General features: G+C 43.7%; 46 protein-coding genes and 2 tRNA genes. 28 read left to right on the forward strand and 20 right to left on the reverse strand.

Features of this window, described 5'->3' with window-relative positions; all coding sequences use genetic code 11:
- Nucleotides 1-234: 234 nt before the first annotated feature.
- The 6 genes from CAG57_RS11485 to gap all read right to left on the reverse strand — a co-directional run bounded on the left by CAG57_RS11485 (nucleotide 235) and on the right by gap (nucleotide 4,582).
- Nucleotides 235-325: transfer RNA gene (locus tag CAG57_RS11485), tRNA-Ser, on the reverse strand.
- 140 nt (nucleotides 326-465) lie between these two features.
- On the reverse strand, nucleotides 466-987 hold the full coding sequence (locus CAG57_RS11490) for a DUF2058 domain-containing protein (RefSeq protein ID WP_099611441.1): 522 nt from the start codon (nucleotides 985-987) through the stop codon (nucleotides 466-468).
- A gap of 102 nt (nucleotides 988-1,089) precedes the next feature.
- Entirely contained in the window at nucleotides 1,090-1,455 is a 366-nt protein-coding gene (locus tag CAG57_RS11495) for a hypothetical protein (RefSeq protein ID WP_099611440.1), read from the reverse strand.
- Between the two features lie 200 nt (nucleotides 1,456-1,655).
- Nucleotides 1,656-2,486 (reverse strand): 23S rRNA (guanine(745)-N(1))-methyltransferase, encoded by an 831-nt coding sequence (gene rlmA, locus CAG57_RS11500; protein WP_161428024.1) that lies wholly within the window; start codon nucleotides 2,484-2,486, stop codon nucleotides 1,656-1,658.
- 102 nt (nucleotides 2,487-2,588) lie between these two features.
- Nucleotides 2,589-3,473, reverse strand: a complete 885-nt coding sequence (locus CAG57_RS11505; RefSeq protein ID WP_099611438.1) for a D-hexose-6-phosphate mutarotase — start codon at nucleotides 3,471-3,473, stop codon at nucleotides 2,589-2,591.
- Nucleotides 3,474-3,586: 113 nt separating this feature from the next.
- Complete coding sequence (gene gap / locus CAG57_RS11510) at nucleotides 3,587-4,582, reverse strand: type I glyceraldehyde-3-phosphate dehydrogenase (RefSeq protein WP_099611437.1); 996 nt, start codon at nucleotides 4,580-4,582, stop codon at nucleotides 3,587-3,589.
- A gap of 325 nt (nucleotides 4,583-4,907) precedes the next feature.
- Here gap and msrB point away from each other — a divergent pair, with 325 nt between their 5' ends.
- Nucleotides 4,908-5,312, forward strand: coding sequence for a peptide-methionine (R)-S-oxide reductase MsrB (gene msrB, locus CAG57_RS11515; RefSeq protein ID WP_161427509.1), 405 nt, complete (start codon nucleotides 4,908-4,910; stop codon nucleotides 5,310-5,312).
- Nucleotides 5,313-5,373: 61 nt separating this feature from the next.
- Here msrB and CAG57_RS11520 read toward each other — a convergent pair whose 3' ends face one another.
- Complete coding sequence (locus tag CAG57_RS11520) at nucleotides 5,374-6,183, reverse strand: DUF2989 domain-containing protein (RefSeq protein WP_161427510.1); 810 nt, start codon at nucleotides 6,181-6,183, stop codon at nucleotides 5,374-5,376.
- A 102-nt stretch (nucleotides 6,184-6,285) separates the two neighbouring features.
- On the opposite strand from CAG57_RS11520, the gene CAG57_RS11525 reads away from it, so the two are divergent.
- Nucleotides 6,286-6,570 carry a YeaC family protein gene (locus CAG57_RS11525; protein ID WP_099611434.1) on the forward strand — a complete coding sequence of 95 codons (285 nt, stop codon included), beginning with the start codon at nucleotides 6,286-6,288 and terminating at the stop codon, nucleotides 6,568-6,570.
- A 146-nt stretch (nucleotides 6,571-6,716) separates the two neighbouring features.
- Here the strand turns inward: CAG57_RS11525 and ansA are convergent, their stop codons facing one another.
- Nucleotides 6,717-7,730 carry an asparaginase gene (gene ansA, locus CAG57_RS11530; RefSeq protein WP_161427511.1) on the reverse strand — a complete coding sequence of 338 codons (1,014 nt, stop codon included), beginning with the start codon at nucleotides 7,728-7,730 and terminating at the stop codon, nucleotides 6,717-6,719.
- Between the two features lie 128 nt (nucleotides 7,731-7,858).
- Nucleotides 7,859-9,709 carry a signal peptide peptidase SppA gene (gene sppA, locus CAG57_RS11535; protein WP_161427512.1) on the reverse strand — a complete coding sequence of 617 codons (1,851 nt, stop codon included), beginning with the start codon at nucleotides 9,707-9,709 and terminating at the stop codon, nucleotides 7,859-7,861.
- A 182-nt stretch (nucleotides 9,710-9,891) separates the two neighbouring features.
- Here sppA and CAG57_RS11540 point away from each other — a divergent pair, with 182 nt between their 5' ends.
- A complete protein-coding gene (locus tag CAG57_RS11540; RefSeq protein ID WP_161427517.1) occupies nucleotides 9,892-11,895 on the forward strand; it encodes an NADPH-dependent 2,4-dienoyl-CoA reductase in 2,004 nt (667 codons plus the stop codon).
- Between the two features lie 104 nt (nucleotides 11,896-11,999).
- Here CAG57_RS11540 and purU read toward each other — a convergent pair whose 3' ends face one another.
- Nucleotides 12,000-12,833: a formyltetrahydrofolate deformylase gene (gene purU, locus CAG57_RS11545; RefSeq protein WP_099611432.1), complete on the reverse strand. Its 834-nt coding sequence runs from the start codon at nucleotides 12,831-12,833 to the stop codon at nucleotides 12,000-12,002.
- A gap of 182 nt (nucleotides 12,834-13,015) precedes the next feature.
- Between purU and CAG57_RS11550 the strand changes: the two genes are divergently transcribed.
- From CAG57_RS11550 to rnd, 8 genes are all read left to right on the forward strand, one after another.
- A complete protein-coding gene (locus CAG57_RS11550) occupies nucleotides 13,016-13,219 on the forward strand; it encodes a hypothetical protein (protein WP_099611431.1) in 204 nt (67 codons plus the stop codon).
- 103 nt (nucleotides 13,220-13,322) lie between these two features.
- The gene (locus CAG57_RS11555) at nucleotides 13,323-15,251 is read left to right on the forward strand and encodes an ATP-dependent DNA helicase (RefSeq protein ID WP_161427513.1); all 1,929 of its coding nucleotides are present in this window, start codon (nucleotides 13,323-13,325) and stop codon (nucleotides 15,249-15,251) included.
- An 8-nt stretch (nucleotides 15,252-15,259) separates the two neighbouring features.
- A complete protein-coding gene (gene tsaB / locus CAG57_RS11560) occupies nucleotides 15,260-15,967 on the forward strand; it encodes a tRNA (adenosine(37)-N6)-threonylcarbamoyltransferase complex dimerization subunit type 1 TsaB (protein ID WP_161427514.1) in 708 nt (235 codons plus the stop codon).
- A 63-nt stretch (nucleotides 15,968-16,030) separates the two neighbouring features.
- Nucleotides 16,031-16,327, forward strand: a complete 297-nt coding sequence (locus CAG57_RS11565) for a chromosome partitioning protein ParA (protein WP_099611428.1) — start codon at nucleotides 16,031-16,033, stop codon at nucleotides 16,325-16,327.
- A gap of 16 nt (nucleotides 16,328-16,343) precedes the next feature.
- Complete coding sequence (locus CAG57_RS11570; RefSeq protein ID WP_161427515.1) at nucleotides 16,344-16,898, forward strand: Slp family lipoprotein; 555 nt, start codon at nucleotides 16,344-16,346, stop codon at nucleotides 16,896-16,898.
- Nucleotides 16,898-17,755, forward strand: a complete 858-nt coding sequence (locus CAG57_RS11575) for an alpha/beta hydrolase (protein WP_161427516.1) — start codon at nucleotides 16,898-16,900, stop codon at nucleotides 17,753-17,755. The genes CAG57_RS11570 and CAG57_RS11575 overlap by 1 nt, the downstream gene beginning before the upstream one ends.
- 110 nt (nucleotides 17,756-17,865) lie before the next feature.
- Nucleotides 17,866-19,563: a long-chain-fatty-acid--CoA ligase FadD gene (gene fadD, locus CAG57_RS11580; RefSeq protein ID WP_161430883.1), complete on the forward strand. Its 1,698-nt coding sequence runs from the start codon at nucleotides 17,866-17,868 to the stop codon at nucleotides 19,561-19,563.
- Nucleotides 19,564-19,675: 112 nt separating this feature from the next.
- Nucleotides 19,676-20,794 carry a ribonuclease D gene (rnd, locus tag CAG57_RS11585; protein ID WP_161427787.1) on the forward strand — a complete coding sequence of 373 codons (1,119 nt, stop codon included), beginning with the start codon at nucleotides 19,676-19,678 and terminating at the stop codon, nucleotides 20,792-20,794.
- 44 nt (nucleotides 20,795-20,838) lie between these two features.
- On the opposite strand, the gene minE is transcribed toward rnd, so the two are convergent.
- The 3 genes from minE to minC are packed head-to-tail and all read right to left on the reverse strand — an operon-like array spanning nucleotide 20,839 to nucleotide 22,603.
- Nucleotides 20,839-21,102: a cell division topological specificity factor MinE gene (minE, locus tag CAG57_RS11590; RefSeq protein ID WP_099611424.1), complete on the reverse strand. Its 264-nt coding sequence runs from the start codon at nucleotides 21,100-21,102 to the stop codon at nucleotides 20,839-20,841.
- Between the two features lie 4 nt (nucleotides 21,103-21,106).
- Nucleotides 21,107-21,919: a septum site-determining protein MinD gene (gene minD, locus CAG57_RS11595; RefSeq protein WP_161427786.1), complete on the reverse strand. Its 813-nt coding sequence runs from the start codon at nucleotides 21,917-21,919 to the stop codon at nucleotides 21,107-21,109.
- Nucleotides 21,920-21,940: 21 nt separating this feature from the next.
- Entirely contained in the window at nucleotides 21,941-22,603 is a 663-nt protein-coding gene (gene minC, locus CAG57_RS11600) for a septum site-determining protein MinC (protein WP_161427785.1), read from the reverse strand.
- A 284-nt stretch (nucleotides 22,604-22,887) separates the two neighbouring features.
- Here minC and CAG57_RS11605 point away from each other — a divergent pair, with 284 nt between their 5' ends.
- The 4 genes from CAG57_RS11605 to CAG57_RS11620 all read left to right on the forward strand — a co-directional run bounded on the left by CAG57_RS11605 (nucleotide 22,888) and on the right by CAG57_RS11620 (nucleotide 26,611).
- Nucleotides 22,888-23,172 (forward strand): YcgL domain-containing protein, encoded by a 285-nt coding sequence (locus tag CAG57_RS11605; RefSeq protein WP_099611421.1) that lies wholly within the window; start codon nucleotides 22,888-22,890, stop codon nucleotides 23,170-23,172.
- Between the two features lie 24 nt (nucleotides 23,173-23,196).
- Nucleotides 23,197-24,168, forward strand: coding sequence for a lytic murein transglycosylase (locus tag CAG57_RS11610; protein WP_161427784.1), 972 nt, complete (start codon nucleotides 23,197-23,199; stop codon nucleotides 24,166-24,168).
- Between the two features lie 67 nt (nucleotides 24,169-24,235).
- The gene (locus tag CAG57_RS11615) at nucleotides 24,236-25,189 is read left to right on the forward strand and encodes a LysR substrate-binding domain-containing protein (RefSeq protein WP_161433891.1); all 954 of its coding nucleotides are present in this window, start codon (nucleotides 24,236-24,238) and stop codon (nucleotides 25,187-25,189) included.
- A gap of 216 nt (nucleotides 25,190-25,405) precedes the next feature.
- Nucleotides 25,406-26,611 carry a NupC/NupG family nucleoside CNT transporter gene (locus CAG57_RS11620; RefSeq protein WP_099611418.1) on the forward strand — a complete coding sequence of 402 codons (1,206 nt, stop codon included), beginning with the start codon at nucleotides 25,406-25,408 and terminating at the stop codon, nucleotides 26,609-26,611.
- Between the two features lie 77 nt (nucleotides 26,612-26,688).
- Here CAG57_RS11620 and folD read toward each other — a convergent pair whose 3' ends face one another.
- Nucleotides 26,689-27,546 (reverse strand): bifunctional methylenetetrahydrofolate dehydrogenase/methenyltetrahydrofolate cyclohydrolase FolD, encoded by an 858-nt coding sequence (gene folD, locus CAG57_RS11625; RefSeq protein WP_161426955.1) that lies wholly within the window; start codon nucleotides 27,544-27,546, stop codon nucleotides 26,689-26,691.
- 302 nt (nucleotides 27,547-27,848) lie between these two features.
- Here folD and CAG57_RS11630 point away from each other — a divergent pair.
- From CAG57_RS11630 to CAG57_RS11670, 9 genes are all read left to right on the forward strand, one after another.
- A tRNA-Arg gene (locus CAG57_RS11630) sits at nucleotides 27,849-27,925 on the forward strand.
- A gap of 203 nt (nucleotides 27,926-28,128) precedes the next feature.
- Entirely contained in the window at nucleotides 28,129-29,832 is a 1,704-nt protein-coding gene (locus CAG57_RS11635) for a class I SAM-dependent DNA methyltransferase (protein ID WP_161426956.1), read from the forward strand.
- Complete coding sequence (locus CAG57_RS11640) at nucleotides 29,822-31,096, forward strand: restriction endonuclease subunit S (protein ID WP_161433843.1); 1,275 nt, start codon at nucleotides 29,822-29,824, stop codon at nucleotides 31,094-31,096. The genes CAG57_RS11635 and CAG57_RS11640 overlap by 11 nt, the downstream gene beginning before the upstream one ends.
- A complete protein-coding gene (locus CAG57_RS16065; protein ID WP_202597842.1) occupies nucleotides 31,096-31,281 on the forward strand; it encodes a hypothetical protein in 186 nt (61 codons plus the stop codon). The genes CAG57_RS11640 and CAG57_RS16065 overlap by 1 nt, the downstream gene beginning before the upstream one ends.
- Before the next feature lie 16 nt (nucleotides 31,282-31,297).
- The gene (locus tag CAG57_RS11650; protein WP_161427432.1) at nucleotides 31,298-34,540 is read left to right on the forward strand and encodes a type I restriction endonuclease subunit R; all 3,243 of its coding nucleotides are present in this window, start codon (nucleotides 31,298-31,300) and stop codon (nucleotides 34,538-34,540) included.
- A gap of 30 nt (nucleotides 34,541-34,570) precedes the next feature.
- Nucleotides 34,571-35,521 (forward strand): LysR family transcriptional regulator, encoded by a 951-nt coding sequence (locus CAG57_RS11655; RefSeq protein ID WP_099611415.1) that lies wholly within the window; start codon nucleotides 34,571-34,573, stop codon nucleotides 35,519-35,521.
- Nucleotides 35,522-35,702: 181 nt separating this feature from the next.
- On the forward strand, nucleotides 35,703-37,571 hold the full coding sequence (locus tag CAG57_RS11660; protein WP_281251698.1) for a TonB-dependent receptor domain-containing protein: 1,869 nt from the start codon (nucleotides 35,703-35,705) through the stop codon (nucleotides 37,569-37,571).
- A 60-nt stretch (nucleotides 37,572-37,631) separates the two neighbouring features.
- Entirely contained in the window at nucleotides 37,632-38,513 is an 882-nt protein-coding gene (locus tag CAG57_RS11665; RefSeq protein ID WP_161427988.1) for an alpha/beta hydrolase, read from the forward strand.
- A gap of 110 nt (nucleotides 38,514-38,623) precedes the next feature.
- On the forward strand, nucleotides 38,624-39,526 hold the full coding sequence (locus CAG57_RS11670) for an alpha/beta hydrolase (RefSeq protein WP_099611413.1): 903 nt from the start codon (nucleotides 38,624-38,626) through the stop codon (nucleotides 39,524-39,526).
- A 104-nt stretch (nucleotides 39,527-39,630) separates the two neighbouring features.
- Here the strand turns inward: CAG57_RS11670 and CAG57_RS11675 are convergent, their stop codons facing one another.
- Nucleotides 39,631-40,524 (reverse strand): LysR family transcriptional regulator, encoded by an 894-nt coding sequence (locus CAG57_RS11675; RefSeq protein ID WP_099611412.1) that lies wholly within the window; start codon nucleotides 40,522-40,524, stop codon nucleotides 39,631-39,633.
- A gap of 115 nt (nucleotides 40,525-40,639) precedes the next feature.
- Here CAG57_RS11675 and CAG57_RS11680 point away from each other — a divergent pair, with 115 nt between their 5' ends.
- The 3 genes from CAG57_RS11680 (at nucleotide 40,640) to CAG57_RS11690 (ending at nucleotide 47,107) form a co-directional block, all read left to right on the forward strand.
- Nucleotides 40,640-41,752: an efflux RND transporter periplasmic adaptor subunit gene (locus tag CAG57_RS11680; protein WP_161433764.1), complete on the forward strand. Its 1,113-nt coding sequence runs from the start codon at nucleotides 40,640-40,642 to the stop codon at nucleotides 41,750-41,752.
- A gap of 2 nt (nucleotides 41,753-41,754) precedes the next feature.
- Nucleotides 41,755-44,826: an efflux RND transporter permease subunit gene (locus CAG57_RS11685; RefSeq protein ID WP_161433762.1), complete on the forward strand. Its 3,072-nt coding sequence runs from the start codon at nucleotides 41,755-41,757 to the stop codon at nucleotides 44,824-44,826.
- Nucleotides 44,827-45,049: 223 nt separating this feature from the next.
- A complete protein-coding gene (locus CAG57_RS11690) occupies nucleotides 45,050-47,107 on the forward strand; it encodes an IgaA/UmoB family intracellular growth attenuator (RefSeq protein ID WP_161439529.1) in 2,058 nt (685 codons plus the stop codon).
- Between the two features lie 103 nt (nucleotides 47,108-47,210).
- Here the strand turns inward: CAG57_RS11690 and CAG57_RS11695 are convergent, their stop codons facing one another.
- The 5 genes from CAG57_RS11695 to CAG57_RS11715 form a co-directional block, all read right to left on the reverse strand.
- On the reverse strand, nucleotides 47,211-47,882 hold the full coding sequence (locus CAG57_RS11695) for a lysophospholipid acyltransferase family protein (RefSeq protein ID WP_099611408.1): 672 nt from the start codon (nucleotides 47,880-47,882) through the stop codon (nucleotides 47,211-47,213).
- Between the two features lie 7 nt (nucleotides 47,883-47,889).
- On the reverse strand, nucleotides 47,890-48,822 hold the full coding sequence (locus tag CAG57_RS11700; protein ID WP_161427412.1) for a phosphatidate cytidylyltransferase: 933 nt from the start codon (nucleotides 48,820-48,822) through the stop codon (nucleotides 47,890-47,892).
- 2 nt (nucleotides 48,823-48,824) lie between these two features.
- Nucleotides 48,825-49,517 carry a CDP-alcohol phosphatidyltransferase family protein gene (locus CAG57_RS11705; RefSeq protein WP_161427413.1) on the reverse strand — a complete coding sequence of 231 codons (693 nt, stop codon included), beginning with the start codon at nucleotides 49,515-49,517 and terminating at the stop codon, nucleotides 48,825-48,827.
- A gap of 250 nt (nucleotides 49,518-49,767) precedes the next feature.
- Nucleotides 49,768-50,703, reverse strand: a complete 936-nt coding sequence (locus CAG57_RS11710) for a TPM domain-containing protein (RefSeq protein ID WP_161427414.1) — start codon at nucleotides 50,701-50,703, stop codon at nucleotides 49,768-49,770.
- Nucleotides 50,684-51,295: a LemA family protein gene (locus CAG57_RS11715; protein WP_337247044.1), complete on the reverse strand. Its 612-nt coding sequence runs from the start codon at nucleotides 51,293-51,295 to the stop codon at nucleotides 50,684-50,686. The genes CAG57_RS11710 and CAG57_RS11715 overlap by 20 nt, the downstream gene beginning before the upstream one ends.
- Before the next feature lie 405 nt (nucleotides 51,296-51,700).
- On the opposite strand from CAG57_RS11715, the gene CAG57_RS11720 reads away from it, so the two are divergent.
- Nucleotides 51,701-52,163, forward strand: a 463-nt coding sequence (locus CAG57_RS11720) for a hypothetical protein (protein WP_161439530.1), incomplete at its 3' end; no start/stop codon positions are given.

Consider the following 52,163-nt stretch of genomic DNA (forward strand, 5'->3'; position numbering starts at 1 on the left):
TTGTTACATTGTGTTAAGTTGCTCATTTTATACTAACTTAGTGGAATAGGGTATCGTCACATATTATTTTTTTATGATTTTGATCGATTTTGGTGATTCATGCTAGAGACTATACCCAAACAACTTGGAGTTGCAGGTAGGCGGCCAATGAGTGACAAATTTGTCTGGAACAAATTTGAACAGGCGAAGGAAACGAAAAAACCGCTATAAGAACAGCGGTTTCATCTTTAAAAGTGGCGGAGAGATAGGGATTTGAACCCTAGGATAGCTATTAACCATCGCCGGTTTTCAAGACCGGTGCTTTCAACCACTCAGCCATCTCTCCGTGTGGCGCGAATAATATAAGGCTTCTTAGTACTTGTAAAGCCTTTTATATTTCAACTGCGCAAAATACAAGCAAAGGTAAGCATGATTTAATTTAATGTTAAAAACAAAGAGTTAATCTGGTGATGATTCAGGAAGCTTTTACCACATTAAATCATCTGGAACGACAAAATCAGCATATGGATCATCTTCATCATGGGGTTGTTTATCTTCTTCAGGTAATGGAATGATGCTGTGTTCATCTCGTTGCCAAATTTTTTGTGCCACGATATTTGGGATGATGGCATAACCCTCTTCATAACGCGCAATAGCAAGATGTCCTTTACTCAATTGGTCTTGGGTTTGTTTATCGACATACAACTTTTTAACTAGGTTGCCATCGGTAAAGTGATACTGAATATCGCCATTATTATGCGGCAATTTATTCATCTCAATCAGTTGCTTGACTTGAGCACGGATCTCTTTAGTTAATAGCTGCTCTTTTTGCTGTTTATTGAACTCCTTATCACGTTCGAGTTGCTCTTGTTTGCTGGCTTCAACCGCCGCTTTTACCTCTCGAGCTTGAAGGCGTGATTTCTTTGATCCTTTTTTAGCCTTTTTTAATTTTTTTTCGTTAACAAGGCCGGCTTTGAGCATTTGCTCTTGAAGAGATAGTCGTGTCATGATCTGTTCCACTCAATAAATAATGCTAAGTGTACCGACTCGTTGTCAGCAAAGAAAGAGGTGAGGGGGCGAATGAGAACGCTTTTATAGGGTTAGGAATGCTTATGCCAATAACAGTAACATACCACCAACTTTTGCCGCTGCGGAAAGATATTTCCCTGCGGTGTAAGGGGTATCGGTCGGTTGCTTCGGCTGTTTCGGATGATCCATACCTAATGCTCCATGCGTAAAGGCTTCCACTTTGTCACCGACGGTTTTCGATTTTAGTTGTTCAGTTTGACTTTCCTCATCGAGTGCCTTTAGGGCAGCCAGTAAGGCTTTCCCTTCTTCGGATAAAGTAACTTTTGTTGCCTCGGTTTGGGAAGGCGAGGGCTCTTTTGCTGTCGTATCAGGCGATATTTGTGGTGAAGGTGAACCGACACTATTCGGCGTATAGTGAGCGGTAGTTCCAGTACTAACAGGATTCATGTTGGTTCTCCTTATTCAGCACAGCAGACCTTTGCCGGAGTATGGAAAGGTGTTGCCTTCCTTTGCCCTTAGATAGCAATAATATCGGCCATTATTCTAAAAACTTTTGATTATTTTTAGAACAATGGAAGTTATTTATGAATAAGCAAGGAGTGTGCCTAATTTTTTACAAGAACCATCATGAGCCCTAAATCGTGTCTTTATCGTTTACAGGACTGCTTTCTGTATACTCGGATCATAAAATCAGCTTCACAGGTAAACTGCGGAGTTTGTTTTAGTTCTTCTCTTAGGGCATCTGTCGCGCGCCAAGCGAAAGGCGTCATTTGTAGCAGATCAACAGCTTCAGAGCCTGATAAGGACATGGTGTAATGCAGTGGTTGCTGGTGTTCTAGGTTAAACCCGGTGAGCTGTTCTGGCGTTTCGTCATGCAGTTGAACGTGTTGGTAAATTTTTTCTTTCAACTGGTAGAGGTGGCGGCCAGCAGGCGTTACCGTGATGACGACTCCGTTATCCATGAGCACTCGGTCAATCTCTTCCTCCTTACAAGGGGCATATATGCGTAAAATGGCATCCAGTGATTGGTTGGCAAAAGGAAGGCGGTGGCTAGAAGCGACAGCAAAATTGACTGTTGGGTAGCATTTAGCCGCATAGCGAATGGCGATTTTGGAAATATCGATCCCATAAGTTGTCGCATTCGGGGCATGCGCTTGAATAGCGGCGGCAATATAGTCGGTGTAATAACCTTCACCACATCCAATATCCAGGACTCGATAGGCGGTATTGGTTAACGCTTCAATACATAAGTTGCTGACCGCTTCCCGCATGGGGTGGTAATGATGGCCTTGTAAGAAGCGACGTCTTGCTTGCATCATCTCCTTATTATCACCAGGATCTTTAGAACGTTTATGATGCGCTGGCATTAAGTTGACATAACCTTCTTTGGCAACATCAAATTGATGTCGGTTATCACAGCAGTAGCTCTGTTTTTGTAAATGTAGGGCGTGATGGCAAAGGGGGCAGAGGTAAGCCATAGGGATCCAATAATCAGCAAAAAGAGAGGCTAAGTTTAACGGTAAGCGAACGAAATAAAAAGGACAGCGAATGCTGTCCCCCACATTATTGAACCGATAATTTTATTGAACGGATAATTTTGTTGAAAGCTGATGATGCTCGCCAGGTTGTAGTATTTTTCCCTCTTCTAATTGATTGGCATGCCATGTTGATTCGACACATAGCATCGTCTGGTAGCCTTCGTCATTCATATCAGCCATTGCTTGTGCGCCTTGCGCCCAAGGGTTCCACAAGACGGCTGAATTATGGCCTTGATTTTCAACCACTAAAGTTCGGTTAAATACAGGGTCTGCGACCCGAATTTGTGCTTCCGGCTGTGTATATACCCGGTCAATGGTCTCTGTGAGAATCAGGTTATCTGGGCCTGCCGTTTTTTGTCCATGGTTAAGACTGTCGAGGTATTCAGGCCCCATGCCCGTGGTTTGCGTTTGACGAATATCGCCCACCTTTAAATAGCTGTGTAAGGCACCAGAGAAAGCCCAAGCTTCTTGATCGGTATTGAGCACATCAAGGGTAACTTGTAAGGTATCACTCACTTCGATCAATAAGCGAATTTGAAACTGGTGGGGCCAGATTGCCAGCGTTTGCTCTGAGGTTTCCAGACCGAGAGAAATAATTACCCCTTGCTCATTTTCTCGATGTTCAACTAATGTCCATTCTGTGGAACGAGCAAACCCGTGTGCAGGTGCTGCGATTCGACCAAACCACGGCCAACAAATCGGAATACCACCTCGTAGCGCAGCTTTACCATCAAAGAGGGCATGCTCACTCATCCAGAGCAAATCGGGTTGACCTGTCGGTTGAAAAGAAAGGACATGACCACCGTGTAGAGCAATACCAGCCACCGCTTTATCGTGGATAACACGAACAATTTTGACGTTATCTTTTTCTACAATGGTCACACAGTCGGAGAGTACCGTTAAAGTGGGGAGTTTTTTTAAATCCATATCTAGCTCCTGAAGTTGTAATTTTTGTGTTCTAATGGCTCTCTTTCAGATAAGCAAAAAGGCGACACAAAGGCCGCCTTTCTTCTCAACGAATTTCTTCGCTAATCGTCACATTATTTAGAGATATGAGAGATTAGGTCTAGAACTTTGTTTGAGTAACCGATTTCGTTATCGTACCAAGATACCACTTTAACGAATTTGTCAGTAAGTGCGATACCAGCCGCAGCATCAAAGATTGATGTGCGAGTATCACCGTTGAAGTCAGTTGATACAACTGCATCTTCAGTGTAACCCAGTACGCCAGCTAGAGCACCTTCAGAAGCGGCTTTCATTGCTGCTTTGATTTCTTCATAAGAAGCTGGTTTTTCTAGGTTAACAGTTAGGTCAACAACTGAAACGTTAGCCGTTGGTACGCGGAAAGCCATACCAGTTAGTTTACCGTTTAGTTCAGGAAGAACAACGCCTACCGCTTTAGCAGCACCAGTTGAAGATGGGATGATGTTTTGAGCTGCACCACGACCACCGCGCCAGTCTTTTGCTGAAGGGCCATCAACTGTTTTTTGAGTTGCAGTTGTTGCGTGAACAGTTGTCATTAGACCTGATTCGATACCGAAGTTATCGTTTAGAACTTTAGCGATAGGTGCTAGGCAGTTAGTTGTACAAGATGCGTTAGAAACGATGTCTTGTCCTGCATAAGTTTCGTGGTTTACACCCATAACGAACATTGGAGTTTTGTCTTTAGAAGGGCCAGTCAAAACTACTTTTTTCGCGCCTGCTTCGATGTGTTTACGAGCAGTTTCGTCAGTTAGGAATAGACCTGTTGCTTCAGCAACTACGTCAACACCGATTTCGCCCCATTTAAGATCTGCTGGGTTGCGCTCTGCTGTTACGCGAACAGTTTTACCGTTAACGATCAGGTTACCGTCTTTCACTTCAACAGTACCGTTGAAACGGCCGTGAGTTGAGTCGTATTTTAGCATGTACGCCATGTATTCAACGTCGATCAGATCGTTGATACCTACAACTTCGATGTCGTTACGCTCTTGTGCTGCACGGAATACGAAACGGCCGATACGGCCAAAACCGTTAATACCTACTTTGATAGTCATTATAGTTGCTCCACAACTTAATTTCTGATTAAAGATAACTGGTAGTAAAATTACAGAATCCAGTAAATGTCTGCAACAGATAATCGGACTTAACTTGTTTAAAGTCAAAAAAAAGCAGCGTTTTTTTTAACAATCCGTTGCAACTGGTTAATATTTACCCCGGGTGCTGATTTTTATCTCTACCAATCGACGTAAAATAAAGCTCAGCCACTGATTACGCTGACTGTTGCTCTCTCGATAGGAAAGTATGTGCTACAAGGTGTAGAATAAGCAAGTTTTCTATAAAAAAAGTAAATGTTTCAAGAGGAAAAAGGAGGAGGGCGGTATGACAAAACAAGAAGAAAAATTCGTAAAACCTGATAGTTACTGGCGTGAAGTTCTCAGTGATGAGGCTTATCATGTTTGCCGTCAACAAGGAACCGAAGCGCCATTTAGTGGTCGGTTATTGCACAATAAACAAACCGGTTTATATCACTGTACCTGTTGTGCAACGCCCTTGTTTAGCTCGGAGAATAAGTATGATTCTGGCTGTGGGTGGCCAAGTTTCGATGCGCCACTCGATGAGCATGCGATTTACTATTTAGAGGATCAAAGTCACGGAATGGTACGAACCGAAATTCGCTGTGCGGTCTGTGATAGCCATTTAGGTCACGTATTTCCCGATGGTCCTCAAACCACCGGGGAGCGCTTTTGTGTTAACTCTGTGTCGTTAACTTTCAACAAAAAGTAAAAAATAGCCGATAATTTAAGCATGTCTTGTTAAAAGCTTACAATAGCAGAGTGCGCGATGATCAATGGGAGATTAACCGATCCGTAAATTCACCGCGCCGGATGGCTTTGGTTAATTGGTTGGCTAAATTGTCCAATCGCGTGAAGGTGTCTTCACTAAATGGATACATCAGTCTAAGCTCTGCTTGAGAGGCAATTTGAACCCCAAACTGCTGACCCACCATGGCCCAGAGGTAAGCCTCTTCTTTTTTATTTAATGCTTGATGGGTGCTAGCAAGTGATTGAAATATTTCAGGATTAACCTGTTTTGCGGGGCTGAGTTCTAGGGCTCGAATAAGAAGACGTATTGTTTTCTCTTGATCTCGTGTGGTGTAAAAGGTCGCTAGTGCGTATTGCATGTCGGCCGTTTCGAGTTCTGGCTTGCCTTCTAGTTGTAAGAAATCACGACGAGCTTGTCTATCGCCGGTTTGACTCCATAAAAAATAGAGCGCTTTAGGCGTTCGTATTTGATGTAGTTCTTGAGTGATGCGTTTTAAGTCTTCATTCGAATTGATCAGTGCAGAAAAGCGGCGTTGGTTGAGTTCCGTTTGGTCAATGAGCTGGATTTGAGCCGCGAGCTCTAAGCATTTTTGATAGTCACGGGTTAGCTGATATTCAGTGATTTTATTCTCGACAGTGGGATTAGTGAGTACCTCATAGCGATGCCAAATCAGATCGGTTCGAGCGACTCGGCATTGTCCGTCATTGATGTTTAACCTCTCACACTGTAATGCTGGATTATCTGTGCAGAGTTTATCGGTATTTTTACGGTTTTCTAGACAGCCGCCTAATAGTATAGGCAGTAGTAGTAATAAGGTTTTTATCCAGTTCATAGTCGTAGCTTGTGATCCGATACACTGATTTATTTAGCAACTCTTGACTGACTAGATGGGCTCGCTATGGTGGCTGCAATCTTAGTCATCAAGGAAAAGGTCATGAATGCACATCAGTTGATTGATGCGATTACCCCTGAAGCATATGAGCGTTTACTCTTCGCTGTAGAAACGGGCAAGTGGCCTGAAGGTACACCACTTTCTGCAGCACAGCGAGATTATTGTATGCAAGCTGTGATGCTGTACCAATCAAAGCATAATCATGATGCTGACCATATGAGTATAGCTATTGGTGGAGAAATGGTCTTAAAATCGAAAGCTGAACTAAAAAAACGTTTTCGCACTGAGCAAGAAGACATTGTTCGAGTTAATCCGAATAAAGCGTAAGCCCTCACATCACACTAAGTTAGCGTTTTTAATTTGATAAAAAACCAAGCGTTATCACTCAAAACCCGACAATGCTTTTTGCTTTGTCGGGTGATATTTGTCTGATGATAAAAGTGAAATTAGTCTGACACTGAGGATGGACTAATCTATAAGCTCATTTCTCCGCGCAACACTTGTTGCATTTTTTCTTTCACTTCTTGATACGAGAGGTTCTGGCTAAGTAAAAAGTGCAGTTTAGCCAAAGCTGCCTCTGGGGTCATGTCGTAACCACTAATTACCCCTGACTCAGCTAAAGCGCATCCTGTTGCATACCCTCCCATATTTACTTTCCCAGCCAGACATTGAGTGAGGTTGACGACAATCACCCCGCGTTGAGAGGCATCGTGTAAATGGGCTAATAAATCGGGATTTTGTGGTGCATTACCGACACCAAAGGTGAGTAGGATCATAGCATTAACAGGTTGAAGTAAGGTGTTTCTTATTACTTCATGTGAAATGCCGGGATACATCGTAATGACACCGATCGGTTGCGGGGTAATATTATGTACCAAAAACGGCCCCTGAGGCGTTTCGCCGACTTTGACATTGTTACTAATTTGGATATTGATACCCGCTTCTAATAATGGGGGTAAGTTTGGTGAAGTAAAGGCACTAAAACCATCAGCATGTGATTTGGTACTTCGGTTTCCACGCATTAATTGATTATTGAAAAACAGAGTGACTTCATTGATGGGATAGTTTGCTGCAAGGTGTAATGAATTAAGTAAGTTGGCTTGACCATCAGAGCGAATTTCGGCCAGTGGGATTTGTGAGCCAGTGACAATCACGGGCTTACCTAAATTTTCAAACATAAACGATAGGGCTGATGCAGTATACGCCATGGTATCCGTACCATGGAGGATGACAAAACCATCATATTTATCGTAATTATCGCGAATGTCATCAGCAATGATTTGCCAATCTTCTGGTGTCATATCAGAGGAATCAATCAATGGATCGTATTCGTGAATCGTAAATAGCGGCATTTCTGGACGATGGAATTCAGGCATACCTGCCAATTGTTTTTCCATAAATCCAGCGACAGGTACATAACCATGGTCGGATTTGGTCATACCAATAGTACCGCCAGTGTAGGCAATATAAATATGCTTTCTAGTCATAGGGGTATCGCTTATTGTAGGGAACAGACGCAAAATTATAGCGAAAACTTCTGCAATAAAAAGAGGCACAGTCCTAGAAAGTGCCTCTTAATCTATCATGTGGGTAAGCGAGCATTAATCTCGCCGTTTTACTGGCTTTGACACGTTAAACACAGTGCATAATACCCTTTAGGATCATTGAGTTGATTGAGAATAGAGGCATCTTGCATCAATTGCTGTGTTACTGGCTGAAAAACAGCAGGAACCACACTCGCCAAATTGATCTCAAACCTTACCTGTGCCTCGCTTAAGAGACTTTGCAGAAAGCGTTGGGCTGGGCTGAGGGGTTCTTCAACCCAGTAAAGGTTATAGCGTTCGAGTTGGGCTAACTGTGCGGCGATAGCTACCGCATCATCAAAATCACCTAAAGTATCCACCAGACCATACTGCTGGGCATCTTTCGCGGTCCATACATGTCCTTGTGCGACCTTATCAACCTCTGCAAGCGGTAGGTTACGATGTTTACTGACCAACGTAATGAAGCGTTGGTAGCCATTTTCGATCCCCATTTGGATCGCATCTTTCACATTTTCGTCTAATCCGCGGGTAATACCAACGCCAGAAAAAGGTGATGTACCGACGCCATCGGTATAAATGCCCAGTTTATTTAGTCCTTTTTCAAAAGTCGTGATCACACTAAAAATCCCGATAGAACCGGTTAAGGTGGTGGGCTGCGCGACGATTTGATCGGCACTCATTGATATCCAATATCCGCCGGATGCCGCAAGGCTTGACATTGAGGCGACAACCGGTTTTCCAGCCGCTTTCAGCGCGTCTATTTCATTACGAATTACCTCAGATGCAAATGCGCTGCCTCCTGGGCTATCGACTCGTAACACGACTGCTTTGACTTTTGCATCATTACGAGCTTGACGCAATAACCCTGCAACGGTATCGCCGCCGACATTACCGCGAGATTGAGTGCCATCCATAATCGCTCCACTGGCAACAATAATCGCAATATCGTCAGCATGACGAATCAAGGTCGGTTTCATCGTATTACGGTAGCGATAGTAGTCAATCGCGTTATAACTGTCTTCACCATTACTGCCAAAAACTTGAGCCAGTTCGTGACGCACCTGTTGTCTCGTTGCTAATTGATCCACTAAACCGAGTGAGAGGGATAAGTCAGCTAAGTTACCGGAAGCATTGCTTAATAATGACAAAAACTCTTCCATGGTCGGGTTCAAACGTTGAGGCTCTAGTTTACGGTTAGCAGCTACATCACTGATATAAGCGCCCCACAATTGACTTAACCATTGACTGGCCGACTCTCTTGCTTGGTCAGACATATCATCTCGGATAAAGGGCTCAACTGCAGACTTATAAGTACCGACACGAAACACATGAGTATTGACGTCGAGTTTTTCTAGTAGGCTTTTGTAGTACAAATTATAGCTACTATAGCCGCGTAACATCACACCGCCATCAGGGGCGAGATAAACTTTATCGGCATAGCTGGCAAGATAATATTGGCTTTGATTATAAAAATCCCCGATCGCATAAACCGGTTTACCCGACGATTTAAATTCATTGATCGCTTTAGCGATATAGCGCAGCTTGGTTAAATTAGTTTCAGGCATCTCTCGTAACGCGAGCACAAGCCCTGTGACACTATCATCATCTTTTGCATAACGAAGTGTATCAACGACATCAAACAAGACATTTTCTCGGGGCATTTCCCGACCAAATAATGAGTCACTGAAAGACTCCATCGGGTTGAGATAAGAGCTTTGTTCAACAATGGGACCGGAGAGGTTAAGCACAAGAGCTGAAGCTTTTTCCACAACAGGCGTTGGAGCGTCGGCACTGAGATACAAAAAGTAAACAATAGCGATGGTTAATAGGAAAATAAGGTTAGTGAGGGCTAAACGGATAAAAGTAATAACTTTCCAAAATCCTTTAAATATCAGCCCAATAAATCGGAATAACTGTCTCATTGTCTCTCCAATGCAACCGTGAATGAGGTCCTGATCATAGTGTGTAACATCCTACGTGATCTGTCATATCCAAACAACAAGATTGATCAGTGTTACAAAAATGTAAACACTTGTTTGATTTTTATGAAGGGCAAGATTATTCTGGTCCGACCATGATGAGACCAACAAAAGTGATGTCGCCTATGTACCCACACTTATTACAGCCATTAGATTTAGGATTTACCCAACTGCGTAATCGCGTGTTGATGGGGTCAATGCATACCGGGCTTGAAGAGCATAAAGAAGGTTTACATAAGTTGGCTGCCTTTTATGAAGAGCGAGCCAAAGGTGGGGTCGGCTTGATTGTAACTGGGGGCTTTTCTCCTAACCTTCGTGGTCGATTGCATCCGCTTAGTGCTGAATTTAGTAAAGCTAAACATGCCAAAGCACACCAAGTTGTGACCGATGCAGTGCACCGCCATGGTGGAAAAATTGCGCTGCAATTACTTCATGCTGGTCGCTATGCCATGCATCCTTTTGCTCAAAGTGCTTCGGCCATAAAAGCGCCTATTGCTAGATTCTCGCCCAGTGAGATGAGTGTCAGACAAATCCGTAAAACGATCGATGCCTTTGCCAATAGTGCTGAACTTGCTCAGCTTGCAGGGTATGACGGTGTCGAAGTGATGGGGTCGGAAGGCTATCTTATCAATCAATTTATTTGTAAGCGAACTAATGTTCGTTACGACGATTGGGGAGGCAGCTATCAAAATCGCATGCGTTTTCCTTTGGCAATTGTTCGAGCTATTCGTGCGGCGGTGGGGCCTAACTTTATTATTATTTTCCGTTTATCTATGCTTGATTTGGTCGAGGAGGGCAGTACTTTTGAAGAGGTGGTTGAATTAGCCCAAGCGTTGGAGCAAGCAGGAGTGACCATTATCAATACTGGAATTGGATGGCATGAAGCTCGGATTCCAACAATAGCGACTCAAGTACCGCGAGCGGCGTTTAGCTGGGTGACTGAAAAAATCAAATCACATCTAAGTGTGCCCGTTGTAACCTGTAACCGGATTAATACGCCAGAGCAGGCGGAGAAAATTCTTGCTAGTGGGCAAGCGGATATGGTCTCGATGGCTCGACCATTTTTGGCCGATGCGGAATTTGTCCTCAAAGCTGAGCAAGGGAAAGCCGCCTTGATCAATACCTGTATTGGTTGTAACCAAGCCTGTTTGGATAATATTTTTCAAGCCAAACGTGCTTCTTGCATGGTGAATCCACGTGCTTGTTACGAGACGGAATTAACATCGCAACCGGTTGAGATAAAGAAAAAAATAGCGGTTATCGGAGCTGGGCCAGCAGGGCTTGCTTGTGCGACCACATTGGCTGAACGTGGTCATCAAGTGGATCTATTTGAACGGCATGACCGAATTGGAGGTCAGTTTCGTTTGGCGATGCAAATCCCAGGGAAAGAAGAATTTAGAGAAACCATCCGCTATTTTGCCAATCGAATTGATCAAACGGGAGTACAGTTACACCTAGCCTGCCAAGTTAGCTTCGATATGCTAGCCAACTACGATGAGGTGGTGATGGCCTCCGGTGTTGAACCCAGAAAAGTTCAACTCAATGGTATCACTAATCATGAAAAAGTGATTGATTATCAAACGCTGATTCGTGAAAAACCCCCGGTTGGGCAAAACGTTGCAATTATTGGTGCTGGAGGTATCGGAATAGATGTTGCAACCATGTTAACCGAACCAGAAGGAAATAGCTTAGACGATTGGTTACATGAATGGGGAATAGATAAAGAAATGGCGCATGCTGGAGGGCTATATCCCTACCCTGAGGTATTGAGCGAACAGCAAGTCTGGTTACTACAACGTCGTAAAGGCCGAGTAGGCCGTGGGCCTGGTAAAACGACGGGGTGGATTCATAAACGTACATTAGAAAAACGTGGTGTACATCTGTTAGGTGGTGTCAGTTATGAAAACGTCGATGAAACCGGTTTGAATGTGACTGTGGAAGGAGAGCACCAGCATCTCGCAGTTGACCATATTATTCTCTGTGCAGGGCAAGAATCCGTTCGACCGTTTGAAGAGCAGTGGTCGCAGCTCGGGGATAAGCTGCATGTGATCGGTGGTGCAGATCATGCTGGCGAGCTTGATGCCGTGCGAGCCATTCGTCAAGGGGTAGAGCTTGCGCTAACACTATAAAATGATCTCAGCATCTTGAGGTTTTCTTGATTGATAACGATAGTTTAAACAAGGGCTGAACGAGGCGTCAGCCCTCACTTTTTTCAATGATGCTTGATGAGACGCTATAAAATAACGGTTTTATTACCATAAACAAAAACATGATCGTTAATGACTTTATTGAGCGCTTTACTTAAAACATTTTTTTCAACATCTCGGCCCGCTTGTGCCATATCTTGTGCACTGAAGGTGTGATCAACCGGAATCACATCCTGCTTGATAATTGGGCCTTCGTCTAAGTCATTGGTGACAAAGTGTGCAGTCGCACCAATGATCTTCACGCCACGCTCATAAGCCTGTTGATAAGGTTTCGCACCAATAAAGGCAGGTAAGAAGCTGTGGTGAATATTGATGATTTTGTGGTGGAATTTTTCCACAAACCCTGGCGTCAAAACTCGCATGTATTTTGCGAGTACTAGAAAGTCGGGTTGATAAGGCGTTATCGCTTCCAGCATTTTCTGTTCATGCTCTTGACGATTCAGCCCATCATGTGAAACATGATGGTAAGGAATATCAAATTTCTCGGTTAAATTTTGTAGTTTATCGTAGTTACCAACTACCGCTGCAATTTCAACATCTAGGCTACCATCATAGGTTTTCATGAGAATATCGCCTAAACAGTGTGCTTCCTTGGTCACCAGAATAACGATACGTTTCCGTGCTGAGTCGATCAATTTTCGCTTTGTACCACTCGGTAGCGCGTTGTCCAAGTCTGCAAGCAGCGTGGTGTCGTTGAAATACCCTTCAAGCTCCGTTCGCATAAAAAAATGACCGCTGGTGTTATCTACAAACTCATTGTTATGAATAATATTAAGCTGGTGTTTGTAACAAATATTGGTGATTTTTGAGATCAGGCCTGGGGCATCAATACAATGCGTCAGAAGGGTTTTTCTTTCCATTAATAACTTCCATGAATACTTTTTAGTATAAAAATAAATCGAGGGCAGCCAGAACGGTGATGCAGCCCACACAGTAAGGTCTATAATTAATCTATTATCAAGTGAGATTCAACAACAATCATGGCTAGAAGATAACGGCTTTTTCTTTCGACTCTAAACAGAGCGCACGCTAGGTGGTGTTTATGGATAAAGAATTACTTGCACGTAAATTGTATGTCGAGCGAGTGCATGCTCTTATGGGGGATAATCCAATTGATGAAGCATTACTGGATGCGATGTGGGAAAGCAAAGCCTCTCCAGTTGATGCAGCGAAGGCGATGATGCCTTCTGCGAGTGATGGTTATGATGCACCCGCTTGGTTATCCCGTTACCTCAATCGCAAATAAAATCGCAAATAAAGTTCTCACCTAGTGCGAATGCGATTTGAATTCGCGCTAGGTAGGGAAACCTGCCATAATCGCATCATTCAATACGGCACTTGTTTTTAGGATGATCGCGAAAACTTTTTCTCAACATGGAGCTTTGGGCAAGGCCATTCCTGGCTTTCAAGGGCGTCAAGCACAAGTCGATATGGCAAAAGCGGTCGCTAATGCCATTGAGCAACAATCGCAATTAGTGGTTGAAGCTGGAACAGGAACAGGCAAAACCTTCGCTTATTTAGTGCCAGCCCTACTGAGTGGCAAAAAAATCATCATCAGTACCGGGTCAAAAAACTTACAAGAGCAACTTTTTCATCGTGATTTACCGTTGATGATTAATGCATTAGGCTTTCATGGCCAAGTGGCGTTACTCAAAGGACGAGCCAATTACCTTTGCCTTGATCGACTTAGCCGCCAGATGATTGAAAGTCATAATAACGGAAGCGATCCGACCTTATTGACTCAACTGGTCAAGGTGCGTAGCTGGTCATCTGAAACGAAAACCGGTGATCTTGGTGAATGCGATGCGCTACCGGAAGACAGCCTTATCATTCCAACCATTACCTCCACCAACGACAACTGCTTAGGAAAAGAGTGCCCAAGCTATCAAGATTGTTTTGTTTCTAAAGCGCGCCGTAAAGCAATGGATGCAGAGGTTGTTGTGGTTAACCATCATCTTTTTTTTGCTGATCTTGCTATTAAAGAAACCGGATTTGGTGAATTGATCCCCGAAGCTGACGTATTTATTTTTGATGAAGCACATCAGCTCCCTGACATTGCCAGCCAGTATTTTGGTCAGTCAGTATCGAGCCGACAAATTCAGGAGTTGGCAAAAGATATTGAAATTAGTTATCGCACCGAAGCTAAAGACATGCGCCAATTGCAGAAAATTGGCGATAAATTACTGCAAAGCGCAATGGACTTACGTATTTTGCTGGGGGATTGCGGATTTCGAGGAAACTGGCGTGATGCGATGGCATCGGTTGCGATCGCTCGGCAAATTGAGCGATTGCAAGAAAGTTTAGATTTTGCCATTGATGTTCTTAAACTTGCTTTAGGACGAAGCCAGTTACTTGATGCGGCATTTGAGCGTGCAAATTCCATTAAAGGTCGAATTGAGCGAGTTTGCGATGTGTCCGTAACAGGATATTCTTATTGGTTTGATACAACCCCGCGTCATTTTAGCCTACACATTACGCCTCTATCCGTGGCCGATAAATTTCAAGAACAAATCACTCTCAAAGAGGGTGCGTGGATTTTCACCTCTGCAACCTTAGCGGTGCAAGATGATTTCAGCCATTTTACTCATCGGTTAGGGCTAGAACCCCGTGAGCAGTTCTCTTTACCCAGCCCCTTTGATTACCAGCAGCAAGCTCGTTTATGTGTCCCGCGTTATTTACCGGAACCCAACAGTCCAGGAGTGGCGGATCAATTGGTGCGAATGTTAGCCCCAGTGATTGAACAAAACCAAGGGCGCTGTTTTTTCCTTTGCACCTCTCACAGTATGATGCGGGAATTAGGCGAGCGATTTAGAGCTTGTTTAACCTTGCCAGTATTATTACAAGGGGAAACCAGTAAACAGAAAACCCTAGCGGAATTTATGGAACTAGGTAACGCATTGTTAGTGGCAACCGGCGCATTTTGGGAAGGAATTGATGTTAGAGGCGATACGCTAAGCTGTGTTATTATCGACAAACTTCCGTTTACTGCACCTGATGATCCACTGCTAAAAGCCCGTATTGAAGATTGTCGCTTACGAGGTGGGGACCCATTTGTTCAAGTTCAATTGCCAGAGGCGGTAATTACCTTGAAGCAAGGTGTAGGACGACTCATTCGAGATCAGAAAGATAAAGGCGCATTGATCATTTGTGATAACCGTTTAGTTACTCGTGACTACGGTGGTGTCTTTCTTGCTAGTTTACCACCAATTCCTCGAACTCGAGATTTAGAGGTGGTTAAAGACTTTCTGCAGTCTCAATCAGAAACCGCAATCAATTAGAGAAACACATGAGCGCAAAAATTCTAGCTTTAGATACCGCAACAGAAGCTTGTTCTGTTGCTTTGATGGTTGGTGAGCACATTTACTCGCGTAGTGAAGTTGCACCTCGTGACCATACCAAAAAAATCTTACCCATGGTTGATGAGGTGTTAAAAGAAGCGGGATTAACCTTACAAGAGCTGGATGCCTTAGCGTTTGGTCGAGGCCCAGGTAGCTTTACTGGGGTTCGTATTGGCATTGGAATTGCACAAGGTTTAGGGTTTGGTGCCGATTTACCCATGATAGGAGTCTCGACTTTAGCCGCTTTAGCGCAAGGCGCTTATCGTGAGCAGGGGGTAACTCGAGTTGCGTGTGCGATCGATGCCCGAATGGGCGAAGTGTATTGGGCGCGTTTTGAACGTCAACAAAATGGCATTTGGTTAACGGTTGATACCGAATCGGTCGTTGCACCGCAATCATTGCTAGCGAGCTTGGGGAAGGAAAGTGAATCTCAAGTGTGGTCAACCGCTGGGACAGGTTGGGCGGCCTATCAAGACACACTCTCGAGCTTACCCTTTGTCCAGCAAGAAAGCGGAGTGCTTTACCCACAAGCACAAGATATGGTGGTATTAGCGTATCAAGAGTGGCAACAAGGTCGGACGCTTGCTGTTGAAGAAACCAGCCCGATTTATTTACGTGATACGGTTGCTTGGAAAAAATTACCGGGGCGTGCGTGATCGAACCACGGTAATCGTGGGTACGATTTAAGCGAATAGTAAACTTAGTGAGTGAGGAGCAGTATGGTTGCAATTAACGGCTTGCCCCCCGCCCGAATCTCGAATACCCAGCAAACTTCCAAAGCGAAGAAAAATGACGGGGCGAAAGGGCAATCAAGAGTTAGCCAAACCAGTAAAGTGGCCGATGCGGTTTCTCACTCGATTCGCCAAGTCGATCTCGCTGATATTGATCGCGCAAGGTTGCACTACGATTTGCCGGAAGGTCAGGCTCGTAAAGCCATAGAAGAGTACTTAGGGGTAATGAATCAAGCAAAACAAGAGGAACTTGCCCAAATGCTCGGTGTCGATATGTATATCTAACCAAAGGGGAAATCCCATGATGCACCATCCATTTCGTCTCGGTTTGTTTTCGCTGCTAGTGATGTTGACTGCTTGTGCTTCTCTTCCTCCTCAATTGATGAGCGAACAACAATCGGTAATTTCTGATTACACCGAGTGGTCTAAAAGGCCAGCTAACGCACATGAAGAGGTTCGTTTAGGCGGCGTGATTGCCCAAATCACCAACCTGACTGATAGCACCAGAATTGAGATTGTGAATCTACCTCTTGATCAATCAGGTCGTCCGAATTTAGCGCATGAACCTCAAGGGCGTTTTGTCGGATATGTGGATGGGTTTCTTGATCCCGTCACCTATGGCCCTGGGCGTTTGATCTCCATGATTGGTACCACTGCGGCATCAGAGCAGGGAAACGTGGGAGAATATGATTACCATTTCCCGGTCATGAAAGTGAAGGGCTACTATTTATGGCGAGTCGAAGAGCGGATTATTATCGATGATATTGGCCCTTATCTTTTCCCTTGTGGTCATTTTCATTGTCGTTCTATTGATGATTACCCACGCCGTGGACGTGTGATTCAAGAAGTGAAGTGATGCTACAATCTCACACATATGCGCTTGATTATGGACAACTGGCGGGGTTAACCATTGGCTGTCCAAAACAAGCCGAGGTAACTTTAGTTTTTTTACATGGCTGGTTAGATAACGCAGCCAGTTTCCAAACCGTGATAGAGGCGTTACATCCTTTAGCACCCAATTGGGCTCTCTGTGCGATTGATTTACCCGGCCATGGCCTTTCTAGCCACAAATCCAGCGCCAGTTATTATCCTTTTCACGACTATATTGACGATATTTATCAACTGCTGCTTACAATTTCACCAAACAGACTAATATTAGTCGGTCATTCACTTGGTGCTTTAATCGCAAGTTGCTATAGTGCCGTCTTTCCTGAGCAAGTTGCAGGACTCGTTCAAATTGAAGGCCTCGCACCTTTGATAGAATCACCGGAAAATAGCCTTGTGCGTTGGCGAAAAGGTGTCATCAGTCGCCATCGTTTGCGTCGTAAATCTGAACGTTATTATTCTAGCTTGCCAGCAGCACTGCAACATCGAGCGCGTGTCAATCAATTGCCGATGCACTTGTTAGAACCCATCGTCAGAAGAGGGATTTGGCAAGTAGAAGGCAAGTGGCAATGGCGGTACGATAAAAAGTTAACCACTGAATCGCTTTATCGTCAGTCATTACCTCACGCACAGCAAGTGATGGAGCAGATTGTTTGCCCTCATCTGGTGATATTAGGGGAGCATGGTTTTGCCTCTCTTGAGCAAGACGTCGCAAACTATTGGCATGCAAAAATGGAAAAACAGATCATTTCTGGCGGCCATCACTGTCATCTTCAGCAACCTTTACAGGTCGCAGAACTAATATTTGGCTTAGTTAACAAAATTTAAACAAGTGTTTGAGTGTTTCGTGCTCAAGCGCTCTGGCTGTGCTGTAATAGAGATCATTTCTATAACAAAGATAATGATAATTATGCCAGCCAATTACGAGGAGTATTACCGTGGATAAACCTTGGCTTTCACGTTATCCCGCCGATGTACCGGAAACCATCAATCCTGATCAATATTTATCATTGATTGAGATGTTTGAGCAGTCAGTACACAAGTATGCGGATCAGCCTGCTTTTATGAATATGGGCTCAGTAATGACATTTCGTAAGTTGGAAGAACGCAGTCGAGCGTTTGCTGCCTATTTACAAAATGAGCTTAAGTTAAAAAAAGGCGATCGAGTCGCTCTGATGATGCCCAATTTATTGCAATATCCTGTGGCACTCTTTGGGATTCTGCGTGCGGGTATGATTGCCGTGAACGTCAATCCACTGTATACCCCTCGTGAATTAGAACACCAACTCAATGATGCTGATGTTGGTACAATTGTTATTGTGTCTAATTTCGCCAATACGTTAGAACAAATTGTCGACAATACCCAAGTTAAGCACGTGGTCTTAACGAGCCTTGGGCAAATGCTGCCGCGAGCAAAAGGTACTTTAGTCGATTTTGTGGTTAAGTACGTGAAAGGCATGGTTCCTAAATATGATCTACCGGGTGCCATTTCTATGCGTAAAGCACTGCGTAAAGGGCGACGTTTACAGTATGTCAAACCCTTCATGTCAGGAGAAGATATCGCCTTCTTACAATACACGGGGGGGACGACAGGCGTTGCGAAAGGAGCTATTTTAACGCACCGCAATATGATTGCTAACGTATTACAAGCTAAAGGTGCTTACGGGCCAGTATTGCGTGAAGGACGAGAGCTTGTGGTAACGGCGTTACCGCTCTATCACGTGTTTGCGTTAACCGTTAACCTGTTGCTGTTCATTGAAATGGGCGGGAGCAATTTATTGATCACCAATCCACGAGATATCCCCGGATTTGTAAAAGAGCTACAAAAATACTCATTCACTGCACTCACCGGGGTGAACACGTTATTCAATGCCCTAGTGAATAATGAAGACTTTCATGAACTCGACTTTAGCCATCTCAAACTGTCGGTCGGTGGTGGTATGGCTGTACAACGTGCGGTCGCTGAAAAATGGAAAAAGATCACCGGAATCCATTTATTAGAAGGCTATGGTTTGACCGAATGCTCTCCTTTAGTGACAGGCAACCCTTATGATCTTTCCGATTATTCGGGGGCGATTGGTTTGCCTGTACCGTCGACTGAAGTCCGAATTGTCGACGATGAAGGGCAGGTGTTGGGATATGATCAAACGGGTGAGCTACAAGTTCGTGGCCCTCAAGTGATGCAGGGATACTGGCAACGCCCAGAAGCCACCAAAGAAGTGATTGATGAAGAGGGATGGTTATCCACTGGTGATATTGTCAAATTCGATGAACAAGGCATGGTCTATATTGTTGATCGTAAAAAAGACATGATTCTTGTCTCCGGTTTCAACGTTTATCCAAATGAAATTGAAGATGTGGTTGCGTTACACGGTAAAGTGCTTGAAGTGGCAGCGATTGGTCAACCTCATGAGGTTTCAGGCGAAGTAGTGAAAATCTATATCGTCAAACGCGATCCAAGTTTGACCAAAGAAGAGGTGATTGCTCATTGCCGTAAGCACCTAACGGGGTATAAAGTACCTAAATTGATTGAGTTCCGTGAAGAACTACCAAAAACCAATGTCGGTAAAATTTTACGCCGCGTATTGCGTGAAGAAAATGATGCACAACAAGCAGAAAAGGCAAAAAGTGCTTAGTTCTGTTGCTCAGTGATCACCATTTATAGTGTTACAATGCCGACTCAACTTGTCGGCATTGTTCTTTTTAACCTCATCGACTCTTAATCAACCAAGGCAAAGTGAGCCATTTGTGAATTATCAAATTATTAACCAATTTAATGAACTACAACGAATTTGTACACTCGCTCGTCAATCGGATGTAGTAATGCTGGATACCGAGTTTGTGCGGACTCGTACTTTTTACCCACAACTTGGCCTGATTCAGTTATTTGATGGTGAAACACTGGCGTTGATTGACCCACTGGCTATCGAAGATATGAGCCCTTTCATGGCACTATTGCAAGATGTTTCAGTACTTAAAGTACTGCATGCTTGTGGTGAAGATCTGGAAGTATTCCAACACCGTTTTGGGTGCGTCCCTTTTCCTATGGTTGACACGCAATTAATGGCCGCGTTTACCGGTTATGGGCTTTCCACCGGCTTTGCTGCTTTGGTGCAAGATTTATTAACGGTCACATTAGACAAAAGTGAATCACGTACCGATTGGCTGGCAAGGCCATTGTCACAAAAGCAGCTCGACTATGCTGCTGCAGATGTTTTTTATCTATTACCTATGTATGAGCAATTACTGACCAAAGTTCGTCAGATGGGGTGGTGGGATGCGGCACAGCAAGAATCGTTACTGCAAATTGAGAAAAGAACCCGGGTGACTGACCCAGAGAATGTTTATCTTGATATTAAAGGAGCATGGCAGCTTAATCGACCAGCATTAGCGATTTTAAAACCCTTAGCCACATGGCGTTATCAAGAAGCCATGAAGCGAGATTTAGCGCTTAACTTTGTGATTCGAGAGCATGACTTATTAACCATTGCTCGTTTAGCTCTCCACTCGCCGAAACGGATGGAAGAGGAAGGCATTGACCCTCATGTTATTCGTCGTCATGGAGCGAAAATTTCACTGATAGTAAAAGAGGCAAAGCAAATTCCTGCGCAACACTATCCAGCATTAATCGTGCCTTTGATGGATCATCCCGGCTATAAGCAACTGTTTAAGAAGCTCAAAGATGAAGTGAAAGGGGTCTCGCAAATATCCGGCTTATCAACGGAATTTTTAGCCTCCAAAAAGCAGCTAAATCAGTTAGTGAATTGGGTTTGGAATAAAGGCCGAGATCCAGAATGCCTCCCTGAGCTGATGCAGGGTTGGCGTTTACCGCTACTCGGTGAGCGATTAAATAACTTGATAAAGTGACCACTTCGATCATTCCCGCCTAGGCGGGAATGATCGGCTGGCGATTATTTTTCTTCATCGGGCAATTTAACGTTTAACTCCAGCACAGAAATATCATCGCCTTTGTGCTCAAAGGAAAGTTCAACCATGTCAGGATCAATCGCCACATACTTAGCGATCACCTTCAAGATATCTTCTTTAAGCTGGGGCAAATAGGTTGGGGCTGGATCGCTTTGACTGCGACGCTCAGCGACAATGATCTGCAAGCGTTCCTTGGCTAAACTTGCTGAATTTTTTTTCTGTGGGCGGAAAAATTCAAGTAATGACATAGGGTTAGCCTCCAAAAAGTCGTTTAAAGATGCCTTTCTTTGGCTCAGTTAAAAAACGGAACTCAATTTCCTGCCCGAGCAGTCGTTCAACCGTATCATCGTACGCTTGGCCAGCATCAGATTGCTCATCAAAAATAACGGGAATCCCCTTATTTGAAGCATTTAATACAGCTTGGCTTTCTGGGATCACCCCGAGTAAAGGAACGTGTAGAATTTCTTCTACATCTTCGACACTGAGCATTTCCCCCTGACTAACACGGGTTGGATTATAGCGCGTGAGCAGCAGGTGCTGTTTCACGGGTTCAAGCCCTTGCTCTGCCCGTAATGACTTCGAATCCAGAATGCCTAAAATGCGGTCAGAATCACGGACTGAAGAGACTTCAGGGTTGGTGGTGACAATGGCCTCATCAGCATAATACAGCGCCATTAATGCCCCTTGTTCGATCCCTGCGGGTGAATCACAAATAACAAACTCAAAGCCCATTTCATTGAGTTCATTTAAAATACGTTGCACCCCTTCTTTGGTCAGTGCGTCTTTATCTCGTGTTTGTGAAGCGGGGAGAATAAACAAGTTGTCATTGCGTTTATCTTTGATTAGCGCTTGGTTAAGCGTGGCTTCGCCATTGAGCACATTGACGAAATCGTAAACCACACGTCGTTCACACCCCATGATTAAATCTAGGTTTCGCAGGCCGATATCAAAATCGATCACCGCCGTCTTTTTGCCTTTTAAAGCTAAACCAGACGCAATAGCTGCGCTGGAGGTGGTTTTGCCTACCCCACCTTTTCCTGACGTTACAACAATAATGCGTGCCATCTAATGAGTTTCCTTTCGATGCTAAATTGTGAGTAATTCAAAATGCAGTGACTCTTCGCTTAAACTCAGCATCACTTTCTTTTGCCAAAACCCACTATCAATTTGATCGCTCAGCCAATAATTCCCTGCAATGGAAACTAGTTCGGCTTGTAAATCGTGACAAATAATACGTGCTTCTTTTTGCCCACTAGCCCCTGCAATTGCTCGGCCGCGTAGTGTGCCATGAATATGGATTGAACCATCGGCGATCACTTCTGCCCCAGGGCTAACATGGTTTAAAATAACCAAGTCACCGTCTTTTGCATACACCTGCTGCCCTGAACGTATCGGATTGCGAACCACTTTGGTCGGTGCCATCTGGGTCGGAGCGTGAGATGGCGTATTACTGGCCGTCATCACCGCAAACCCCGCGGAAAAAGCTTGTGTTTGGCAACGTTTATCTTTACACCCCGTAATGCCAACGGGGACAAAACCGGCTTCAATAATGCCATTTTTTAGTGTAGCAAAATCAATCTCACCCACTACTTTATCAATGTTTAAAACAATCGGCGCATTGGCAAAAAAAGCGGGGGCTTGCTCTGTTTTTTGTTTTAGAAAATTCACCGTAGTCTCCACTTGATTATCCGCCAGATGCAGTACAGATAAAGTGAAACTACGGCCTTTTAGGTCAGGTATATTTGACATCGTAACGTTGACCTCAATAAACGCCTGTTCTATACCTAAGCGAATCTACAATTTAAGCGAAGGTACAATGAGTGCACAATCCCTCTTTATTTGTCGGAAAAGGGCATTTGGTATAGGGTAATTAGCGTTGTCGGAGACTATAGTTGTCATGTTATATTCAGCGCCTTGGTACAGCAAGTTATCTTGCCGTCAATTCGGTGATTTCCTCGCAATTTTAGCGGTGATGATCCGAAATGAGCGAAATTTTATCCCCAATGCGGGAAAATTCAATGGAAAGGGTTGGCATGCTTTGTTCTATCTATAAGAGTTCAAAAAAAGAAGGCACTTATCTCTATATTCCGAAGAGAGATGATTTTTCACAGGTTCCTGACACCTTAATGCAGACTTTTGGTAAACCTATTTTTGTCATGTTAGTTAATCTGGCCAAGCGTCAATTGGCCTACGTGGATGTCGAGAAGGTGAAAACGGCGTTGGGGCAACAAGGGTTTTTTTTACAATTGCCGCCACCACCAGAAAATTTATTAGCACGTTATAAAGAACAAAAACAGCAAAATAGACAAGGTTCGTAACCCGGATGGTTTGAGGAGAGTCTTTTGAAAAAAATTGTGTCAGTGATACTAGGGATGGCATGTTCATGGCCATTATGGGCAAATCCAGTCAGTTTTGAACAGTATGTGGAAGGGTTAAAGCAAGAGGCGCGTCAAGAGGGGATTTCTGAATCGATCTTAACGGCGGCGTTTGCGAATGTGGAACATCGTCCTCGCGCCGTTACTGCTGATCGTAACCAGCCGGAAAAACGGCTAACCTTGGATGAATATATTCCACGCGCAGTACCCGATTGGAAGGTTAACCAAGCTCAGGCGTTATATGATCAACATTACGATGAGCTACAGCGGATTGGCAAACAGTATGGGGTTCATCCACGTTTTATTGTCGCGCTCTGGGGAGTCGAGAGTAACTTTGGCCGCTTTACTGGTAACTATTCGGTGATCGATGCGTTGACCACAATGGCTTATGATGGACGACGTGAAGCGTTTTTCCGCAAAGAAACCATGGCCGCATTGCAAATTTTACAGCAAGGGCACATCCAGATAGACGAGATGAAAGGCTCTTGGGCTGGAGCAATGGGGCAATGCCAATTTATGCCTAGCTCATTTTTGGCTTATGCAGCCGATGGAAATGGCGACGGGAAGAAAGACATTTGGGGAACCACGGCGGACGTCTTTGCATCAACGGCTAATTATCTCAGCCAATCGGGGTGGGATGATCGATACACTTGGGGGCGACAAGTTAAAATACCACAAGGGTTTGATCGCAGCTTAGAAGGTCGCCAAGCAGGCAAAGCAAAATACCTACAAGAGTGGAGCCAACTGGGTGTGACCCGCTATGACGGTCAACCATTGCCAAAACTCGATCAGGATATTCAAGCATGGCTGATTATTCCAGATGATGAAAAAGGGCGAATCTATTTGGTGTACAACAACTATAATGTGCTGATGAAGTGGAACCGTTCACACTATTTCGCGCTAGCGGTCAGTCATTTAGCCGATAGAATTAAATTTTAAGCCAACAAACACTTTTAACGAAAGGGCTGGTTATCAGCCCTTTTTGATCATAACCATAGGGGTGAATGTGTTATCAGATCGTGCCGGGCAAATGGTGATCTTTGCTGCGTTAGTCAAACAACAAGGGTTTACCGCGGCAGCTAAAACATTAGGCGTTTCGGTCTCCCATGTGAGTAAGCAATTAGCACAACTGGAAGCTGCACTAGGAGCAAAGTTGATCCAGCGAACCACACGCAGTTTTACTTTGACTGAAACAGGCCAAGCCTTTTATGACCATTGCGCTCAGCTCGTGAGCATCATTGATACCGCCCAGTCAGAGGTGGAAAGTCAGCGCGATGAAGTCTGCGGATTATTAAAGCTGGGTTTATCGCAGTCGTTCGGAACCTTGCATATTCTGCCGACCTTAGAGGCGCTGCATCAGTTGTACCCGAAATTAAAAATTGAAGTGCATTTATTTGATCATAAAGTCGATATGCTGCAAGAAGGGCTCGATCTCTGGATCACGAGTAATGAAATCTTACCAGAGGGCTACGTTGCTCAACGTTTAGTCGATTGTCAGTTTATTGTCGCGGCTTCGCCCGATTATTTATTGCAACACCGCATACCTCAAACGCCTCATGATCTGCTGACCCATAATTGTTTAATTTATCGCAGTTGGGAGCGAGACTATACCCATTGGTCATTTGCCAATGCTGAGCAGCAACTGACCATCCAAGTCTCAGGAAATTATTCGGTTGATCTCGCCGAAGCGGTGCGTGATGCCGCGGTTGCAGGGTGGGGGATTGCCTATTTAGCCACCTATTTAATTCAGGATGAATTTCGTCAAGGTAAACTGATTCAACTGTTACCCGATTGGCGTGCCAACCAAGTGATGCCGTTTTATGCGGTTTATCCAAGCCGTCAACATATGCCTAAGAAAATCACTGCGGTCATTGATTTTATCAAAGCCAAAATTGGCTCACCTTGTTACTGGGATCAGCAACTAGCTCCTTATCTCCGTTTTAGTCAAAATGAAAGATAATGGCGCGAAATTTTTTCTCTCCTGAGAAATATTTTTTCTAAATGGAAATAATAGCATCAAGCAATCGTTTAGTTATTTATAAATCAAACAGTTAAATATGGGTGTCACAAAGGGATATTTTTAGTGCGATCCGATTAACATTTGCCACTTGCGCAATCCGATTTGAGGAATAGAATCCCACGCCTTCCCTTATTGGTAAACTTTTCGGATGCTTTCATGAACTCACTTCTTGGTGTTGCCGCGATTTTAGTTATCGCTTGGCTACTTTCTACAAACAGAAAAAATATTCAATTGAAAACGGTGGTTCCCGCCTTTTTGCTGCAAGTCGGTTTTGCGCTATTGGTGCTGTATGTGCCGATGGGTAAGGACATTTTAAATCAGGTGACTGGAGCGGTGTCACATTTAATTGATTATGGACAAGAAGGGATCCGCTTTATCTTTGGTGGTTTAGCGAATGATAGCATTGGTTTTGTATTTGCGATTAATGTACTTGGCATCATTATCTTTTTCTCAGCATTGATTTCAGGCCTTTATCACATCGGATTAATGCCTAAAGTCATTAATGTTCTCGGTGGTGGGATACAAAAACTGCTTGGCACAGGAAGAGCTGAATCACTTTCCGCAACGGCCAATATTTTTGTCGGTATGATTGAAGCACCACTGGTTGTGAAACCCTATTTAAAACAGATGAGTGACTCACAATTTTTTGCCGTGATGACGTGTGGGTTAGCCTCTGTCGCTGGAGGAACATTAGTTGGTTACGCTTCACTGGGCGTAAATTTAAACTATTTGATTGCTGCGGCGTTTATGTCAGCTCCGGCCGGTTTGTTAATGGCCAAAATATTAGTACCAGAAATCGAGCCTCATATTTTACCGCAATGTGATGATTTAGCTGACATGCCTAAAGCAACCAATGTTGTCGAAGCGGTGGCCGATGGAGCCATGTCTGGGTTACGTATCGCGGTCGCCGTTGGTGCCACCTTATTAGCCTTTGTCAGTGTGATTGCACTACTTAACGGCCTGCTCGGTTGGGCGGGCAGTTTGGTAGGGGTCGAACTTAGCTTTGAGTTGATTTTAGGCTATCTATTTGCGCCGGTTGCATGGCTACTGGGCATTCCATGGCACGAAGCAATCACCGCTGGGGCACTTATTGGCAATAAAATTATCGTCAATGAATTTGTGGCCTTTATTCAGTTAATGAACGTTCAATCGCAACTGAGCGAACATTCTCAAGCCATTGTGACCTTTGCACTGTGTGGCTTTGCCAATATTTCAACCATGGCAGTATTGATTGGTGGGCTAGGCAGCTTAGTGCCAGAGCGGCGCAGTTTTATTTCTCGATATGGTTTTCGAGCTATTTCGGCTGGGGTCTTAGCCAATTTAATGAGCGCGGCTTTAGCGGGCGTGATTCTTTCGCTGTAACGCTGGCAAAGACAAAGCAACAAAAACGGCGAGCCAATAAAAAGCTCGCCGTTTTTGTTCGCATGGCTGAGCGTGGGTTAGTCGGTGTGGAACAGCTCGCAGGCCATTAAGGTATTTTCTATTAAGCTTGCTACCGTCATCGGCCCAACTCCGCCGGGAACCGGCGTAATAAAGCTGGCTCGGGTACAAGCGACATCATAATCGACATCGCCGACCAGCTTACCGGTTTCTGAACGGTTAATACCGACATCAATCACTACGGCACCTTCTTTAATCCAATCGCCAGGAATAAAATGAGGTTTTCCGACCGCCACGACCAAAACATCAGCCTGACGAACGTGGTGTGCTAAATCTTTCGTGAAACGGTGGCAAGTAGTCGTGGTGCAACCGGCTAATAACAGCTCCAAAGTCATGGGGCGACCGACAATATTTGAAGCCCCGACGATCACGGCATGCTTACCCCGCAAAGGAATATTATAGCGCTCTAATAGGGTAATAATGCCCTTGGGGGTACATGAGCGTAAGGTCGGAATTCGCTGAGCTAAGCGGCCCACATTATAGGGGTGGAAGCCATCCACGTCTTTATCCGGCAAGATACGTTCCAGCACTTGTGTGGTATCAATTCCGGCAGGAAGTGGTAATTGCACTAAAATGCCATCAATCGTGCTATCGGCATTTAAGGTATCAATTATTGCGAGTAACTCCGCTTCACTGGTGTTTGCCGGAAGGTCATAGGATTGAGAAACAAACCCGACTTCCTCACAGGCACGACGTTTACTGGCGACATACACTTGAGAGGCTGGATCTTCTCCAACCAATACTACGGCGAGTCCTGGGGCTCGTCGTCCCGCTTCAATACGTACTTTGACACGAGCCGCAACTTCTGAACGTACCGTTTGGGAGATTAACTTTCCATCAATTTTTTGAGCCGTCATGACTTTCCTTACTTACGCATTAGTAGCCAAAAATTTTGCGCGAATTGTCGCAAAGATCAAGGGAAATATCCACAAGCAATCGTTTGCTTTGTTTGGCTTTTAAGCAAGCGGCTAGCGCATGGGTAGAAAATAACCAATTTATCCTCAATCGAGCGGTAGGGAAGGGCTTGATTTATCATCCGTTCACTTGCCATGGCAAAAAAATGAGTGTGCTATTGTTTTTAATTTAGGCACTTAACACACAAGACCGCATAAAGCCGTTGATTTACCTTAGTGAATTCGTATAATGCCAACCCTGTAATGCGCCCTTAGCTCAGTTGGATAGAGCACGTGCCTTCTAAGCATGTGGTCACAGGTTCGAATCCTGTAGGGCGTGCCACATTTGAGAGGCGTGAACGGGTTATAACCTGTTCACGCTTTTTTCTTTGTCGCCGATTTCACCCGAGCATCGGCAAGTGGCTGGCATAACGACGATTATGTTTGCTATCTCATAAAACCATACTAAACCTCATTATAAATTCATGATTTTTGTGATTCGGCTGGTATCATAAGGCCAATGTTTTGCACCTCAAGAAATCTTAAATGAACGAACAAGAGCAACACTTCCTCAAATCGTTAGAAAGCAAGCTTTGGACAGCCGCAGACAAACTCCGTGCCTCACTTGATGCCTCTCAATACAAGCATGCCGTGCTGGGGCTAATTTTCGTTAAATATGTGTCTGACGCCTTCACCCTGCGCCAAGAAGAGCTAAAACAAGATTTTGCTAACCCTGACCACGAGTACTTCCTCGATCCTGAAGGTTACACGGCAGAAGAATTGGAACAAGAAATCGCAATTGAGTTAGAACAGCGCGATTACTACCAAGAAAAAAACATATTTTGGTTACCGACTGAATCTCGTTGGCAGTTTCTGCAAGACAATGGCCCTCGTGTGATTGGCGGTGCGGACTTGGTTATTGATGGTAAGACCAAGAAGATCACCTCGGTTGGTCACCTGATTGATAATGCGCTGGAAGGGATTGAGCGCGACAACCAGAAGCTAAAAGGTGTGCTCAACAAGCACTACGCCTCGCTAAAAATTGATCAAGCAAAACTCAATGAGCTGATTAACCTAATCGCAACCATTCCGTTTAATCATAAATCCCTGAACAGCAAAGATATTCTTGGTCATATTTACGAATACTTCTTAGGTCAGTTTGCCCTGGCTGAAGGCAAAAAAGGCGGTCAGTTCTATACCCCTGCCTCTATCGTTAGCTTGATTGTGGAGATGATTGAACCGTTTGAAGGCCGTGTCTATGACCCTGCAATGGGTTCCGGCGGTTTTTTTGTCCAGTCAGAGAAATTTATTGAACGTCGTGCTAACCAAAAAGAGATTGATCCGCTCACGCAAAAACAAAGAATCTCGATTTACGGTCAGGAATACAACTACACCACATGGCAACTGGCTGCGATGAATATGGCGATTCGTGGGCTGGATTACGATTTTGGCAAAGAGCCTGCTAGTACCTATACCAACGACCAGCACCCTGATTTACGTGCCGATTTCATCATGGCGAATCCGCCGTTCAATATGAAAGAGTGGAATACCGGCGTTGATGATAACGATCCGCGCTGGGTATACGGCACACCGCCTTCAGGGAACGCCAACTTTGCGTGGATGCAGCATATGCTCTACCACCTTGCGCCGGATGGCTCGCAAGCTTTACTGCTGGCTAATGGTTCGATGAGTTCATCCACCAATAACGAAGGGGAAATTCGTGCCGCCTTGGTCGAGAATGATTTGGTTGAATGTATGGTCGCGCTGCCGGGGCAACTGTTTACCAACACCCAAATTCCGGCTTGTATCTGGTTTTTAACCAAAAATAAACAAGCGCGCACCGATAAAGCGGGCCGTAAGCTGCGTGACCGCAAAGGCGAGGTGCTGTTTATTGATGCGCGTAACCTTGGCTATATGAAAGACCGCGTACTGCGTGATTTTAGACCAGAGGATATTCAGAAAGTCGCTGACCTGTTCCATGCTTGGAAAACAGGCGAAGAAGTGAATGGCGTGACGTATCAAGACCAAGCCGGTTTTTGCAAATCCGCAACCTTAGCAGAGATTAAAAAACACGATTTTGTACTCACTCCGGGACGTTACGTTGGCGCGACTGAAGAACTGGACGATGGTGTGCCATTTGCTGAGAAAATGGCAACGCTAACCGCTAAGTTAAGCGCGCAGTTTTCTGAGTCAGCCACGTTAGAAGCTGAGATCAAGAAGAACTTAGCGGGGTTGGGTTATGAGCTTTGATTGGCCTGAATTTACGATTGATGAATTAAAAGCTCCAACAAAAGGTGCTATTGCTATGGGGCCATTTGGCTCTCGTATCAAAGCCGAAAACTTCGTTGATTCTGGTGTTCCGGTTCTTAAAGGTGGCAATTTACATGGCGCTTACATCAATGATAGCGATTGTGATTTCCTCACTGAAGAAAAAGCAGATGAATTAAAGTCATCGGTAGTGTACGAAGGAGATATTGTAATTACTCATCGTGGAACAATAGGACAAGTAAGCATTGTCTCAGATGAGTCTAAATATCCTCGATATGTAGTATCACAAAGTCAATTGAAAATTTCTCTAGATAAAACAAAAGTTAACCCATATTACGTTAATTACTATCTGAGAAGTCGATTGGGCCAGCATCAACTATTGTCATTTGCATCTCAGGTAGGTGTTCCGGCAATCGCTAAAGCTTCGACCTCAGTGAAGCAGATTCGGGTTCCCTGTCCCCCTTTGATAATTCAGGAAAAAATCGTAGATTTTATCCGAGCTATAGACCGTAAACACACTAATAACAGCAGTGTTAACCAAACCCTAGAAGAAATGGCGCAAGCCATCTTCAAATCATGGTTTGTCGATTTCGACCCAGTGAAAGCTAAGATGAATGGCGAGCAACCAGAGGGTATGGATACGGCCACTGCCTCGCTATTCCCCGAAAAGCTCGTTGAGTCTGAGTTGGGCTTGATTCCTGAGGGTTGGGGTGTTGGTGAATTATCAAAGCTGTTTGAACTCCACAGGGGATTCGACTTACCAAAATCTAAACGCCAAGACGGGGAATATCCTGTCTATGCTGCGGGCGGTTATCATGGTACCCACAATGAGTTCAAAATGGAGCCTCCGGGTATCATAACTGGGCGAAGTGGCGTGATCGGGAATGTATATCTTTCTCTTGATAAGTATTGGCCACTAAATACAACGCTTTATGTTCGAGAGTTTAGAGCATGTGGGCCATATTATGCTTACCACTTACTCCGTTCACTAGATCTTAAGTCCTTAAACTCTGGCTCAGCAGTGCCGAGTCTAAATCGTAACTTTGTACACTCAACAAATGTGTTTCATCCGGACTCTGATGTATTGGCGAAGTTTGAAGAGATTGTTACTCCTCTATTTGAAAAGATGGTCGCTAATAATGAACAAAATAAGTCTCTTTCAAAGCTACGCGATACTCTTCTTCCTAAATTGCTTTCCGGCGAAATCGAGTTAGGACAGGCTCAAGAATTAGCCGAGGTCGAATAATGGCAACCCGAGTAGAAATGATTATCGAAACGCTCAAGGCGAACCCCGACAAGAAGTTTACTGCTCGGGATTGGCAATCGGCAAACCGCATCGTCTCTGAAAATAGGGATTTCCACCATTATATTGAGCAGGTTGGCATTGATAACCAAACCGGACGGTTGATTAAGAGCGCATGGAATAAATAATAAGGATAAAGGCTTAATGATTACTGAAGACCAACTAGAACAACAATGCCTCGATTGGTTTAAAGAGCTAGGCTATCAATACCAAAATGGCTATGACATCGCGCCGGATGGTGCGCTTCATCCAGCCACAGCCGTTCCCGAACGTGAAAACTATCAGCAAGTCACGCTACAAGCGCGGTTAGTGTCGGCATTGGAAACGTTGAACCCTAATGTACCGAGTGACACCTTAATCGAAGTGGCGAAAACCGTTGCCACGCCGCTAACGCCCATCCTGATCAAAAACAACCAAGCTTTTCACCACTATTTAATCGAAGGTGTGCCGGTTGAATACTCGGTGATGGAGCACGGACAATGGGTGACCAAGCATACTCATGTTCGCTTAATTGACTTTGACAACCGAGAGAATAACGAATTCTTAGTGGTCAATCAGTTCACCATCACGGGCAGCAAAGTCAATCGCAGGCCAGATGTGATAGTCTTTATCAATGGTTTGCCAATGGCGGTGATTGAGCTGAAAAATCCCGCTGATGATCACGCCGATATTTGGAATGCTTACAATCAAATTCAAACTTACAAAGAAGAAATCGCCGATCTGTTTGTGTTCAACGAGGCATTGGTCATTTCTGATGGTTGGACGGCGCGAGTCGGTTCTCTTACCGCGAACAAAGAGCGCTTCTTGCCATGGAAGACGATAGAAAGTGAAGACGATAAGCCGCTACTCGAATTCCAATTAGAGACCATGGTGCGTGGCTTCTTTAAGCCAGAATTGCTGCTCGATTACATCCGTTACTTTGTTTTGTTTGAAACCGATAACGACAAAGTCATCAAAAAAATCGCCGGTTATCACCAATTTCATGCTGTACGTGCTGCGGTGAAAGCCACGGTCATTGCGGCCACCACCGCTGATCAAATCACTGAACCCCGAGCCAATTACGCCAATGTCGTGGTGCCGGGAAGTAAAAAAGCCGGCGTGGTTTGGCATACTCAGGGCAGTGGCAAAAGCATTTCGATGGTCTGCTACGCCAGTAAATTGCTGCAACAACCAGAGATGAATAACCCGACTCTGGTTGTTGTTACCGACCGTAATGACCTAGACGGCCAGCTCTTTAACACCTTCACCATGGCGCAAGACACCTTAAAGCAAATCCCGCAACAAGCCACTGACCGCGATGCTTTGCGCGAGTTACTGCTTAATCGTCAGTCCGGTGGCATCATCTTCACCACGGTACAAAAATTTGCGCTGCTTGATGAAGAAACCGCGCATCCTGTTCTCTCTGAACGCTCGAATATCGTGGTGGTGTCTGATGAAGCGCACCGCAGTCAATATGGCAATAAAGCGCGCCTTGTTGATGTCAAAGACGAGCAGGGCAATGTGGTCGGCCAGCGTTATGTTTATGGTTACTCCAAATACATGCGTGACGCACTGCCCAATGCCGCCTTTATTGGTTTTACCGGCACACCCATATCGCTAGATGACAAAGATACTCGCGGGGTGTTTGGTGACTATGTCTCGATTTACGATATTCAAGATGCGGTCGATGATGGTGCCACCGTGCCTATCTATTACGAATCGCGCCTCGCCAAGCTCGATATTAATCAAGATGAAATCGAAGCGCTGAACGATCAGGTCGAAGAAGAAATCGGCGAAGACGAAGAAACCGCCAGCCGTGAGAAAATCAAATCACACTGGTCGGCGCTGGAAAAACTGGTCGGTGCCGAGCCACGCATCCAGCAGGTGGCAAAAGATCTGGTCGAGCATTTTACCACTCGCTGTGAAACCTTTCCGGGTAAAGCGATGATTGTCGCCATGAGCCGCGAGATTTGTGTCGATTTATACGATGCCATTGTGGCGATTAAACCTGAGTGGCATAACGATGATCCCGCTAAAGGCGCAATCAAAATTGTCATGACCGGCAGCGCCGCTGATAAGGCCAAAATGCAGCCGCATATTCATGATAAGAAGACCAAGAAGCTGTTCGAGAAACGCTATAAAGACACCAGTGATGAACTGCAATTGGTGATTGTGCGCGATATGTGGTTAACCGGTTTTGATGCGCCTTGCTGTCATACCATGTATATCGATAAACCAATGAAAGGTCATAACCTGATGCAGGCGATAGCGCGAGTGAACCGCGTGTTTAAGGATAAGCCCGGCGGTTTGGTGGTTGACTATATTGGTATTGCCAATGAGCTTAAAAATGCACTGAAGACTTACACCAACAGCCAAGGCAAAGGTAAGCCGACCGTTGATACCGCGGAAGCTTTCGCGCTCTTTATGGAAAAAATCGACGTCATTCGTGGCATGTTTGCCACGCCAGTGGATGGTGAGGTGTTTCACTATCGCCCTGATTTTGAAACTCGGCCGCTGCAACTGCTGCCGGGAGCCGTCAACCATATCTCGGGCCTCTCACACCGCAACAGTAAAGGCGAACAAGTTCGTGATGGCAAACGCCGTTTCCTTGATGTGATGGCGGCAATGATGAAAGCCTTCTCGCTGTGCAGTACGTTGGATGAAGTGAATGGCTATCGGCATGAAATCGCCTTTTACGGCGCGATTAAAACCGCATTTCTCAAACATTCTACGGTGGATAGCAAACGCAGTGATGAGCTGCGAAACTCTGCCCTGCGCCAAATCCTCAATAACGCGATAGTGGCCGAGGGGGTCGATGATATCTTTAAAACCGTAGGCTTGGATAAGCCGAACATAGGTTTGCTCTCTGAAGAGTTCTTAGAAGATGTGAAGAACATGAAAGAGAAAAACTTGGCGGTTGAGCTGCTTGAGAAGCTGCTGCGTGATGAAGTGAAAGCGCGGATGAAAAACGATGTGGTGCAAGAGAAGAAATACTCAGAGCGCATTATGGAGTCACTACGTAAATACCATAACCGTAGCATTGAAACCGCACAGGTGATTGAAGAGTTAATCCAGTGGGCAAAAGAAATGCAAGCCGATGCTGACATGATGGCTAAGCTTAATCTCACCCCCGATGAAATCGCCTTTTACCGTGCATTGGTCATCAACGAGGCTTCAGTACGCACCTTAGGTGATGATAACCTACGCAAACTGGCGATTGAATTGACCCACCAACTGCGTCAATCCGCCACGGTAGATTGGCAGAAACGTGAAAGCGTGCGTGCACGGATGCGCAACCTTGTACGTCGTTTACTGCGTCGCTGGAAATATCCACCTGATGCGGCCGAAGAGGCGATTAAGCTGGTGTTAGAACAAGCAGAAGTGCTAGCCGATGGCTGGTATTCGTAGTGGTAAATTTTTTATCAAAGAGCTTTTACTATGGACATATCTCAGGTTGATATCAATTCTCTGCTGATTCTTAAGCATTTACTTGAAGAAAAGCATGTCTCGAATACGGCTCTGAGAATGAATGTTAGCCAGTCATCTGTCAGCCGTGCGCTGCAAAAAATGCGTGCACTATTTTCCGATGAGCTTTTGGTTCGAACCCATTCAGGCTATGAGTTAACGCCGAAAGCCTTGAATATCAAGCAAGACATCAACTTAGTGATCAATAGCTTAGAAGTATTGGTGAACAAACAGTCCTTTGACCCGCAAACAACCACAAGTACTGTACGATTTTTTGGTCTCCAGCCGCAGATCAATACCTTAATGCCCACGGTGATTGGTGAAATTCGCCGTCAAGCGCCGAAAATGACCATCAGTATTGATACTACAGCGAAACGGCACTTTGAAGCCTTGATTGCCGGTGATGTGCATTTTGTTCTATCTGCTCATCAGCCCCCCAGTTCTGATCAAAATTTATACCGAATGATAGTTGCCAAACGTGAATTTAAGCTACTTATGAGTCGGGATCATCCGCTTGCCGAGCAAACACTCTCGGCGAAAAAATTGCGCCATTGCAGTTTTGGACAAATTTCTCTGCAGGGAGAAAAAACCCTCTCGTTTGAACATAAATTTATTGAGCTTGGTTTAGTCGATAAAAAGAATCGCCTATCGGTTCCTGTGCTGCTCAGTCATTTTAGTTCTGCAGCGAATATTGCAGCGACCAGCGATATCATCTTCCATCTTCCTGCTGCTTATGCTGAGGAGGCGTGTCGAGATCGTCGCTTAATCACCCGATCTGTCCCGAATGAACTCCGCTTAGACTTTACCTCGGTGTATCTCTATTGGCACAAGCGATTTCATGATGATGCGATGTGTGAATGGGTGCGCTCAATTTTTAAACAATATTATGTCGAAGATCATGCAGAAAATCTAATAATTGCATAATTCATAGCAGTGTTATGCAATATGCGGATAGTGATATTCGCATTCACAAATACGATTCTGATTGCTAATTTATCTTTCCCTCTATCTAATTGATAATAATTATCAGTAATAATCTGGATTAATTATCATGCAACCAGTTCGTTTTGATTGTCGTCGTAAGTCTGTAAAAATGACAGAAATGATGACGATAGGGCTAAGTACCGTTCTTTTTACCCCGGCTTTTGCGGCGCAGATAGACGCTTCTTCGATGGAAACCTTGGTGGTGACCGCATCAGGTTATGACAAAGCTGCCACTGAAGCACCAGCATCGATTAGTGTGATTGACCGTGTGCAGTTAGATAGCCGCTCTTACAAAGACTTAACCGATGCTCTGAAAGATCTTCCGGGGGTCATTATCACCGGAGGCGGTTCGCGTCAGGAGATTTCTTTACGGGGGATGCCTTCTGAATATACGGTTATTCTTGTTGATGGGCGCAAGCAGTCGGGGCGCGAAACTCAAGTGAGTAGTGGGGGTGGTTTTGAACAGGACTGGTTACCTCCGCTGAATGCTATTGAACGTATCGAAGTGGTACGTGGCCCCATGTCGACGTTGTATGGTTCGGATGCGATCGGTGGTGTTATCAACATCATTACCCGCAAAGATTATCAGCAGTGGCACGGTAGCCTTCGTGCTGAAGCAACATTGCAAGAAAAGGCCCAATCTGGTGATTTTTATCAAGGCCAGCTTTATCTTGCAGGCCCGTTAGTGGAAAACTTACTCAGTGCTTCGCTATCGGGTTTGTATCAAGAGCGTAAAGAAGATGAAATCTTATATGCTAATGGGGGTAAGGAGCTACAAAGTTATCGCGCGTCGCTTTATCTGACACCGACCGATGACGATACGCTGACCTTCGACTATACCTATCATGATCAACAACGCATCAATACTGAAAACAAGTCCAGAACGGCAAATGCAGAAACCAATAACCACCGTCGCTCATTCGGCTTGGCTCATGCTGGGACTTATCAATGGGGGCAAGGTCAATCGTATTTAAGTCACGAAAACGTTGAAAATGTGGGCCGTCAATTGGAGGTCGAAAATACCAGCGTGAATACACAGTGGTCGATGCCCATTGGCGAACATTATTTGACGGTGGGTGCTGCTTACGAAAAACAGCAGTTGGATAATCGCCAGTTTTTGTTTAAAAACCGCCAGTGGTCTTTGTATGCCGAAGATGAATGGTACTTAACCGAGCTGTTTGCATTAACCGCAGGGTTACGCTTGGACAATAATGATCAGTTTGATACTCAACTAAGCCCGCGTTTATACGGTGTTTATAGCTTAGATCGCCATTGGACGCTAAAAGGTGGGCTTTCGACAGGCTATCGTGCGCCGAGCTTGACGGAGATGGAAGGCGATTGGGTACAAGAAAGCTGCAATGGTCGCTGCGAGGTCTTTGGTAACCCAAATCTGAAACCTGAAACATCGGTCAATACGGAAATAGGAATTTATTTTGTTGGCGATGATTCTCTCACATCGAACGTGACGCTGTTTTACAACCGCTTCGAAGATAAAATTGACAAGGTCAACCTTGATGCCAACTGCAGTGGCCGAGCCTGCGATGCCACTTACGTCAATGTCGAAGATGCCAAAACGTATGGCGCGGAAGTGTCTATCTCGAAAAACATTGTTCAAACTCTCGATGTGTCAGCAACCTATACCTATAGTGAGACGGAAAAACAGTCTGGTGATGACAAAGGATTGCCGTTGACTCAGATGCCTAATCATCTTTTGGCGATTAATACTAACTGGTCTGTCGTTGATCATCTCAATATTTGGACTCGTACCTCCTACCGGAGTAAAGAAAAACAGGCAATTACCCAAGATTCTCGCAATGTGCTAGCCCCTTCAGTCACCTATTTCGACTTTGGTGCTCATTGGCAACTCAATACCAATGTCAAGCTTATGGCCGGTATCTACAATCTGTTTGATAAAGAAACCACTTATCAAGAATATGGTTATGTGGAAGATGGGCGGCGTTATTGGTTCGCTATCAACACGACATTTTAATCTCACTTTTAAACCACATGTCTCTGGTGCCATGATCACCAGAGACTTTGAGAATTGATCATGAAAAAAATTATTTATTTCTTGTTGCTGTGTTGTTTTGCATCACCGAGCTTAAGTTTAGATGTTAACGCTAACGTCAGTAGAGATGTCGTTTATAAAACGATTAATGGGCAAGCACTGAAGATCAATATCTATTTTCCTCAGGAGTCTAGGGTTGAGCGTCCACCGTTACTAGTCTGGATTCATGGCGGAGCATGGAAGAGAGGTAGTAAAGAAGCGATTGAAACGGGCAATCGACAACTGCTTGATTCGGTACTTGCTCAGGGCTATGCCTTGGCTGCGGTTGAATATCGATTAAGCGGTCAAGCGAGTTTTCCTCAACCGGTGATCGATATTAATGATGCGATCAATTTTTTGCATCAAAGGGCAGATGAGTATCATTTTGATGCTGAAAAAGTGGTGCTAATGGGGCGATCTGCGGGAGGGCACCTAGCGGGACTGATCGGCGTGCTGAACACGCATCGAGATCTCAATTTTCCCTTTGAACCCAAATATCAAGTTGCCGCCGTGGTCAGTTTCTTTGGGCCAATGGATTTATTAGCGTTAGGTAATGCCAAAGGCGACAAGACCACTCAAAATTCATCCGTTTCTAAATTTCTTGGCGCTATTCCGGCACAAGCCCCGGAATTAGCGAAACAAGCTTCACCGATCCACTATGTTTCTGCTCAAACACCACCGTTTCTTTTACTGCATGGTGATAGAGATAAACAAGTACCAATAGTACAAAGTATGGAGTTTAAACAAGAGTTGGATCAGCACAGAGTAGAGAATCAACTTTTGATTGAACCAGGCGTGGGCCATAGCGCGAAAGTCTTTGATACGGAGAAATACGTTCCTACCGTTATTCGTTTTATCCAACGCTATTTGCCGGCAATGGTTTGAATTCAATGGCCACCAATCTCAGCGTGTCAGGTAAATAAATGCAAAGTGAGTGGATAGGTCGAGCCATTACTTTAATATTGGCTTGTGTACTATTTTAAGAGGTCATCATAATGAAAAGAGCAATAATAGGGCTAACAATGCTGATTGGTATCGTAAGCTTAGTGGGTTGTAGCGCGAGAAATGGGCTTGAGCTCACGCCAGTTCCTGTTCAAAAACAAACCATCGATTATAAGACAGTGAACGGAAAGACTCTTGCCTTGGATCTTTATCTGCCTCATCAACAACAAGCGGCACCTTTACTCGTATGGGTTCATGGTGGAGCATGGATGCGTGGATCGAAAGATGAATTTTTTACTAAAAATGGACGATTAGCGAACACGTTGTTAAAGCAAGGTTACGCGGTGGCGGTAGTAAATTATCGCTTAAGCAGCGAAGCAACGTTTCCTGCACCAGTCGCAGATATTAACGATGCGATCAATTATCTGATGGATCACCGTCAGAATTTCTCTTTAAAGAGTGATCGTGTGGTGATGATGGGTCGGTCTGCTGGGGCGCATTTGGCGATGTTAGTGGCGACGTCTAATACTTATGACAGTGGCTTTTATCTCGCAGGGCATGAGCCGCGTTATAAAGTGTCCGCAGTGGTGGATTTTTTTGGACCGAGCGATCTTGTTGAACTGAAAGGAAATAGCGGAGCAATCGACCATGACGCACCAGACTCATCACAAGCTAAAATGCTGGGTAAATCACCAAGAGAAGATGCTGAGCTTGCTAAATGGGCTTCCCCAACAACTTATATTAATAACACAACACCACCTTTTATTATCTTTCATGGCCTTAATGATACCACGGTACCATATAGCCAAAGTGAGTATTTAAAAAGTGTACTTGACGGTTATGGGATAGAAAATCATCTTTATTTAGTTGATGGGGCTCACCATGGTGATCCGATTTTTGATACCGATCCGTATGTCACTCAAGTGTTAGATTTTATTCAGTCAAAGGTTGAATAGAGCAATACTTTATTTATCTCTTGCCGCCTGCCTGAAACTCTAAGTTGTTTGGGTATAATTGTCGATTTTTTGCTATTTGAACAGTTAAGCGTATGTGGATATCGCTATTCAATCACCATAGGTTCAACTTCTTTGTATATAAAATCTATTAGAGCTTTTGCTGCGCGAGATAAACTACTGCGATTGGGATAAACTAGCCATCCAGTATATTTTACCGAATCAGTTTTTGGCAATAAATGTACTAATCTTCCTTGTTCGACTTCAGGTTTGGCAAGATGATTCGGGTGGTACATTACTCCCTGGTGTTGAATGCAAGCACTGGTGATAAGCGCAATATCATTGACAATCAGTTTTCCTTTTGCCTGAAATGTTTGTCCGTTAGATAAAGGAAACTGCCTTGCTAATTTGCCATCAGGCATTCTTTGAATAATAAAGTTATGTTGTTTTAATTCATCTTCACTATAGGGATGGCCATGCTTCTTTAAATAAATAGGGCTGGCGTAATAGCCCATGGTAATTGTTTTTAATGGACGTGCAATTAAATTAGAGTTTTCTAATTGTTTTCCAATACGAATGGCGATATCTATATTATCTTTAATTAAGTTTCTGTCATCGGCACTGATAATTATTTCTATATGTACTTTAGGGTGTTTCTCCATAAATTTAAATACTGATTTTTCAAAGATATCTATCCCCGGTAATGGTAGTAACTGTAATCTAAGATGACCGTTTAGCTCAAGTGAATCGTGTGTCATATCTTCAATGACGGCATCGAAATCTGCCAGGAGGGGTTGAGTGCGTTGATAAAAGAGTCGGCCATTTTCCGATAACGTGATTGCTCGTTGATGACGATGGAATAAGCTGACTTTTAGCTCTATTTCTAGATTTTTAATCCGTCGACTTAAGTTGGATTTAGGCAAGTCTAGTAATTCAGAGGCTTTAGTTAAATTGCCTGCATCTACAATTAAATGAAATAATTTAATATCTTCTATTCTCATATTTAGATGCCTTTGTTTTGATTTTTAGAACTCAATGTTGCACATTGTTGTGTTTTTTGCAATGGAAGGGTTCTCTATAATAAATTTTTATTAGTAGACAGATCTCAAGGATACTATGTTGAAATTTATGTTTTATCCAATTACTAGCATATTTGCACTATCAACTTTGCTTGCTGGTTGTAATTTTGCCAGTCAAAACGAAGCTACCCATCCAAGTGCACCTCGCTCGGTAAAATTGCTTCTTATTGATCAATCCCCGTCGTCACAACAACGACGTTTCCCTGGTAAGGTCTATGCGAGCCAGCAAGCAGACCTTGCTTTTAGAATTAATGGAGAACTGATTCAACTAGATTTAGTGGAAGGACAATCTGTTACTCAAGGTGATATTCTTGCCGAGTTAGATAAACGTGATGCTATCAATGCTCTGTTGAATGCAAAAGCAAACTTTGAACTGGCTGAAGTTGATTTTAAACGCAAGCAAACTTTACTGGACCGAAAATTAATTTCGGCTTCAGATGTTGATAGTGCCAGTGCGATCTTAAAATCAGCAGAGGCTAGCCTGAGAGCAAGCAAGGATCAATTAGCGTATACGACGTTATATGCTCCCTTTTCAGGTGTTATCGCGAAGGTACATACGGATAACTACCAAATGATTCCTTCGAATCAAACCATCATTACTTTGCAAAATATCGATACTTTTGATCTAAAAATTCAATTGCCAGAATCTGTGCTTCTTGACTTAAAAAATGCCATGCCTCTTGAAGATATAAAGGCTTTTGCGCAGTTTGATAGTTTAGGGGAGCGTTTTTTGTTGCGTTATAAAGAGCATAGTTCTCTTGCAGCGGAAGGAACACAAACCTATGAAATGACCTTTACCTTAACCGCACCAGAACACATGCATTTATTACCCGGGATGAGTACGACGGTCTCAATTGATATGATCCCTGATTCTTCTCATTATCCTTCGATGGCACTTTTACCATTGAGTGCGTTAGTGAAAACAGGTCAGGATTTTACAGATAAAGGGGAACATGATGCCTTTGTTTGGGTATATCAGCCAGAGACTCAGATATTGAAATTAACCCCGATTTCACTAGGTAATCTTCGCGCTGAAGGGGTTGAAATTTTGTCTGGGCTTGAGGGTGGTGAGCAAGTGGTTGTTAATGGTGTCAACTCGTTAACGGGAAAAGAGTTAGTTAAACCCCTGACTTGGGCGAGAGGGGTATAACCATGAATGCAGCGCTCTATAGCATTAACCATAAAGTGATCAGTTGGATGGTTGTATTATTGATGATGGTTGGAGGGGTTATTTCTTTCACGAGTTTAGGACAACTTGAGCAGCCTGAATTTACCATAAAAACAGCCTTAGTGATTACTAACTATCCGGGGGCAAGCTCGGAACAGGTAGAAGAAGAAGTGACGCTTCCATTAGAAGATGCGATTCAGCAGATGTCACAGATAAAGCACATAACGTCAATCAATAGTGCGGGCTTATCTCAAATCGAAGTAGAAATTAGCGATCAATATGATAAGCATAGTTTACCGCAAGTATGGGATGAATTACGGCGTAAAGTGAACGATACGCAAGGTACGATGCCCACTGGTGTTAGCCCCTCGGTAATTGTTGATGATTTTTCTGATGTTTATGGTTATCTACTCAATCTTACTGGAAAAGATTATAGCTATCGAGAATTGCATAATTTTAGTAATTTATTACGTCGAGAACTGGTATTAATACCTGGGGTAAAAAAAGTTTCCGTTTCGGGTATTCCACAAGAAATAGTCGTAGTAGAAATAAGCCAGCAAAAATTAGCGGCTTTAGGGTTAGAGCCGGATTATATCTACGGGCTATTGCAAACTCAAAATGTGGTTTCCAATGCAGGAAAAATGCTGGTTGGTGATTATCGAATACGAATTCATCCAACAGGGGAATTTGTTGATATTACCGAAATGAAAAATATTTTAGTCAGCCCTGCGGACAGCCAACGGTTAATTTATTTGGGAGATATTGCTAATGTATATCGAACGACCACAGAAGCACCAAGTCAAATTTATCATAACAATGGAGAAAAAGCTTTATCGGTCGGTATTTCTTATTCTTCTGGCGTGAATGTGGTCGATATTTCTCGGGCAATTAGCCAACATCTAGAATCATTATCATCTGAAATTCCAGTCGGAATGCAACTTAATGTCATCTATGATCAAGGATCAATTGTGGATAAATCCGTTAGTGGATTCATCATTAATCTTGCTCAGTCTGTTGCGATTGTGATTCTCGTTTTGTTGGTGTTTATGGGGTTAAAATCCGGGCTTTTGATGGGGGCCGTCTTAACGATTACTATACTTGGGACATTTATTGTCATGAATGTATTTGGTATTCAGTTACAGAACGTTTCACTTGGCGCATTAATTATTGCTCTCGGCATGCTAGTTGATAATGCAATTGTTGTTACTGAAGGTATTATTATTGGTATAAAAAAAGGATTAAGTCGTAGGGAGGCGGCTAGTCGTATTGTTAAACAAAGTCAAGGGCCGCTATTAGGTGCGACCATCATTGCGATTATGGCTTTTGCGCCGATAGGCCTTTCATCAGATGCTACGGGAGAGTTTTGTGCCTCTTTATTCCAAGTATTGCTTATATCATTATCAATCAGTTGGTTGACGGCAATTACAATTACTCCTTTCTTTTGTTATTTACTTTTTAAGGATGGAGATAAAAATAATGCTGAAGAAAACCCTTATAACGGAGTCATTTTTAATATATACGATAAAATATTATCGTCTGCAATGCGTTATCGTTTTTTGAGTTTGATCACCGTTTTCCTGATGCTCATTGCTGCTGTAGTCGGCATGACAAAAGTAAAAAGTGTATTTTTCCCAGCATCTACAACACCTATTTTTATGGTCGATATTTGGATGCCAGAAGGCACTGATATCCTCAGTACTGAGACGTTAGTCAAGCGTATTGAACGCGACTTATTACCTATTTATGATGAACACGGTATAGTGAATATTACCTCGGTGACCGGGCAGGGAGCGCAACGTTTTGCATTAACCTACCAGCCAGAAAAAACGTATGCTGCTTACGCTCAATTACTACTTGAGATGAGAGATTTAGAAAATCTAGCCCAGTTTTTACCTTGGCTAGAGCAATATTTAAGAGATACTTATCCGGAAGCTGAATATCGAGTAAAAAAAATGGAAAATGGCCCATCTCCAGCGGCGAAGATAGAGGCAAGGCTGTATGGGGATGATCCTATAATACTTCGAAAATTAGCAGAGCATGTTAAGGTTATCTTTGATCAAGAATCTGACGCAGATAATATTCGTAATACTTGGAGAAATCAGAGTTTATTTATTCGACCACAAATTGATTTAGCTCGGTCACGTGAAATTGGAATTAGTAAGCAAGATCTAGATACCGCTTTACTACGCAATTTTAATGGTCAACAAATAGGTATTTATCGGGATGGTTCACACCTATTACCGATAATTGCTCGTTCCCCGGCGAATGAACGTAAACAGGCTAATAGTTTAAATGAGTTACAAGTTTGGAGCTCTAAATATCGTGATTTCACACCGATAACCCAACTGATTAGCCATTTTACTAGTGAGTGGGAAAACCCCATCATCATGCGTCGTGATAGAAAGAGAGTGATTACGGTATTAGCTGATCCGGCAACTTATAGCCATGAAACCGCTGATTCATTACTCAAAAAAGTACGTCATAAGGTTGAGGCCTTAGAGTTACCTGCTGGCTATACACTGGAGTGGGGCGGTGAATTTGAAATCTCTTCTGAAGCGCAGCAAGGATTAGCTAGCTCTATCCCCATGGGGTATTTAGCCATGTTTTTGATTACCGTTTTACTGTTTAATTCGCTACGACAGCCGATTGTTATTTGGTTGACCGTACCGCTTGCGGTGATAGGCGTAGCTTTTGGTCTACTAGTATTAGATGCTCCTTTGAGTTTTATGGCAATTATAGGAATGCTGAGTTTAAGTGGGATGATTATCAAAAATAGCATTGTATTGGTTGATCAAATTAACGTGGAATTAAAAGATGGTAAACCGCCTTACCAAGCTGTTTATCAATCAGCGGTGAGTCGGGTTAGGCCTGTTGGGATGGCGGCATTAACGACGATGTTAGGAATGGTTCCTTTACTTTCAGATCCTTTTTTTCAGTCAATGGCGGTAACGATAGTGTTTGGTTTAGGTTTTGCCACGGTGCTTACCTTGGTTGTTTTACCTGTGATTTATACGATTATATATCAGATTAAAGTAGAATATTTTGTCACCAGCTAATCTTTCAATGCATATCGTCGTCCGCGCTGCTTAGCGAGGTTGAGTACGTTCTTGCTTTTCTCTTAACACTAACTTACAACGATGCAAATTGGCTTCAAACCATTTTGCATTGTTGTTTTAGCATACAAGATGGTTGTGGATAATCAACGACGCAAATTGTAATGATTTCAATATGGTATTTTGCTACATTGACCAATCTTTTTGATGACTTAATTTTTGCGATATGAATAACTTTATATTGATAATAAGCTTAATAATAGCGATTGTTTCTCTTGTTGCTTTAATTAGTTTTAAAGCTGAAAAAGACACAGCTAAATCTAAACTAGAAAGTTTACCCCAAGATCTTCAACCAACGCGTCATACAACGTTTGCGGAAAGAAATGCGTTAAAAACTAAATTTAATTTCGAACCTAAAGATACTCAAGTATATGAAATTATTGGTGAAATATCCAAGTCGGTATTGAAGAAAAATGGTTTTGCCACAGAGCAATTTTTCACTATAAATGGATATTTGGTCGATATCCCTTATACCGCTCAGCCATACCTACAACCCGAAGAAAATATTGTTGAAGTGATATATGAAAATGATGAAGCTTGGCTTATTTCATTAAATAACGTTTGGTATATCACAGAGGACGCTACCGAACAGAAAAATCGAGAACTTAATCATAAAAAAATACATAATGCTGAAATAGGTCAATTAAAAGAAAGCAACATCAAAATAACCGGTAAACGTGAAGCCAACGCTTCTGAACATCAGCAATTAAAACCCACTGGCTTGGGTATGGGCAGTATGATCGCAGTACTGCTGAACATGTGCTTATTCTTATTGTTATTCGACTCGCGATATCCTGCTCTGGCAACAGCCACTAGCTTATTTCTCCTTCCTTTGAATTATTGGCTTTTTATTCGAATGCGTCGCGCTCACTCTAAACCTGTGATGGTGACTAAAATGAATGGAAAAATTTATAGTCTAGAAGAGAGTGGCGATGAGCTTCTGGTATATTTTCAGCCGCCTCAATTAACGATGGCTAGCTCATACGCTTACTATGCACCCATTAAATGGAAAAAGGAACTCGAACGAAAAATAGATCATTTTGTTAATTTTGAGGTGTATCCTGAAAGAGAAAAACTAGTTTCTATCGATAAAAATTTATCGCTAGCCGCCGATCAGCCGGAAGCAAGACCGCAAGTTACTCCTCATGTTAGTATGCTAATTGCTATTTTAATCTTCGCTCAAATTGCATTTAATATGGTCGAAAAACCTATTTTTGATGCGAGTTTGCAACAAATTTGGCACGAGAGAAAGATTACCGCTAATGGGGCTTCTGAGTTGTTAGAACAGCATCCCAATATAGGCGAAAAAGTGGTGTTGTCTGGTCATCGGCAATGTTTAAAAACAGAAAAAAACCACTGGGATGGCTTTGATTCTGTTTTATGCCAACGTTTTTATTTACTTGATCACGCGTTACCAACATTGAGTGTGCCAGATAGTGTAGAGGAAACTAAATTAGCATTTATTAACAACTACAATAATGCCAACCTTACTCCAGAATTAAATGCTAATACTTATTATCGCCTGACTATTCTGGCATCACTAAATAAGCAGACCATTAGTGCCAGAAAAGATATTCGAGGTTTAAGTGGTCGATATTTCAAAAAGATGACAGAATTATTTGCTCCTATTTGTGACTACTCGGAGCATTGTCCTCAATTTAAAGAAGAGTTAACTAAACAGTGGCAGAAGTTATTAGCGGATTTACCAAATCCGAGCACTTGTTCGGCTGAGCAATGTTGGCAACAAATGGTATCAGATGAGTATGAAACTGCCTATTTGGTGACTCATAAGCGTGAAACTTATCCGCTAGAACAGGCCATGGCATTAGTTTATAAAGAGATTAGCCAGCAATTGGTTGATAACCACTTGAGTGATCCACTCTCTGAACCAGCAGTGTTGATTCATTTAGCAAGCGCTACCCAGGTTCCTCCTAAGCTTGAAAAATTATATGACCAATTAAATGCCCAATTTAGTATCGATGGGTTGACCACTTTCCGTGAATACCTCAACCAAGTGTCAAATTTTAGCGAGATACAAGGTGTGGTTATTTCTGCAAGAGCCACAGCCGATAGCCTCGAATTGGTGCTAGAAACCGACTTGACCCAACAAGATTTCATGCAGCAGTGGCTGGTGTTAGCATTGTTATTCGTATTGCTAGGCCTCGCTGCTATACACTTTACACGTATGGTTTGGCTAATTGTTTCAACCCCCCAAATGAGGTGAGTAAAACTTAGCTCTCCTTTCTACTGAAAATTGCTGTGGTATCGGTTCTTCCCAATCACCTCATTTTACGATGTGATTGGGAGGGAATGCTGGTGATAGATAGCTAAAAATCCTGCTGATGATCGTCGACCGCCGCTTGGGAATGTGTGATGCAGTGTGTAGCTAAGTGCTGATAACTCTTTTGCATCGTGAGCACAAAATCCTCTGCATCCGTAAAGCCGCTTAACGGTTCACCAATGACAACGTCACAGTTGAAAGGTACCAACATCGCGGTTCCTTTGGGCAGGGAGCGACCTAATCCACGCATCACCACCGGTAACACCGAACGTTGCGGATGATGTTTGACTAAGTGATAAATTCCCTTTTTTAAGCCACTCATAATTTCCGGCTCACCACGACTACCTTCAGGGAAAATAATTAGAATGTCATTTTGTTCTAGCGCGTCATGACAGGCTTGTAGCACGGTATCGCGCTCACTACTTGAAGGCGTTCGACGGATCGGAATGATGCCAATAATATTGAGTGATAACCAAGCGACAAATGGATTAGCCAGAAAATAGTCGGCCGCAGCGACAGGGCGAACTCGATGAATTAAGTGTAACGGAAAAAGAGCCATCAGGACTAAGGTATCCAAATGGCTATTATGGTTCGCTGCGATAATGATCGGGCCTTGGCTCGGTAAATGTTGTCGTTGCAAGACATTTAATCCCAAACCAATAAACACAAGGGGTTTGACGATCAATAAAAAAAACAGCACTTTGAGAAGACGCGCCATACACACCTCAGTAGTAAAGGTAATAAAGATAGTGGAAGAACAACGGCGCGGTAAACATCAAACTATCGATACGATCCAAAATTCCTCCATGTCCTGGGATAAACTGACTTGTGTCTTTAATCCGCAGATCACGTTTCACCGAAGAAACAACCAGATCCCCAATAAAGCCACTCAAAGCAATAATCAGACCCGCCACAAGCCCTTGATTGGCCGTCAATGGGGTTAAATAAGGGGCAACGAAATACGAAGAGAGTGTGACGGTTAACGTGCCGCCAATAAAACCTTGCCACGTTTTATTGGGGCTCACTTTCGGAACGATTTTATGCTTGCCGAAACTTTTCCCCCACACATATTGTGCGACGTCGTTAAATTGTGTCATGACTAATAAAAATAACAGCATACCCACAGTTCCTGCGTCGGGGTTCAAGCTGGGTAAAACCAGCAAGTATGCCATATGACTGATACAAAAAACGGTTAACATCATCGCCCAGTGAATGATGCCAGCAGAGCGGATAAAGCCCTTGGTATCACCAATGAAAACCATAACCATGGGTAGGTAGAGGAAGACATAAACCGGAATAAAAATAATGAACATGCCGTACCAGCCCATTGAGAGCCAGTAATATTGAAACGGAATAGATAAATATGCCCAAAAAATGACTCGGCGATCCGTCATTCGTGTCGGTACGATGGATAGAAATTCCTTGAGTGCCATAAAACTCAAAAAGCCGACGAAAAACAGCGTGTAGTTGAGTGGCAACTGCAACACGATAAAGACAATAGCAACCATCCACCACCAAGAGCGGATGCGCAGTTTCAGCTCAAGATAATCTCGTTCTGGATGGCGACGTGAGAGCCACAAATAACACACGGTGCCTGTGATTAAAGCGGCTAAAATGGCCAACATGACATGCAGTGAGTGCTGCGGAAGATGGAACATAGTCATTCACCTTGTTCGTTAGGCCACGAGAGGCGCGTTGCATGAAATTGGTAGATGTGCTGTAAACGACGTTTGATGGTCACAATTAGGCCAATCAACATCACGGCTAACACCGCATCCATGGTATAGATAAAAAAGGTTGGCACTTCATCAAATAAGGATAAGGCTGCGATAAACAGTAAAGTAAAAGTTAAGAGCGCCATTCGATGTTGTTTGGCCATGGGCCCTTGGAAATCGGCTTCACCACCCATGCTGACGCCTAAAACTCGGATGTATGCGGTTAACACGGCGAGTAAAGCGCAAAGCCAAGCCAGCGTCATACCCATCGCCGAAGCGGTGGCAAATCCCGCACCAATAATGAATAACGGATCGGCAATCCGGTCAGGAACATCATTAAAAAGTTCACCGGCGGGGGTCTTTTTCCCGCCTTCGACGGCCACTATGCCATCAAATAAGTTACACAGTAAGCGCGCCTGAATACATATCGCGGTCAGGATTAACCAAAATGATGCGGGCATCTGACGATATATCATCAATATCAAACACCCCAGTAGCGCAAAAGCAATACTCATCAGTGAAATTTGGTTAGGGGTAATCTGCTTCCGACTTAACCAGATGGCGATGCCCTTGGTGACTTTAAGCTCCCTTACCGCGAGAGGACGACGATTTTTTTCATCAGTGTTGTTGGTATTCATAGAACCTCGTAAAAAATAATCATTGCTATACCCTTCCTACTTGAAGCTGCAGGGGTGTTGGCTACGTTCTTTCACCCCAATCACATAGCCTGTCTATGCTCATGGGGATTCACTCACTTGCCGTCTACCTGCAACTCCAAGTTGTTTGGGTATATACTCTTCTTATTTGAAGATGCAGCGGTGTTGGTTGCAACTCCAACTTGTTTGGGTATAGAAACAGTTAAAGTGATGTATTGGTTTGGGGGTATCGTTACCAGCTACTTGATGAGCCACCGCCGCCAAAACTACCGCCGCCGCCACTAAAGCCACCACCCGAGTTGCTACTCGAACTGCCCGAACTACCCGAACTGCTTGAACGACCTGAACTGTACGAGCCATGGCTTGAACCTCCACCAGAGTTGAACCAACCCTCCGGTATCGCAAGGAAGGCCGCTCCCATAGCGGCACTGATTAGCGCGGTGTATGCCTGATCTTCCAGCCCAATGAAAAAAGAAAATAGAACCATGATCATGGCACCGACAAACATACGGGCAACTAAGCCACGGTCGCCAATAAAAGCGAACACGATCCGGCGTAAAATAATGGCGACTAGGAGCAATGGGCTTAGTAATAGAATGACGAGAAAGATTTTGCCTAAGCTATACCCCTCACTTTTTGTAGAAGGTGGTGGCAAGGCTTCGCCATCAATCAATTGAATCAAGGCATCAACACCGGCATGAATACCGCCGAAGAAATCGCCTTGTTTAAAATGCGGGCTCATGTATTCACGCTGGATTCGCGCAGATGTGGCATCTGGGATCGCGCCTTCAAGGCCATAGCCGACTTCAATTCGGTAACGTCGATCATCTTTAGCGATTAACAGTAACACACCGTCATTTGTTTCTTTACGGCCAATTTTATTTGCTTCGGCTACCGAGAACGAATAACTCTCAATGGTTTGTGGGGCAGTGGTGGGAACGATTAACACCACCAATTGTGCTCCTTTGCGCTTTTCTAATGCCACTAATTGTTGGTCGAGTTGTTCGATTTGCGCCTTGGTCAGCGTGTTCGTTTGGTCGGTAATATGCCGCTTAAGTTGTGGCGGCTCTGTAGCATAAGAAAAGAGCGAAATGGATAGCATAACGATCAAGCTGACGGTTTGAATCCATTGGCGTGTTAACGTTGGGTTAGTTTGTGATAGGCGCATGATGATCACCGAAGTTGACCGTAGGGGAAAGGGAGATTTTCTTTTCATTTTCGACAGTAAAGTTTGGTTTCACTTCATAACCAAAGAGTGCTGCCGTGAGGTTGTTCGGGAAAATACGTATTAAGGTATTATATTGTTGAACCGTTTGAATATAACGATTTCGAGCGACCGTTACGCGGTTTTCTGAGCCTTCAATTTGGGCTTGCAGGTTTTGGAATAAACTATCAGCTTTTAGGTTAGGGTAACGTTCACTGACGACCATCAGGCGTGATAATGCATTGGATAACTCACCTTGAGCTGCTTGAAATTGTTGCAATGCTGCTGGATCATGGAGCGAAGACGCATTGATTTGCATATTACCAACTTTTGCTCGGGCTTGAGTCACTTCAATTAATATTTTCTCTTCATGTGCCATATAGCCTTTCGTCGCATTGACCAAGTTCGGAACTAAGTCTGCTCGACGTTGATATTGGTTGATCACTTCAGACCATGCTGCGGTTACCGCTTCGTCTTGACGTTGAATATCATTGTAACCACAACCCGATAAGTTTATCGATGTTAACAGCACTAAGAAGATGTATAAATATTTCACAAGTGTTCCTATTTTTGTTTTATTGTAGATGAACGGAATAATCAATTTTGGCGGATTTTTATACAGCTAATTAACTTGACGTCGCAGATCGGTGCAATTTGTTTGGGTATAACACCGCTACTGTTTCAAGTAAGGAGAGTCTAAATTGCACAAATAAACCAATGTGTGTGTTGCCTGTATAGGAGCCTATTCATTCGCCCGCAATCTAGCAGATGATGAAAACTTATTCAACAAGTTGAATTTTACTTACCACCATCAGCAGATTTTGTTGCATCATTGAGTTCATTCGCCGGGTGGTAACTGGTGGGAGTGGTGGACTGACTCACTTGCCGCCGACCTGCAACTCCAAGTTGTTTGGGTATGGATGGCTGTATTAATAAAAAAATAATTTAAGGTTACGATTTTATGAAAAGTTATGTCTACCTTATCATCTTAACACTGTGCTTTAGTATAGCTCGAGCCAGTGATGAAAATGTTGGAGATTTAATTGTATTATCATATAAAGAAACTCAAGATGAGAAAATAAAAGATTTCCAAGGTGATGGTTTTCTCATTTCTTTCCAGAAAGAGAGTATCGTCAAACAAGCGGGCCTCAATGATGGTATTCTTAACGCATTCATAACAATCGCTGGTAAGCGACGTTTATTATTTGAACAAAAAGATTTTAATCCATATGGACAAGATGTGTTTGTTTTTTCTTGTAAAACATCAGACAGTAATTTGAGGATTTTTATTCAGACAAGATATGCAAGCTCAGATAATACCACTCCTTGGTTTATTCAGTTTACTCCATATGTTTTTATTCTTGAATATGGCAAGGTAAAAAGAGATTATAATTTCGAGAATAAATATTTCTATGGTGGTGATT

Source organism: Vibrio sp. V30_P3S12P165, from assembly GCF_009904905.1.
Classification (GTDB): Bacteria; Pseudomonadota; Gammaproteobacteria; order Enterobacterales; family Vibrionaceae; genus Vibrio; species Vibrio fujianensis.

What these genes read in the sequence shown, in the direction of transcription:
- CAG57_RS11490 (WP_099611441.1), bottom strand. Translation starts at nt 987, where the DNA reads ATGACACGACTATCTCTTCAAGAGCAAATGCTCAAAGCCGGCCTTGTT.
- CAG57_RS11495 (WP_099611440.1), bottom strand. Translation starts at nt 1,455, where the DNA reads ATGAATCCTGTTAGTACTGGAACTACCGCTCACTATACGCCGAATAGT.
- rlmA (WP_161428024.1), bottom strand. Translation starts at nt 2,486, where the DNA reads ATGGCTTACCTCTGCCCCCTTTGCCATCACGCCCTACATTTACAAAAA.
- CAG57_RS11505 (WP_099611438.1), bottom strand. Translation starts at nt 3,473, where the DNA reads ATGGATTTAAAAAAACTCCCCACTTTAACGGTACTCTCCGACTGTGTG.
- gap (WP_099611437.1), bottom strand. Translation starts at nt 4,582, where the DNA reads ATGACTATCAAAGTAGGTATTAACGGTTTTGGCCGTATCGGCCGTTTC.
- msrB (WP_161427509.1), top strand. Translation starts at nt 4,908, where the DNA reads ATGACAAAACAAGAAGAAAAATTCGTAAAACCTGATAGTTACTGGCGT.
- CAG57_RS11520 (WP_161427510.1), bottom strand. Translation starts at nt 6,183, where the DNA reads ATGAACTGGATAAAAACCTTATTACTACTACTGCCTATACTATTAGGC.
- CAG57_RS11525 (WP_099611434.1), top strand. Translation starts at nt 6,286, where the DNA reads ATGAATGCACATCAGTTGATTGATGCGATTACCCCTGAAGCATATGAG.
- ansA (WP_161427511.1), bottom strand. Translation starts at nt 7,730, where the DNA reads ATGACTAGAAAGCATATTTATATTGCCTACACTGGCGGTACTATTGGT.
- sppA (WP_161427512.1), bottom strand. Translation starts at nt 9,709, where the DNA reads ATGAGACAGTTATTCCGATTTATTGGGCTGATATTTAAAGGATTTTGG.
- CAG57_RS11540 (WP_161427517.1), top strand. Translation starts at nt 9,892, where the DNA reads ATGTACCCACACTTATTACAGCCATTAGATTTAGGATTTACCCAACTG.
- purU (WP_099611432.1), bottom strand. Translation starts at nt 12,833, where the DNA reads ATGGAAAGAAAAACCCTTCTGACGCATTGTATTGATGCCCCAGGCCTG.
- CAG57_RS11550 (WP_099611431.1), top strand. Translation starts at nt 13,016, where the DNA reads ATGGATAAAGAATTACTTGCACGTAAATTGTATGTCGAGCGAGTGCAT.
- CAG57_RS11555 (WP_161427513.1), top strand. Translation starts at nt 13,323, where the DNA reads ATGATCGCGAAAACTTTTTCTCAACATGGAGCTTTGGGCAAGGCCATT.
- tsaB (WP_161427514.1), top strand. Translation starts at nt 15,260, where the DNA reads ATGAGCGCAAAAATTCTAGCTTTAGATACCGCAACAGAAGCTTGTTCT.
- CAG57_RS11565 (WP_099611428.1), top strand. Translation starts at nt 16,031, where the DNA reads ATGGTTGCAATTAACGGCTTGCCCCCCGCCCGAATCTCGAATACCCAG.
- CAG57_RS11570 (WP_161427515.1), top strand. Translation starts at nt 16,344, where the DNA reads ATGATGCACCATCCATTTCGTCTCGGTTTGTTTTCGCTGCTAGTGATG.
- CAG57_RS11575 (WP_161427516.1), top strand. Translation starts at nt 16,898, where the DNA reads ATGCTACAATCTCACACATATGCGCTTGATTATGGACAACTGGCGGGG.
- minE (WP_099611424.1), bottom strand. Translation starts at nt 21,102, where the DNA reads ATGTCATTACTTGAATTTTTCCGCCCACAGAAAAAAAATTCAGCAAGT.
- minD (WP_161427786.1), bottom strand. Translation starts at nt 21,919, where the DNA reads ATGGCACGCATTATTGTTGTAACGTCAGGAAAAGGTGGGGTAGGCAAA.
- minC (WP_161427785.1), bottom strand. Translation starts at nt 22,603, where the DNA reads ATGTCAAATATACCTGACCTAAAAGGCCGTAGTTTCACTTTATCTGTA.
- CAG57_RS11605 (WP_099611421.1), top strand. Translation starts at nt 22,888, where the DNA reads ATGCTTTGTTCTATCTATAAGAGTTCAAAAAAAGAAGGCACTTATCTC.
- CAG57_RS11620 (WP_099611418.1), top strand. Translation starts at nt 25,406, where the DNA reads ATGAACTCACTTCTTGGTGTTGCCGCGATTTTAGTTATCGCTTGGCTA.
- folD (WP_161426955.1), bottom strand. Translation starts at nt 27,546, where the DNA reads ATGACGGCTCAAAAAATTGATGGAAAGTTAATCTCCCAAACGGTACGT.
- CAG57_RS11635 (WP_161426956.1), top strand. Translation starts at nt 28,129, where the DNA reads ATGAACGAACAAGAGCAACACTTCCTCAAATCGTTAGAAAGCAAGCTT.
- CAG57_RS11640 (WP_161433843.1), top strand. Translation starts at nt 29,822, where the DNA reads ATGAGCTTTGATTGGCCTGAATTTACGATTGATGAATTAAAAGCTCCA.
- CAG57_RS16065 (WP_202597842.1), top strand. Translation starts at nt 31,096, where the DNA reads ATGGCAACCCGAGTAGAAATGATTATCGAAACGCTCAAGGCGAACCCC.
- CAG57_RS11650 (WP_161427432.1), top strand. Translation starts at nt 31,298, where the DNA reads ATGATTACTGAAGACCAACTAGAACAACAATGCCTCGATTGGTTTAAA.
- CAG57_RS11655 (WP_099611415.1), top strand. Translation starts at nt 34,571, where the DNA reads ATGGACATATCTCAGGTTGATATCAATTCTCTGCTGATTCTTAAGCAT.
- CAG57_RS11660 (WP_281251698.1), top strand. Translation starts at nt 35,703, where the DNA reads ATGACGATAGGGCTAAGTACCGTTCTTTTTACCCCGGCTTTTGCGGCG.
- CAG57_RS11665 (WP_161427988.1), top strand. Translation starts at nt 37,632, where the DNA reads ATGAAAAAAATTATTTATTTCTTGTTGCTGTGTTGTTTTGCATCACCG.
- CAG57_RS11670 (WP_099611413.1), top strand. Translation starts at nt 38,624, where the DNA reads ATGAAAAGAGCAATAATAGGGCTAACAATGCTGATTGGTATCGTAAGC.
- CAG57_RS11675 (WP_099611412.1), bottom strand. Translation starts at nt 40,524, where the DNA reads ATGAGAATAGAAGATATTAAATTATTTCATTTAATTGTAGATGCAGGC.
- CAG57_RS11680 (WP_161433764.1), top strand. Translation starts at nt 40,640, where the DNA reads ATGTTGAAATTTATGTTTTATCCAATTACTAGCATATTTGCACTATCA.
- CAG57_RS11685 (WP_161433762.1), top strand. Translation starts at nt 41,755, where the DNA reads ATGAATGCAGCGCTCTATAGCATTAACCATAAAGTGATCAGTTGGATG.
- CAG57_RS11690 (WP_161439529.1), top strand. Translation starts at nt 45,050, where the DNA reads ATGAATAACTTTATATTGATAATAAGCTTAATAATAGCGATTGTTTCT.
- CAG57_RS11695 (WP_099611408.1), bottom strand. Translation starts at nt 47,882, where the DNA reads ATGGCGCGTCTTCTCAAAGTGCTGTTTTTTTTATTGATCGTCAAACCC.
- CAG57_RS11700 (WP_161427412.1), bottom strand. Translation starts at nt 48,822, where the DNA reads ATGTTCCATCTTCCGCAGCACTCACTGCATGTCATGTTGGCCATTTTA.
- CAG57_RS11705 (WP_161427413.1), bottom strand. Translation starts at nt 49,517, where the DNA reads ATGAATACCAACAACACTGATGAAAAAAATCGTCGTCCTCTCGCGGTA.
- CAG57_RS11710 (WP_161427414.1), bottom strand. Translation starts at nt 50,703, where the DNA reads ATGCGCCTATCACAAACTAACCCAACGTTAACACGCCAATGGATTCAA.